The sequence below is a fragment of the Mesorhizobium sp. LCM 4576 genome, from assembly GCF_001854815.1.
GTDB lineage: Bacteria > Pseudomonadota > Alphaproteobacteria > Rhizobiales > Rhizobiaceae > Mesorhizobium > Mesorhizobium plurifarium.
Genome location: NZ_MDDT01000017.1, coordinates 57,672 through 115,342, shown reverse-complemented (window position 1 = coordinate 115,342; position 57,671 = coordinate 57,672). Strand labels below are relative to the sequence as shown.

The following is a 57,671-nucleotide window of genomic DNA, read 5'->3' as shown; positions in this document are numbered from 1 at the left end:
CCRCTCCGCCGAGACATACATCGCCGTGCTGGCCGTCATGAAGGCCGGGGCGGCCTTCGTGCCTTTGGCCACCGCGTTTCCCGAAGACCGCATGGTGATGATCATCGACGACGCCAATGTCACGTTGGTGATCAGCGTCTCGGGCTATGCGGCGCGCGTGGCGCGCCTGCCGGTGCCGCATATCTCGATTGACTCTGCGGAGTCCGAGATCGCGCTCCAGCCGGAAACGGCGCCCCTGCCGGAGGGCGTCCAGGATCAAACCTGCTACATCCTCTATACATCCGGCACCACCGGCAAGCCGAAAGGCGTTGTCATCACCCACCAGAGCTTCTGCAACTTCATCCGCGTCGCCGCGGCGTCCTACGGCTATCAACCCGGTGATCGGGTTTACCAGGGCATGACCATCGCCTTCGACTTTTCCTCGGAGGAAATCTGGGTGCCGTTCGCCGCCGGCGCCACGGTCGTGCCGGCCCCGGGTCAGCAGCCCCTCGTCGGCGAGGAGCTCGCCGCTTTCCTGCGTGAACACCAGATCACATGCATGGCCTGCAGCCCGACCCTTTTGTCGTCGATCGAGAGCGACGCGCCGAGYCTGCGCGCGATCCTGGTCGGCGGCGAAGCCTGCTCGAATAAACTCGTGGTGCGTTGGGCGAAGCCTGGCCGCCAGATCCTGAACACCTACGGCCCGACCGAGGCCACGGTCACCGCCACGATGGCATTRCTGACGCCGGACGAGCCGGTGACGATCGGCAGGCCGCTGCCAACCTATTCGATAGCCATCCTCGACCCGGAGAAGCCGACGGTGCTGACCGGCGACCAGCTGGGGGAAATCTGCATCGGCGGCATGGGCGTGGCGGTCGGCTATCTCAATCGGCYGGAACTGACGGACCAGAAATTCATCCAGGATTTCATCGGGCTGCCGAACAATCCCAGCGGCCGCATCTACCGGACGGGCGACCTTGGCCGGATCAACGACAAGGGCGAGATCGAATATCACGGCCGCATCGACACGCAGGTGAAGATTCGCGGCTAYCGTATCGAACTGGGCGAGATCGAGGCCGTGCTGCTCGACCAGCCAGGCATCGCGCAGGCGGCGGTCACGACCTGGGAGATCGAGCCCGAGCGCACGGAACTTGTCGGCTACTATGCGCCCAAGGTCGGAGGCGAAGGGGTGGATCGCACGGTGCTCGTGCAGGAGCTGAAGCGCCGGCTGCCGGATTACATGGTCCCGGCCTATCTGGAGCAGTTGCCCGCGATCCCGATGACGGTCTCCAACAAGGTCGATCTGAGGAAATTGCCGAAACCGACCAGCGCGCGTGTCGCATCCGGCCATGCGATGGTCGACCCGCGCAACGAGGACGAGACGTTCCTGGTGGACGCGCTGCAGGACGTGCTGAAGTTCGAGGATATCTCCATCGAGGATCACTTCTTCGACGATCTCGGCGCGAACTCTCTTTTGATGGCCAGATTCTGCGCCCRCATCCGCGCCCGCAAGGCGTGGTCGACGACGTCGATGCGCGACATCTACCTGCATCCGACGGTCGCCAGGCTCTCCGATTACCTGCGCGAGCCGCAAGCGGCCGCTATTGCCGCGAGCGAGCCGATGCTGACGCATCGGGCGTCCAATCTTGCCATCTGGGCAACGGGATTCGGCCAGTTGCTGTTCTACGCGGTCTACAGCTATGTCGCGCTTTGGGCGATCAATGACGGCCTCAACTGGGTCTATGACGCCCTGGACGATCCGGGCGCCCTTTACATGCGCTGCGTTATTTTGTCCGCCTGCGTGTTCTTCGGATTGAGCGGCTTCGCCATCGCCGCCAAATGGCTGCTGGTCGGCCGCTGGAAAGCCGAAACCTTCCCTATCTGGGGCTGGCGGTATTACCGCTTCTGGATCGTGAAGACACTGGTCCGCAGCGCTCCGGTCGTGCTGTTCCGCGGCAGCCCGCTCTACAGCCTGTATTTGYGCCTGCTCGGCGCCAGGCTTGGCGAACGCACCGTCATCGAATGCCGCGCCGTTCCGGTCTGCACCGACCTGATCACGATCGGCGACAACTCGATCCTGCGCAAGGAATCGATGATCCTCGGGTTCCGCGCCCAGGCGGRCTATATCCACACCGGTCCGGTCAACATCGGCAACAACGCCTTCGTCGGCGTCGGCTCGACGCTGGACATCGATACTCGCATCGGCGACGGCRCCCAGCTCGGCCATGCTTCATCGCTGCATCGCGGACAGACCATTCCGGCGGGAGAGCGCAGGCACGGCTCGCCGGCGATCCCGACCGAGGCCGACTACTGCACCGTCCCCAACGTACCGCTGTCGAGAGTGCGCCGGGTCATCTATGAGGCGATCCAGCTCTTCATCCTCTTCGCCATCGTCACGCCTTTTCCGCTGCTCTTCCATACCTATTGGGAAAATGTCGGCGACGACTATCAGGAGACGATCGGCCTGGTGGCGATCGGTACCACGGTCACGGTGGCAGGCTTCATCGTCGGTGGGGTGCTGCTGGCGACCRTCGTGCCAAGGCTGTTCAACCTCATGCTCAAACCCGGCCGGAACTATTCGCTCTACGGCTTCCACTACTGGCTGCAATCGATGCTTGAGCTGGTGAGCAATGTACGCCTGCTGAACGTCCTGTTCGGCGACAGCTCGGCCATCGTCTACTATCTGCGCGCCCTCGGCTGGCGGCTGAACAAGGTTGATCAGACCGGCTCGAATTTCGRCACCAACCAGCGGCACGAGAATCCGCAGCTCAGCGAAATCGGCTCGGAAACCATGGTGTCCGACGGTCTGTTCATGGTCAACATGCAGAAGTCGGCCAACTCCTTCCGCCTTGAGTACACACGGGTCGGCGAGCGCAACTTCTTCGGCAACAACATCATCTACTCACCGGATTCCCGCGTCGGCGACAATTGCCTGCTCGGAACCAAGGTCCACGTGCCGGTGGACGGTCCCATGCGCGAGAATGTCGGGCTGCTGGGCTCGCCGCCCTTCGAGATTCCGCGCATGGTCAATCGCGACAAGGAGCTTCTCGGATTGATCTCCGACAAGGAGCGCAGCCGCCGCCTGCCGCGGAAGAACCTGCACAATCTCGTCACCGCGCTGATGTTCGTGRCCGCGCAATGGATGATCCTGTTCCTGACGCTCGCCATCTGGGACCGGGCGCTCAACTACTATACCGAATGGGGCGAGACGGCGCTGTTCGTGGCGGTGGTGCTGACCACGGCGATCGGTATTCCGTTCTACATCTTCCTCGAGCGCGCCAGCCTCGCCTTCCGCCGGCTGAAGCCCAGGATGGCGACGATCTACGACCCGGTTTTCTGGCGGCACGAACGCCATTGGAAGCTGTCCGATTCACCGATCATGGGGCTGTTCACCGRCACCCCGTTCCGGCCGCTGATCCTGCGCCTGCTGGGCGTGAAGGTCGGGCTGCGACTCTATGACGGCGGCTGCATCATAACCGAGCGGTCGCTGGTGGAGATCGGCGACGACGTGACGCTCAACGAGGGCTGCGTGATCCAGCCGCACTCGCTGGAGGAAGGCGCGTTCAAGTCCGACTACATCCGCATCGGCAATGGCTGCACGCTGGCGCCTTCCGCCTTCGTTCACTACGCGGTGGTGATGGGCGAGGGGTCCGTGGCCGACGTCGACTGCTTCGTCATGAAGGGCGAGGTGCTGGAGCCGAACACGGTCTGGCGCGGCAACCCGGCAAAACTTTACGGCGTCGTGACGCCGATCGATGCCCGCGCGATGGAAATCGGGCACGCTCCGTGACGCGCGCCGCCGGAAAGAGCGACCCGCCGGTCGCCCTCGAGCCGGCCGGCAAGGGCAACCGGGCGGCGATACTGGCGCTTGAGCTGTCGCCCGCACAACAAGGCTTCGTCGCTTCCAACGGGGACTCGCTGGCCGAAGCCCGCCTGGATGACGAAGCCATCGCTCGCGCCGTGGTCACCGAAGGGCGCGTCGTCGGATTCGTGATGTACAGCGCGCCGGACGACGATGACGAAGCGATCATCTATCGTTTCATGATCGACCGGCGCGAGCAGGGCAAGGGCCTCGGCCGCGCCGCCGTCGCCAAGGCGCTGGAAGAGATTGCGCGCCTTGGCCATGTCCACCGCGTCTCGATCTGCTACGAGCCGGAAAACGAGGCCGCGCGCCAGCTTTACGCCGGCTTCGGTTTCGTGGAGCAGGGACTGGACGAAGACGGCGAGATGATCGCCGTGCTCGAATTGGGCAGATAGGGCGTTGAACACCCCACCGAACGAGGCGCGACCTGACATCGAGGCGGCGGTCGATCGCGCATTGACGGGCCTCATGCCRCCAGGCCTGACCGCCGGTTGCCGTCTTATTCGCACCGGAGACGAACGATTTCTTCTAGCGGCGGAAAGCGCGTCCATCGCCGCACGCGAGCCCCGGGCCCGTACCGCCAGCGGGGCGGGCCGCCAGGTGGCGCATGAACTGCTTCGGCGGCTTGGGTGCGCGGATCCTGCCGTGCCGCGTGGCCAATTGGGAAACCCGATCTGGCCCGCGGGCATCATCGGCTCGATAGCGCATGACGACGACCTCGCCGTGGCTGTCGCCGCGCGATCCGGTGCCATGAGAAGCGTGGGCGTCGACATCGAACCCGCCCTGCCCTTGCCTCGCGAGCTGGAGGCGATCGTGGCCACGCCTCAAGACCGCCTTGGCGGTCTCGAGACCGGCACAGGCGGCCGGGTCCTGTTTGCCGTCAAGGAGGCGGTCTACAAGGCATCGTTTCCGCTCGACGACCGCGTGCTGGGTTTTGAAGACATCGCCGTCGATTTCGAAGCCGGTAAGGCAGTCACGTCATCCGGCCGCAGGTTGATGGTGTGCTTCACGACCACCCCAAGAATTCTGGCGCTGGCTTATACCGCATAGGCCGGGTTGCTCGACCCGGCTTCCACCAGCCTCACAAGACGCCTCTCATCCAGGCCAGGAAAGTCTCCATCACCGCGGATCGCGGATTGTGCCGCATCCACACCACATAGAAGCTGTAGCCCGGCAAGGACAACGGATGGGCCTTGACGAGCGAGCCGTTTTCCAGCTCGCGGCCGACCACGACGTCGCTCAGGATCGCTATGCCTTGCCCGGCGACGACCGCGTCGATCGCATGCAATTCCTCGCGAAAACTCAAATCCCAGGCCTTGTCCGGGACCAGGTCCGGATCGATCGATCGAGCCGTCGCCAGCCATCGGCGCCAGGTCGGCGCGTCCGGATCCCGGTTCATCCAGTCGAAATGGACCAACGGATAGCGCAGCAGATCGGCGGCCCTCTCGATCGCCCGCCCATCGCTTGCCAGCAATCGCGGACTGCATATGGGAAAGAAGGAATCGCGGCAGAGCTCTTGTGCTTGAAAGCCGGCAGGCGGGCGCCGTGTGTACCGGACCGCCACATCCGCGGTGCCGGCGCGCAGATCGAGGACCGCGTCCGTCCCGATGATCTCCAGCGGCACGGCCGGGTTGGCCTCCCGCCATTTCGGCAAGCGCGGCACAAGCCACCGGCTGGCGAAAGCGTTCGGGCTTGTCACCCGCAGCGGCGCCTGGACATCGGGMTCGGCGACCGCGGCAAGGGAGYCGGCGAGAAGATCGAAGCCATCACGCAGGATCGGGAACAGCCGCGCTCCGGCGCTCGTCAGCACCAGCGGGCGCGGCCGTCGCTGGAACAGTTTGCGGTCGCATATCTCTTCCAGCAGGCGGATCTGGTGGCTGATCGCCGTCGGCGTCACGCCGAGCTCTTCAGCCGCTGCCTTGAAACTGCCGTGCCGGGCGGCTGCCTCGAAGGCGTGTAGCGCACGGAGCGGCGGCAAGTTTCTCATGCCGGCAGTGTAGATGAATTCTGCTCATCCAGTAGCGAAGAATTTCGCTTTTGCAGAAGGTCGGACCCTGTGAGACCGTAGCCCGGTTGGAACCGAGGGCGGCACCGATGGACATTCCGCGACAGACCGATGAGCTGTTAGACCGATCCCCTTCCTCGAACACGGCGATCGCACGGCTGCGGCAGAGCTTGCAAGGCGAACTGATATTGCCGATGGACGCCGGCTACGACCAGTCGCGCAGAGTGTGGAACGGGGCGATCGACAAACGGCCCGCGGCAATCGTCTTTTGCGCCAATCCCGACGACGTCATCCTTGCCGTGACCTGCGCCCGGTCACAAGGCTGCCTCGTGGCCGTCCGCAGCGGTGGTCACAACGTCGCCGGCCTGTCGGTCTGCGACGATGGCATGGTGATCGACCTGTCGCGCATGAAGATGATCGTCGTCGATCCCGAGCGCCGGGTCGCCAGGGCCGAAGCCGGACTGACGCTTGCCGAGTTCGACGCAGCCACCCAGGCGCATGGGCTGGCGACGACCATGGGCGTCAACGGCGACACCGGCATCGCCGGCCTGACGCTCGGCGGCGGCTTCGGCAAGCTCGGCCGCAAGCATGGGCTGAGCTGCGACAATCTGATCGCCGCTGAAATCGTCACCGCCGACGGTCGGCTGTTGCGGACAAGCGCCGGCGAGCACCCCGACCTGTTCTGGGCCCTGCGCGGCGGCGGCGGCAATTTCGGCATCGTGACGGCGTTCGAATACCGGCTGCACCCGCTCGGCCCGGACCTTCTCGTGGGCTCGGTGCTGCACCCCTACAAGGATGCGCGCGAAGCCATGCGGTTCTACGACGAATACTCCCGCAATGCCCCAGACGAGGTGAGCGTCGATGCCGCGCTCGTCACGCTGCCCTCGGGCGAGCGCGCCTTCAGCATCTCGGCCTGCTACGCCGGGCCGCTCGAAGCGGGCGAAGCTGCCGTCGCGCCGCTGATGAAATTCGGATCCCCGATCGACAGCCGGCTCCAGGCCATCCCCTACCTCCAGATCCAATCGGCGGGCGACAGCCTCTTTCCACGCGGGCGACGCTACTACTGGAAGGCGCAGTTCCTGCGCGCCATCAGCGATGGCGCGATCGAGGCGCTGCTCGAGGCTTACGCCAAGGCTCCCAATCGCTCGTCCCTGCTGGTCTTCCAGCAGGTCGGCGGCGCGATCGCCCGCGTGCCGGCGTCGGATTCGCCCTATGCCAACCGCGATGCGGCGCTCGACTGCTTCCCGATCGCCATCTGGGACGATCCGGCCGATGACGCGGCCAATATCGGCTGGGCGCGCGAACTTTGGAATGCGGTCCGGCCATTCTCAACCGGCGGCGTTTATGCCAACAATCTTGGCGATGAGGGCGACGAGCGCGTGCGCGATGCCTATGGCGCCAATTATGCCCGCCTCGCCGCCATCAAGAAGCAGTACGACCCGACCAATTTCTTCCGGTTGAACCAGAATATCAGGCCTGGATAATTCGTGGGACCCCGTGCGCAGCCGCTGGACGATCCTTGCCGTGCTCTTCATCGCCCGCGCCGCGATGGCGGTGCAATTCCAGAGCATCGCGGCCGTCGCGCCGGAGCTTGGCAAGGCGCTGAGCGCCAATCTCGCCGATATAGGCGTGCTGATCGGCCTCTATTTCGCGCCGGGTATCGCGCTGGCGCTTCCGGGCGGCGCGATCGGACGGCGCTTTGGCGACAAGGCGACCGTGCTTGCCGGATTGGTCCTGATGCTGGCGGGCGAGGCGCTGCTTTGCAGCTCGACGTCATGGAGCGTGCAGATCGCAGGTAGGCTGATCGCGGGCATAGGCGGCGTGCTGCTGAACGTGCTTATGACCAAGATGATGGTCGACTGGTTCGCGGGCCGGCAAATCGCCACGGCGATGGCGATCTTCATCAACTCATGGCCGCTGGGCATTGCCCTGACGCTCGTCGCGCTGCCGCTGATCCAGGGTGAGTTCGGAATTGCCGGCGCTCACATCGCGGTCCTGGCGCTTATCGGCACGGCCCTGGCGCTGGTCGAGCTTTCCTACCGACCGCCAGGCCAATCCGTCGCTCCGGTCTCGGCGCAAGCCGCGCGGCTTGGGTTGAGCGCCGTCTCGGCCGTGCTGTTGGCAGGGTTGATATGGGCCTTCTACAATGTCGGCTTCGCCATGGTCTTCAGTTTYGCGCCCTCGATGCTGGTCGAGCGCGGCTGGTCGACCGCCGCCGCCGGCTCGGCCGTCAGCATCGTGCTGTGGCTCGCGGCTCTTTCGGTTCCGCTCGGAGGCTACCTCGCGGACCGCGCAGGAAGCCGCAATGCGCTGCTTGCCGCAAGCTGCCTCGCTTTCGCCGCGCTGATCGCGTTGTTGTGGCGGGGCTCGCCGGTGATGCCCACATTGGTTGCGCTCGGCCTCGTCTGCGGGCTCCCGGCCGGATCGATCATGAGCTTGCCGGCGCGGGTGCTGGCGCCGGCGACACGGGCGCTGGGAATGGGACTTTTCTACACGGTCTACTACGCCACGATGCTGATCGCGCCCTGGCTCGGCGGCAGGCTTGCGCTTTGGACAGGCGGCGCAGGCGCGGCCCTCGGCCTCGGCTCGGCGGCTCTTTTGGCCTGCCCGATCCTGTTGTGGGGGTTCGAGCGCCGGCTGCCCGTGCAGGCCCTAACGGCCCCGCAGGCGAGCTGAGGCGCCTTCGAATTTTTCGACGGATCGTGGCTCGCCCTAGTCCGAGATCAGACCGGAGCGTAAGTCAACCTGATCACATCCTCGTCGATCCGCTCATGAGCCATGAGACGGAGCGCCGGCCGGGGCCCTGCGAAATAGGGCGTGCCGCGGCCAAGCACCACGGGATGCAGGTAGATACGATACTCATCGATCAGGCCGAGTTCGGTGAGGCTTCGCGCCAGATCCGGGCCGGCGACCGCGATCTCGCCGTCACGCTCGGCCTTCAGYTTGCGCATCGCGCTCTCGAGATCATCTTCCACGAGCGTGGCGTTGGGACCTACAGACTGCAACGAGCGCGAGACGACCCATTTCGGCTGGTTCCGCCACGCCGCAGCGAAGGCCTGTCGCTCGGCATCCCATTCGGGATGCTCGTCGTCCCAGTAGCGCATGATTTCATACATGCGGCGGCCGTAGACGCTCCCCGCCTTCCGCCGCACATCCTCGATGAAGTGGCGGAAGAGCGTAGGGCTTGGCCCGAACTCCGTGTGATCGACGTAGCCGTCGAGGGACTGATTCATTCCGAAGACGAGCTTGGCCATTGCCTGCTTCCCTCGCATGCATTCGCGCGATCTGATTGCGTCATGCAATCGGTTCAGGTTAGGTCAACTGATTTTATTTTGCAATTGGTTTTGGCGCGCATGAATGCCGATTTGAACCGGTGCCGGGCAGGCTTTGCTCAAGCCACCACCGCCAAGGCCGGGGAGGCACGCAAGCGGGCTATGTCGCGCAGCGGCGGTTCTCCAAAGTGGCGGCGATATTCGCGACTGAACTGCGACGGGCTTTCGTAACCCACGCTGAAGGCCGCGGTCGTGACATCGAWGTCATCGACCAGCATCAGGCTGCGTGCGTCCTGCAGCCTCAGCTGCTTCTGGAATTGCAGCGGTGTCATCGCCGTCACGGCGCGAAAGTGCTCGTGCAGGCTCGACGGACTCATGCCCACTTCAGCGGCAAGCCGTTCGATGCTGAACCGTTCCCGGAAGTTCAGCCCGATCCAGGCGATGGCGCGGCCAACCTGGGCCACCCGACCCTGGCCGGAGGTGATGTGACGCATCCTGGCGCCGTCCGGGCCGGCAAGCAGGCGATAGAGAATTTCCTGCTCGGCCAGCGGCCCGAGCACGGGCAGCGCTGCCGGATCGTCGAGCAGGCGCAGCAGACGCAGCGTTGCGTCGAGCAAATCGGCACCGGCGTCGGACACCGTCTTGCCGATGGGCAAGGAGGGCGTTCCCGACGGCGGTACGCGCAACGCCAGGTCCCCCAGCATGACGGGATCGAAATCGAGGTACAGGCAGAGATAGGGCTTGTCGGGCGTTGCCTCGACCACATGGCCTGTAGCCGGCAGGTCGTAGGTTACGACCCCGTAGCGCCCCGGTGCGTATCTGAACACGCGGTCGCCCAGCGTGACCTCCTTTTTCCCCTRCACGACGAGAACCAGTTGCGGCCGGTAGACATTCGGCATCGGCATCGTCACCGTGGAGGATCGAACAAGCGTCACACGTTCGATGGGTGTGGCGTGGAAGCCATCCTTCGAGACGTGCCGGGCAATCACGGCCGCGATTTCGCTCAGTGTTTCCATAAATCGGACCATCGCACGCGCGCGCAAGGGCGGCAAAGCGAATCCGTGCGGCTTCTGGAGGATTKGGCAGAAATCCCGGCGCATCAGGCGAGCGGTTCGGCGTCGCTGCGCGTCAYAGTGTCAGCGGCGCCCGGGTTACAGCACGCCTGGCTGCGGAACACGAATGGAGCAAACATGACAACCGATAATCTGAAGACCCCCGCAGTCGCACTCGGCACCTGGGCCTGGGGCGACAGCGGCAAGACCGGCGACGGCTACTTCGGCAGCCACCTCACTCGGGCGGGCCTGGAAGAGGTCGCGGACAAGGCGCATGCGGCCGGTTTCACCCTGTGGGATACCGCCGCGGTATACGGCATGGGCCGTTCCGAGACCGTTCTCGGGGAGGCGCTGAAGCGCTTCGCCCRCAGCGACTACCAGCTCTCCACGAAGTTCACCCCGCAGGCCGCGGGAATCGGCAACGATGTGGTGGCGGACATGCTGGAGCAGAGCCTGGCCCGCCTCGGCACCGACTACATCGACCTCTACTGGATTCACAATCCGGCGGATGTTGCGCGGTGGACTCCGCGGCTGATCCCGTTGCTGAAAGACGGGAAGGTCAAACATGTGGGCGTCTCGAATCACAATTTGGGCGAAATCGAGCTCGCCAACCGGATCCTCGGAGAAGCCGGATTCCGGGTCGAAGCCGTCCAGAACCACTATAGCCTGCTCTACCGCAGCYCCGAGGACGCCGGCATCCTGGACTACTGCCGCGGCCACGGCATCCCGTTCTTCGCCTATATGGTGCTTGAACAAGGTGCCCTGAGCGGCAAGTACAGTCCGGAGAATCCGCTGCCGGAAGGCAGCAACCGGGCGAAGACCTACAACGGCATGCTGCCTCAGCTGAAGGCGCTGACGGACAAGCTCGCCTCGATCGGCCAAGGCCAAGGTGCGGCAGCTGCCGATGTCGCGATAGCGTGGGCCATCGCCAAGGGCACGACGCCGATCATCGGCGTTACCAGGCCCAACTACATCGATGGCCTGGTCCGAGCCACGAGCATGGTGCTCTCCGGCGACGACATTGCGCAGCTGGAAGCTCTCGCCGACGCCGCCAATGTGAACACCCGCGGCTGGTGGGAGCAAGAGATGGAAGGCTGAGCCTCGGACCAATGCGCGAAGCTATATGGCAGACGATGATCCCGTTACGCGGGATGATTGCCTGCGACAGGGCAGGTTGCCTCTTCCGCCGCAGTTCTCTCAGCCGCGCGAATCCATCCGACGATGCAAAGCCGTTTCAAATCGGCCATTGAAAGGGTGAGGTTCGGCTGAACATCTGAAATATTGGCGCGCCCGAAGAGATTCGAACTCCTGACCCCCAGATTCGTAGTCTGGTGCTCTATCCAGCTGAGCTACGGGCGCGCAACAGGGCCGTGTTTGACACAAGCCCCGCGATCCGGTCGAGACGGCCGGCCGCGATGTGGAGTGTTCCCTAACGACTGAATCTGCKAAAAGCAAGCCGATCCGGCAAAAGTTTTGTCGCAGGTGTTTTCCCTATGTCGCGGTGTGCCGAGATTCAGGTCAGGCCGAGACCAAAATGGTGGATTTCGAGAACCGGAGCGGAGCGTGCTGAAGTACGTGAGCGCCGGAAGTGCAGGAAGCCGCCATTTGCAGGCCGGCCTCACCTGAATATCGGTACACCTCAAGCGGGGCGGCGCAGACCGTTGCGCGCCTGGTCGAGCCGGACCGGCTGGTCGGGAATGGTGACGGCGAAGACGGTGCGGCCGCCGATCGATTCGACGAGCTCGACCGTGCCGCCATGGGCGCGGATCAATTCATGCRCGATCGCCAGGCCGAGGCCGGTGCCGCCGCTGCGCGCCGAGCCGCGGAAGGCGGCGAACAGGTTCTCGCGCGCCTTGGGCGGCAGGCCTGGGCCGGTGTCGGTGACGGTGATGCGGCTGACGCTGCCGTGACGCTCGGCCGCGACCGCCAGCCGGCGCACCACCGCGCTTGCGGTGTCGGCGGCCATCGCCTGCACCGCGTTGCGGCAGAGGTTGCTGAGCACCCGGAAGAGCTGGTCGGAATCGGCGTCTACCTCGAAGGCATGCTCGACGCCATTGATGAACTCGATGCCTTCCTCGATGTCGAGCAGGCCGTGCACGTCGTCGACAAGCTGGCGAAGCCGCAGCCTGCGGCGCGACGGCGCCGGCTCCTGGGTGCGGCCATAGTGAAGCACGCCTTCGGAATAGGAAACGGCCCGGTCGAGCGCGCGCACGAGCTTCGGCGCGAAGGACTRCACGGTCGGGTCTTTCACCTGGCGCAGGCGGTCGGACATCAACTGCGCGGAAGCCAGGATGTTGCGCATGTCGTGGTTGATCTTCGACACGGCCAGGCCGAGGTCGGCGAGGTGCTTCTGTTCCGACAGCATTCTCTGCAGCCGGTCCTGCATCTGCGCCAGCTCGCGCTCGGCCACGCCAATCTCGTCGGAGCGGTCCGTCGGAGAGATGACGCGTCCGGGATCGTCGGGCGCCTCGGAAAAGGCCAGGATCGAGCGCGTCATGGTGCGGATCGGCCCGATCAKGATCAGGTCGATCGCCGCATAGACCAGCATGGCGGTGAACAGCGAGATGAGCAGCGAGACGAYGGCGACATTGCGCGAATATCTCAGCATGGCATCGCGCAAGCGATAATCCGGCATGATCAGCTCGAATTCCTTGTCGYTGTCGCCGACCGGGCCGAAGACGCGCAGCATGCGCTTGCCGCCGAAGAACAGCGTGTCGAGCGCGYCGGTCATGCCGTTGACGAGGCCGACATCGGCGATATCGATATGCTCGTCGACCTGGGGCGGCATGTCGGAAACGACGAGCAGCCGCGAGACCCCGCCGTCGCGCACGGCGATCGCCTTGGCGCCGATCGCCATCAGCACGTCGTTCTGAGCGTTGTGGGACAGCGCGTTGGGCTCGCCCTGCAGGAGCACGATCGACACGGCGGCGGYGGTGCTCAAGCGCTCCTTCAGCCAGTTGACCCGATAGCTGGCGATCCAGGGCAGGAAGATCAGGACTTCGGCCAAGAGCACGAAGGCGATGGTGAGGAAGAGAAGCTTGGTCGACAGGCCGCGCGACAGCGGCACCCGCCGCGACGAATTCGCCGCGGCCGGCCGTGCCTTTTCATCGGTGGACAGAGCTTCACTCGTCATGACGCGGTCTTCACGAAGCCTTGATCGGCCAAGATTATGCGATTTGAGGCTTTTTTGYCAATTTCAACCTTGGTGCAGCGAAAAAATGTCTGGCGGCCACGCCGGATTGACTTCCAAAAACCTTCTTTCTATAAGCCCGCTCACGCTCGGGCCATTCGTCCCGGCGCGGTTTCGATCGCGCCTAAGCCGGCCCGGCAAAGCTCCTGTTACAGAGTGACAGAATCAAGAAGGGCCGCACCCCGCGGTATTAAAACAAATGAAGCGTACATACCAACCGTCCAAGCTCGTCCGTAAGCGCCGGCATGGTTTCCGTGYCCGCATGGCCACCAAGGGTGGTCGTGGCGTCGTTGCTGCCCGCCGCAATCGCGGCCGCAAGCGGCTCAGCGCCTGAACGAAAGACGAGATCGTTGCCCGCACCCGGCAAGCCAAAGGGACAGGTTCCCGGGCGGCTTCTGAAACGCGCGGATTTCCTGGCTGTGCGCGGCGGCGAGAAACGCCGCGGGCGGCTTTTTCTCGTTGAAGTTCTCGACCGCGGCGACGATTCCGCGCCGCGCGTCGGCTACACCGTCACCAAGAAGGTCGGCAACGCCGTGGTGCGCAACCGCGTCCGGCGGCGGCTGAGGGAAGCCGTGCGCGTGCATGCCRCCGATGACATGGCGCCCGGCAATGACTATGTCATCGTCGGGCGCGAAGACGTGCTCGCCATTCCGTTCGGCCAGTTGAAGGCCGAGCTTTCCCGCCGGCTGCGCGGCACACGATAGGCCAAGGGCTTTCGATGGAAAACAACCGCAATTTCTTCATCACCATCGCGCTGTCGGTGCTGATCCTGACGCTCTGGCAGGTGTTCTACATGAACCCGAAGATGGAGCAGCAGCGCGAGCAGGCCCGCATCGAGCAGCAGCGCGTCGAGGCGCAGAAGAAGGAAGCGGGCGGCGGCGCCCACTCCGGCGCGGCCGGAACGCCGGCTCCCACCGCCGGCGCGATTCCCAGCGCGCCCGGCGGCGACACGATGACGGCGGCCGGCCGTGATCAGRCCATCGCCGCGACCAAGCGCGTCAAGATCGACACGCCGAGTCTCGAGGGCTCGATCAACCTGACCGGGGCGCGCCTCGACGACCTGAAGCTCAAGCACTACACCGAGACGGTCGACAAGAATTCACCCGAGATCGAGCTGCTCAACCCGCAGGCGCTACCTACCGGCTATTTCGCCGAGATCGGTTTTGTCGGCACCGACAAGACGGGCGCAGTGCCAAGCTCGGACACGGTATGGAGCGTCGAGGGCAATCCGACGCTGACCCCGTCGACGCCGGTGACGCTGACCTATACCAATGACAAGGGCCTGACCTTCAAGCGCACCATCTCGGTCGACAACGACTACATGTTCACCGTCTCCGACACGGTGCAGAACTCAGGCAGCGCCCCCGTCAGCCTGTTCAACTATGGCCGGGTCACGCGCTATGACAAGCCGGCGGTCGCCAGCACCTATGTGCTGCATGAAGGCCTGATCGGCGTCACCGGCAGCGAGGGGCTGTCGGAGTACAAATATTCGGCGATCGAGAAGGACAAGGAAGTCAAGCCCGGCAAGTCGACCGACGGCTGGCTCGGCATCACCGACAAATACTGGGCCGTGACACTGGTGCCGACCGAGAAGCAGCCCTTCCAGYCGCGCTATGCCTATTTCGAGGACGGACGTCACCGCTATCAGTCCGACTTCCTGACTGACGCAATCAATGTCGATGCCGGTCAGTCCGCGACTGTCGAGACAGAGATTTTCGCCGGCGCCAAGGAAGTCGCCAAGATCAACGCTTATGAGGCCGACCGTCACATTCGCCAGTTCAACTTGTTGATCGACTGKGGCTGGTTCTATTTCATCACGAAGCCGATGTTCTGGCTCATCGACACGCTCTACAAATTCTTCGGCAATTTCGGCCTGGCGATCCTCGCCACCACCGTCATCGTCAAGGCGATCTTCTTCCCGCTCGCTAACAAGTCCTATGCCTCGATGGCGAACATGAAGAAGGTGCAGCCGAAGATGGTCGAGATCCGCGAGAAATACGCGGACGACAAGATGAAGCAGCAGCAGGCGATGATGGAGCTCTACAAGACCGAGAAGATCAATCCGCTCGCCGGCTGCTGGCCGGTGGCGCTGCAGATCCCGGTCTTCTTCTCGCTCTACAAGGTGCTCTACATCACCATCGAGATGCGGCACGCGCCGTTCTTCGGCTGGATCCACGACCTTGCGGCGCCGGATCCGACGTCGATCTTCAACCTGTTCGGCCTGCTGCCCTTCGCGGCGCCCGCCTTCCTGCCGCATATGGGCGCCTGGGCGGTGGTGATGGGCATCACCATGTTCCTGCAGATGCGCATGAACCCGGCGCCGCCGGATCCGACGCAGGCGGCGATCTTCACTTGGATGCCGGTGATCTTCACCTTCATGATGGGCTCGTTCCCGGCCGGCCTCGTCATCTACTGGGCCTGGAACAACACGCTGTCGATCCTGCAGCAAGGCGTGATCATGAAGCGCCAGGGCGCCAAGATCGAGTTGTGGGACAATCTGGCGGCGATGTTCCGCAAGAAACCATCGCCGGCGGAATAGAAGGCGCACCTCACCAACGTCAAGCCCCGGCCTTCGGCCGGGGTTTTTTGCTGTCTGATATCGACATTTCCGTCGGCGTCCGACCGATCGCCTTGCCGTCCGAGGCGGGCCGCACGACGCATTCGGGGTTGGTCGGCACATTCGGTGAAACGGCGTTGTGGTTCAAGGTGGCGGCGAGTGAGCCGGCGCTGTTGGCGCTAACCTACGCGGTTAGCCGAATCCCTCCGTGACGTCGTCATACTCGGGCCTGACCCGAGTATCCATGCCGTGACCTCTGCCGTGGAGTGCAACGGTGCAGAATTCTGCAACCGCTRCAACGCCTTGGCGTAACGGCATGGATTCCAGGGTCTGCGCCGCGTCGCTGCGCTCCTTGCTCCGCCCTGGAATGACGATCATGCGGAGGTTTTCGCCAATCGCCGGCGTCTCCAACAAAAAGCCCCGGCATGTGAACTGGGCTCTCTACAATTTTCGGAAAATGGATCGAGGCCGTGAAACTCCGCGCGCGGCCGCTTCGTATGATTCTCGTCCTCCCCAAAAAGGCCGCGACGGCTTCCGGCGCAGYGACGCCGGTGTTTGGGAGGTCGTCCGGCAGGCCGGGGTCCCGCAGGCGGCGGGATCCCGGTCCTTTTATTCCATGACCGCGCTGTGATCGATCTTGGCAGGCGTGCCGGGCTTRCGCAGCAGAAGCACCAGCGGGATGGCGGCGAGGGACAGGATCATCATCAGCTTGAAGTCGTCGATATAGGAGATGATCGTCGCCTGCAGCGTGACCAGGCCGTCGAGCGCGGCGCGGCCGGCGGCGGTGTAAGGGCTCAGCGCCTGCGAGATCGCCGGGTCGCTGAAGGCCGGATTGTACGGCGTCACATAGGTGGCGATGTTTTCGTGGTTGATCTGCTGGTTCTGCGTCAAAAGCGCCGTGACCACCGAAATGCCGACGCTGGAGCCGATGTTGCGCGACAGATTGTAGAGGCCGGTGCCTTCGGCGCGCCGCTCCGGCGCCAGCGTGGCGAAGGTGATGGTGGTGAGCGGCACGAACAGGAAGCCCAGGCCGGCGCCCTGGATGAAGCCGGTGCTGATGATCGTCCATTGCGAGACGTCCGGCGTCCAACCGGTCATGTCGTACATCGCCCAGGCGGTAATGGCGAGGCCGATGAACAGCAGCCAGCGCGTGTCGACTTTGCCGACCAGCCGGCCGACGATGAACATGCAGGCCATGGTGCCGAGGCCGCGCGGCCCCATGACGATGCCGGCCGTCACCACCGGATAGCCCATCAGCGTCTGCAGGTAAGGCGTCATTAGCGCCAGCGAGGCGAGATAGGTGATGCCGATGATGAAGATGAAGATCATGCCGACGGAGAAGTTGCGGTCGAGAAACAGCCGCGGGTTCACGAATGTGTCACGCGCGGTGAAGGTGTGGACGATGAAGATGTAGAAGGCCGATGCGCAGACCAGCGCCTCGACGATGATCTCGGCCGAGGAGAACCAGTTGAGCTGCTCGCCGCGGTCGAGGAACATCTGCAGCGAGGCAATGGCGATCGACAGCATGCCGAAGCCCAGCCAGTCCTGGCCTTGAGGTCGAGCTTGGTTTCCTGGACGAACATCGAAACGCCGATGAAGGCTAGCGCGCCGATCGGCACGTTGATGTAGAAGACCCAGCGCCAGGAGACGTTCTCGGTCAGCCAGCCGCCGATGACCGGGCCGAGCACCGGGCCGACCATGACCGAGACGCCGAACAACGCCATGGCCGAGYCGCGCTCCTCGACGCTGTAGATGTCGAGCAGGATCGACTGCGACAGCGGCACCAGCGCCGCGCCGAACAGGCCCTGCAGCAGGCGGAAGYCGACGATCTGCGGYAGCGACTGGGCGAAGCCGCACAGCACGGAGRCCACGACGAATCCGGTGATGGCGACCAGCAGGATGCGCTTGCGGCCGAAGCGGTTGGCGAGATAGCCGGACGGCGGCGTCATCACCGCGGCGGCGACGATGTAGGAGGTGAGCACCCAGTTGATCTGGTCGGCGCTGGCCGAGACGCTGCCCTGGATATAAGGCAGCGCCACATTGGCGATGGTGGTGTCCAGCGCCTGCATGATGACCGCCAGGATCACGCAAGCGGTGATGGCGCCGCGATTGGCGACCACGGGCGCGCCTGTCGCGGAAGCCGCTGTCATGACTTTTGTCCGWAACGCTTGAGGAGGTCGGTGACGAAATCGGGCAGGCCGCGGGCATGGCCGGTGTCGATGCTGACGACCGCGCTCATGCCGCCGCGCAGCGGCGGCTTGCCGTCCGGATCGTCGATCGTCACGCGCATCGGGATGCGCTGCACGACCTTGACCCAGTTGCCGCTGGTGTTCTGCGCCGGCAGCAGCGAGAAGCTGGATGACGAAGCCGGGCTGATCGAGCCGACGGTGCCGTGCCAGACCTCGCCCGGATAGCCGTCGATGCTGATCGTCGCCTTCTGGCCGGGACGCACATAGGTGAGCTCGGTTTCCTTGGGCTCGGCCGCGATCCAGATGTCGGTCGACGACACCAGGCTGAAGGCCGGCTGCGAGGCCGGCAGGTACTTGCCGACCTGCAGCGCGTCGACATTGGTGACGATGCCGTCGAACGGCGCCTTGACGACGGAGTCGGCGAGGTTGCGCTGCGCGTCGTCCACCGCCGACTGGGCCTGCAGGTAGAAGGGATTCTGCTCGACCGGCTGGCTGGCGTCGCCGCCGAGCTGGGCAAGCATCGCCTGCGCCTGCGCCTTGGCGACCGTTACCTTCTGGCGGGCCGCTATGAGGTCGTGCTGGGCGCTGTCGAAGGTCGCCTTGGAAGCGGTCGAGGTCTTGAGCAGGTCCTGCTGACGCTGGAAGGCTGACTCGTAATAGGGGATGTCCGCCTGCGCCTGGTCGATCGCAGCGAGCGACTGCTGGTAGCTCGCCTGCAGCGTCAGCACCTGGTTGCGCACCGTGCCGAGTTGCGCCTTGGCGCCGGCGAGCGYGGTCTCGAAGGAGGCCGGCCGCAGGCGGAAGAGCACATCGCCCTTCTTCACCGCCTGGTTGTCGTGCACGTCGATCTCCTGCACGGTGCCGGAGACATCGGTGGAAACGCCGAGCGACTGTGCCTGGATGTAGGCGTTGTCGGTGGTCATGATCTGACCGCCGACGACGTAGTAGTAGCCGCCGGCCACCAGCGCGATAGGCAGCAGCGCAAACAGGACCGGCCGCGTCAGGCTGCGGCGCGGCTTGACGGGAGCGGGCGGAGCCACCGTGACGGAAGCCGGTTTCGRCTGGGCCGATGGCGCCTCGAGCGTCGCCGGCTCCGGCGCCACAAGCGCTTCCAGCTCATCGTCTTCGACGACAGGCGGGTTGCCGCGCCTTTGCTCGCGCTGGCTGTCCAGGCGAATGACCTGGTCGCTTGCTCTTTCGCTTTCCTCGCCGGCGGGCTTTCTGGGTGAGGTTCCTTCAGACATGGACTTTCTCCCGGTCGACGGCCGGCTGGGCGCAGGCCTCGAGCAGATTGGATTTAATCAGGCAAAGGGTTTGCAGCAGCTGCTGCTGCGCGTCCGCGGACAGGCCGGCAAAGGCCTCGCCACGCGTCTTTTGGCMATTGCTGCGCATCACTTCGATGAGCGGATGCGCCTTCGGGGTCGGATAGATAAGCCACGCCCGGCGATCGGCCGGATCGGGCCGGCGCTCGATGAAGCCGCCCGCCTCCATCTTGTCGAGCAACCTTGCGAGCGTGATCGGCATGATCTCGATGAGGTCGGCCAGCTTGTTCTGATGGATGCCTTCCTGCCGCGAGAGATAGGACAGCACCTGCCATTGCGCGCGGGTCAGTCCAAAGGCGCGCGAGCGCTGCTCGAAACGTTTCCTGAGCAGGCGCGCGACATCGTGCAGCACAAAGCTGATATTGGGCGAGGTGGACATGTGAGGACTTCGGAACGGGCGRACAAACTTTCGTGAGCATGCTTATTATCATCATGCACATAATCCTGCTGGACGTGGAGCGCAAGACCGACTAAGGCGCTTGGTAAAAATATCGCATAGGCCAGAACCCGGCMCGACCGGCTTGGGGTCAGGGCAAGGACCAGACGATGAATCGGCTCAAGATCGCCATGCTGGCGCTGCTCGTGGGATACGCTCTTCCGGCCGCCGCGAAGGATGCGGTGAGCTGCGGCGGAGCGGCAATGCTTGGAGGCRCGCAGCTCAATTGCAGCCACGTRCAACCCAAGGCGCCGCCGCAATTCTGCACCTTCAGCTGGGCCCTGCACACGACGGCGGGCGAGCAGAAAATCGTCGAAGGCAGCTTCTCGCTGCCGCCAGGGGCGGCGAATGTCCAGGTCTATCAGGGCAGCGGCTTCGACAGCGCCCTTTCCAACCCGATCGTGATCTGCCGCGGCAACCACTGAGCGGTTGGTGCCGCGGCCAGATCACGTTAGTTTGATCGCGCGCGGGCGCCGCCGGCTGCGCCCGAACATGCCTGTGAACCATGGAGGGGGGCGATGACCGGGCCCAATCCCAACATCAAGCATCCGATCGCGATGCATCCGCGCGTCGGCTTCCTGAAAGGGCTGGTGACGTCGCCCAACATCGAGATCGGCGACTTCACCTATTATGACGACCCCGAGGGTCCCGATAAATTCGCCGAAAAATGCGTGCTGCATCACTACGACTTCATCGGTGACCGGCTGGTGATCGGCAAATTCTGCGCCATCGCCGAAGGCGYGCGCTTCATCATGAATGGCGCCAACCACGCGATGTCCGGCTTCTCGACCTATCCGTTCAACATCTTCGGCCATGGCTGGGAGGACGGTTTTGATCCTGAAACCTGGTCGAAGGAGATCCGCGGCGACACCGTCGTCGAAAATGACGTGTGGATCGGCATGGATGCGGTGATCATGCCGGGCGTCAGGATCGGCAATGGGGCCATCGTGGCGGCGAAATCGGTTGTCACGCACGACGTGCCGCCTTATGCGATCGTGGCCGGCAATGCGGCAAGGATAGTGAAGATGCGCTTCGACGAATTCACGGTGCGGCGGCTTTTGAAGGCCGCGTGGTGGGACTGGCCGGTCGACAAGATCAGCCGCAATCTCAACGCCATTCGCGGCGCCGACATTGCAAAACTGGAGGCAGCGGTTTGAACGCGCCCAACAACAGCACGAACGAGACGGYGATCAGCCCGGAGCTGTTCACCCGCGGCTGGGTCTTCATCCGCGGCGTGCCGTCGATGAAGTTCCTGCCGCCCGAAGGCCCGCCGGAGATCGCCTTCGCCGGCCGTTCCAATGTCGGCAAGTCGTCGCTGATCAACGCGCTGGTCGGGCACAAGGGCCTGGCGCGGACCTCGAACACACCGGRCCGCACGCAGGAGCTCAACTATTTCGTGCCCGAYGGATTTTCCGGCGAAGGCGCCGACCTGCCGCCGATGGCGCTGGTCGACATGCCGGGCTACGGCTACGCCAGCGCGCCGAAGGACAAGGTCGATGAGTGGACGAAACTCATCTACGAATATCTGCAGGGCCGCGTGACGCTGAAGCGCGTCTATGTGCTGATCGACGCGCGCCACGGCATCAAGGCCAAGGACGAGGAGGTGCTGACCCTGCTCGACAAGGCGGCGGTGTCCTACCAGGTGGTGCTGACCAAGACCGACAAGATCAAGGCCGCCGGCGTGYCGAGGCTGATCGAGGAGACGCTGGCCAGGATCAAGAAGCGGCCGGCGRCGTTTCCGGTGGTGCTGGCCACATCTTCGGRGAAAGCGGCGGGCCTGGACGAGCTGCGCGCGGCCATCGCCCTGGTGGCGAACGGCGGTTGAGGCAGTTGTCGCCCTGGCGCGGCCCGCTCAGTCCATCTCGTCCCGCTCCGGCTCGCGGTCGCGCCGGCCGGTGAGGATCTCGCGCTTGCCGACATGGTTGGGCGCGCCGACCAGACCTTCCTTCTCCATGCGCTCGACCAATGAAGCGGCGCGGTTGTAGCCGACGCCGAGGCGGCGCTGGATGTAGGAGGTCGAGCATTTCTTGTCGCGCTTGACCACCTTGACGGCTTCCTCGTAAAGGGCGTCGCCGTCCTCCTCGGCGATCGCGCTTTTGTCGAAGACCGGACCGGTGTCGGCTGCTTCCTCTGCCTCTTCCTCGTCGGCGGTGACGGTATCGAGATATTCGGGACGTCCCTGCGCTTTCAGATGCGCCACGACGTGCTCGACCTCCAGGTCGGAAACGAAGGGGCCGTGCACGCGCGAAATGCGCCCGCCGCCGGCCATGTGCAGCATGTCGCCCTGGCCGAGCAGCYGTTCCGCGCCCTGCTCGCCGAGGATGGTGCGGCTGTCGATCTTGGACGTTACCTGGAAGGAGATGCGCGTCGGGAAATTTGCCTTGATGGTGCCGGTGATGACATCGACCGACGGGCGCTGGGTGGCCATGATCAGATGGATGCCGGCGGCGCGCGCCATCTGCGCCAGGCGCTGGATGGCGCCTTCGATCTCCTTGCCGGCCACCATCATCAGGTCGGCCATCTCGTCGACGATGATGACGATGTAGGGCATGGGCGCGAGGTCGATCGAGCGTTCCTCGAACAGCGGCTCGCCGGTGCCCTTCTCGAAGCCCACCTGCACCTGCATGGTCACGACCTCACCCTTGTCGCGGGCGCAGCCAGCGCGCTGGTTGTAGCCGTCGATGTTGCGCACGCCGAGGCGCGCCATCTTGCGGTAGCGGTCCTCCATCTCGCGCACCGCCCATTTGAGCGCTGTGACCGCCTTCTTGGGATCGGTGACGACCGGCGTCAAAAGATGTGGGATGCCGTCATAGACGGAGAGCTCCAGCATCTTGGGATCGACCATGATGAGGCGGCATTCCTCCGGCTTCATCCGGTAGAGCAGCGACAGGATCATGGTGTTGATGGCGACCGACTTGCCGGAACCGGTGGTGCCCGCCACCAGCAGATGCGGCATCTTGGCGAGCTCGGCGATGACCGGTTCGCCGCCGATCGTCTTGCCGAGGCCGAGCGCCAGCTTGCAGGACGTGTTGCGGAAGCCGGCCGATCCGATCAGCTCGCGGAAATAGACCGTCTCGCGCGTCTCGTTGGGCAGCTCGATGCCGATGACATTGCGGCCCGGCACCACGGCGACGCGCGCCGAGATAGCCGACATCGAGCGGGCGATGTCGTCGGCCAGGCCGATGACGCGGCTGGATTTGACGCCCGGCGCCGGCTCGAACTCGTAGAGCGTGACGACCGGCCCAGGCCGGACATGGATGATCTCGCCCTTGACGCCGAAATCCTCCAGCACGCTTTCGAGCAGATCGGCATTCTGCTCCATGCGCTCCTGCGACATGTAGAAGCCCTGGCCCTCCGGCGGCAGCTGCAGAAGGTCTTCGGAGGGAAGCTCGTAGCCGGCCATCGCGGACAGYGGCGCGACTTCGCCGGCCATGGGCAGCGAAGGCGCCTGCCTCGGCGATCTTGCGCTTGAGGGCGCGGAAACCGGCACGGACTCGACAAGCGTCAGTTGGACGGACGCGGGGGCCGGCGTCGGGGCAGGGCCGGCGTTCGTTGCGCTAGAGCGCCATTCGATGACCCGGTAAAACGACGTCGCCTCGCTCATGAAGGGGACATGGGACTGACTTGGCTGGGCCGCCGGACGCTGCGCCGGCATYGGTTTGACCGATGGTTGCGCCGGAACGGCGGCCGCCTGACCGGTTTCGCTCAAACGCGCCCGCGCCAGGCGCTCGGCGAGGAAAGGCATGCCGAATTCGAAGAAGGCATGATCGGAAAGATAGGACCAGCGCAGTCCGCTCGGGCGCGGTTTTGGCGTCGAAGCGGCGGCAGCCTGAGTCGGCGCGGCCGGAGGAACCGGGACGGTGGCTGGGGCCGCCGTGGAAGGTGCGTGGACCGGTTTGATCCGTGCCGGCGCCGCAGCGCGAGCCTCAGTCGCAGCGGGAATAGCCCGAACTGGATTGGCAGGCGCCGGAGCCGGAGGCGCGGGCCGGACGGGCTGAACCGCAGGCGCCTTGCCTGGCGCGGCGTCTTCCTGCRGGGCGGTTCGCCGGGCGAGGTCGGTGTCCGGCGTGCGGGTGAACCGCACATTGGGCGCGAGGAAGAAATAATCCTGCCATGCCGGGCGGCTGAACTCGCCGCCATCGGCCGATTCGGCCGATGCGCCGCGAGCGGCGTTCGATTCGCCCTGAATCGAGGATCGCAACGTCACGACCTGCCCCGTTTGCGRCTGCGGAACCCCGCCCCGGCGTCCGACATCCTCCGCGCGGTGATCGTCGTCGCCCTGATAGGCGGAAGCGCCGGAAAGGTTGGCACGGGGAAAACGCATGGATGTCATTCTCGAGACTCGCCGATTGAACGTCTCCCGAGACATAGGAAGCGATGGTTAACAGGTCCTTCCGACAGCGCCTGCCGGACGAGGCCAATCGACATTTTGGGAGGGAGGTCTTGAGGAGGCCAGCGGCCGACCTCGGCGACGTCGCGTTCAGCCGTCATGCCCGCGCCTTCAAAGACGCGCCGCGGCCTTCAGCCGCGCTTCGCGCGCTTTGGGAGCCAGCGCGCGCGAACGGTCAGGCCGATTGCAACGCCTTTTCCTCGGCGAGGAATTTTTCCGTGGCGTAGGCCTTGAGGAACACGTCGACGCCGGACGTCACCACACGCTCGATCTCGGCCTGGGTCGGCGCCTTGGTGCGGTAGGAAAAGATGCACTGGCGAAACAGGCCGGCGAGGCAGAGTTCGGTGAACTGATAGGCGGCAAGGTCGACATCGTCGATCTCGAGCAGGCCGCGCTCGACGGCTTGGTTGAGGAAGGCCATGACCTTGTCGTGGCCGCGCTTCGGACCGCGCTCGTAGAAGCGCGCGCCAAGCTCGGGAATCCGGTCGGCGGCGCCGACCACGGTGCGCTGGGCCTGGATGACCTTGGCCGAGGTGATCTTGGCGGAGAGCCCCATGCCGAACTTGACCAGCGTCTTGCGCAGGTCATCGAAATGGTCGAGCACCTCATACAAGTTCTTGAAGATGGTGCCGCGCTCTTCCTCGATGAGAGCTTCGAACAGCTCTTCCTTGTTTTCGAAATAGACGTAGATCGTGCCCTTGGAGACGCCGGCCTCGCGCGTGATGTCATTCATCGAGGCGGCTTCAAAACCCTTGTCTATGAAGACGCGGCGCGCGCCTTCGATGATCTGGGCGCGCTTGACCGGGTCCTGTCCGGCGGCCGGACGGCCCTTGCGTAAGTCGAGCAGATCGCTATCGGCTGTCGTTTCGACCATGGAAGTCGTTCCTTAGAAAATATTTCGAACCACTCGGTTCGATTTCCTCTTGATATGGTCCTCTTTCCGCGCTATGTCAATCACCAATTCGAACCGAACGGTTCAGTCTGACTGACATCCAGAGAGATACCCATGTCCTCCAACGCGCCCGCCACCGCCGAAGTCCGCACCTTTCCCAACGCCAAGGCCCAACCGTCGACCGAAGCGCCGGAAATCCCTGTCCAGCCCGCCGCCCCGGTTGCTGCSCCCGCGGCCGAAGCACCCGCCAAGAAGAAGCGTTCGGTGCGCTCTTTCCTTTTGCCGATCATCGGCCTGGCCCTRCTCGGCGCCGGTTCCTACTATGGATATAACTACTGGACCGACGGCCGGTTCATGATCTCCACCGACGACGCCTATGTCCAGGCCGATATGTCGTTCGTGTCGCCGAAAATATCCGGCTATATCGACAAGGTGCTGGTGAGCGAGAACCAAAGGGTCAAGGCCGGCGATCCGCTGTTCGTCATCGACAATGGCGACTACAAGATCGCGGTCGCCCAGGCCGAGGCGCAGATCGCCACGTTGGCGAAGACGCTCGACCGCATCGACGCGCAGACCAAGGCGGCGCAGGCCTCGCTTTCGCAGGCCGAGGCCCAGAAGGTCGCGGACCAGGCCGCCGCCGACAATGCCGGCCGCGCCCAGCTGCGTGCCGCGCAGCTGCTCAAGACCCATGTCGGCACGCAGGCGCAGCTCGACGACGCGCAGACCGCGCTCGACCAGGCCAAGGCGGCGCTTGTCGGCGCCGATGCGCAGATCGCCGCGGCGCAGGCCAATATCGGCGTGCTGGAAGCCCAGCGCGCGGAATCGGCCTCGACGCTCGCCTCGCTGCAGCTCACCCGCGACAAGGCCCAGCGCGACCTGTCCTTCACCGTGCTGAAGGCGCCTTATGACGGCGTCGTCGGCAACCGCTCGGTCGAGCAGGGCGACCTCGTCAGYCCTGGACAGAAGCTCGCCGTCGTCGTGCCGATGGACAAGCTCTACATCGTCGGCAACTTCAAGGAGACGCAGCTCGGCCGCATGGTGCCCGGCGAGAAGGTCCGCATCACCGTCGATGCGATCGATGGCCAGAGCTTCGAAGGCACGGTCTCCTCGCTGGCGCCGGCTTCGGGCGCGGTGTTCTCGCTGCTGCCGCCGGAAAACGCCACCRGCAACTTCACCAAGGTGGTGCAGYGCGTGCCCGTGCGCATCGACGTGCCGGCCGACGTCTTGAAGACCGGCAAGCTGCGCGCGGGCCTCAGCGTCGTCGTCGCGGTCGACAGCCGCACCGCGCCGGCCTCGACGACCAACTGATCGGGGGGCGGTTCGGTGGCCAATCGAGCGCCGGGCCGCCCAGCCTGCTTCCGAGCGGCAGACCCGCTCCGACTATCTGTTTCGCCGCAATTCGGGACAGCCACGCACCTGTTCTCGATAATTGCTTAGGGAGGCCATGAGATGGCAACCGCAACCATTACAGCAGGGGCAATGCCCGGACGTCCGGCAGCCGCCGCGCCGGCCCTGCCCGCGGACCATATGCCTGTGCGCCGCGTCGTCGCCTTCCTGGCGATGGTGTTYGGCATGTTCATGGCGATCCTCGACATCCAGATCGTCTCGGCCTCGCTGTCGGAAATCCAGGCTGGCCTGAGCGCCAGCTCCGACGAGATCCCGTGGGTGCAGACCGCCTATCTGATCGCCGAGGTGGTGATGATCCCGCTGTCGGGCTTCCTCAGCCGCATGCTGTCGACGCGCGTGCTGTTCACCACAGCGGCCGCCGGCTTCACCGCCGCCAGCGCGCTCGCCGCCACCGCCACCAATATCGACCAGATGATCGTCTACCGCGCCATCCAGGGTTTCATCGGCGGCGGCATGATCCCCAGCGTGTTCGCGGCCGCCTTCACCATCTTCCCGCCCTCCAAGCGCGCCGTCGTCTCGCCGATGATCGGCCTGGTGGCGACGCTGGCGCCGACGATCGGCCCGACGGTGGGCGGCTATATCAGCCACGCCATGTCCTGGCACTGRCTGTTCCTGATCAATGTCGTGCCCGGCATTTTGGTGGCGACTRCCGCCTGGGCGCTGATCGATTTCGACAAGCCCAACCTGAAACTGTTCTCCAAGTTCGACTGGTGGGGCCTGATCGGCATGGCCGCGTTCCTCGGCTGTATGGAATATGTGCTGGAGGAAGGTCCGAACCATGACTGGCTGCAGGAGCCGGCGGTGTTTGCCTGCGCCATCATCATGACCATCGGCGCCGTCATCTTCTTCTGGCGCGTCTTCACCGCCGAGGAGCCGATCGTCGACCTCAGGKCCTTCAGCAACGTGAACTTCGCCTTCGGCTCGCTGTTCTCCTTCGTCGTCGGCATCGGCCTTTACGGGCTCACCTATCTCTATCCGGTGTTCCTCGGGCGCATCCGCGGCTACGATTCGATGATGATCGGCGAGGCGCTGTTCGTCAGCGGCCTGGCGATGTTCTTCACCGCGCCAGTCGCCGGCATCCTGTCGAACAAGATCGACCTCCGGCTGATGATGATGATCGGCTTCGTCGGCTTCGCCACCGGCACCTGGTGGATGACGCATCTCACCGCCGACTGGGATTTCTATGAGCTCTTGATCCCGCAGATCCTGCGCGGCTGCTCGATGATGCTGTGCATGGTGCCGATCAACAACATTGCGCTCGGCACCTTGCCGCCGGAACGGCTGAAGAACGCGTCGGGCCTGTTCAACCTGACCCGCAATCTCGGCGGCGCGGTCGGCCTCGCGCTGATCAACACGGTGCTGATCGACCGCAACGCCTTCCACTATGCGCGGCTTTCCGAGCATGTGCAGTGGGGCAGCCAGGCCGCACAGACCAAGCTGCAGAACATGACGCTGACCTTCGAGCAGACCGCCGGCCTCGACGCCACGAGCGCCGCGATCTCGAAACTGTCCGGCATGGCTCATCAACAGGCGGCGCTTTTGTCCTTCATGGACGTGTTCATGATGCTGACGGTGCTGTTCGCCTCGCTCGGATTCTTCGTGCTGTTCATCAACAAGCCGGCGCAGCAGGGCGGCGGTGGCGGCGGAGGCCATTGAGGAGCCGGAACCCCCGCCTGGCCTCCTCAACGCGTGACCCCGGAAATCGGCGACGATTTCCGGGGTCATTCTTTTTGGAGAGAAATCGGTTAAGCAGAGGCCGGCTTGAAGCTCAGCGCCACGCCGTTGATGYAATGGCGCAGGCCGGTGGGCGGCGGGCCGTCGTCGAAGACATGGCCGAGATGGCCGCCGCAGCGCCGGCAATRCACCTCGGTGCGAGTCATGCCGAGCGAATTGTCCACGGTCTTGCCGATGGAGTTGGCGATCTCCTGATAGAAGCTCGGCCAGCCGGTGCCGGAATCGAACTTGGTTTCCGACGAATAGACCGGCAGGTCGCAGCCGGCGCAGGCGAAGATGCCCTTGCGATGCTCGTTGAGCAGCGGGCTGGTGCCTGGATATTCCGTGCCCTGCTTGCGCAGCACGTCGAAGGCTTCGTCCGACAGGATGGCATGCCACTCGGCATCGGTCTTGGTGACCTCGAAGGTCTCGGCGGCCAAGGCTGGCTTAGGCCCGCCGGCGCGCAGCATCGCTGCGGATCCGACGATGAGAGCGGTGGCGGCTGCCCCGCTCCAGAGAAAATCGCGACGGTTCATGGCCGTTCCTCCTGACGCATTTTGCCAAGATAGAGCGCCGCCCGGAAATCAAAAGCCGGTGACGCTCTGTCCGTTCTTGCTCGGATGCTGCTCCGCGCCGCCCTTACGGGACAGCGCGGAGCACACCCTTGTCGGCGGCGCGGATCTTGGATGTCRCGGCCGGCGCTCAGCCATGTCTTCGCCGGCCAGGTCCGCTTTGTTACATCTTCGGCCCGCTTTGTTACATCTTCGGCAAGAGAACCTTGTCGATGACGTGGATGACGCCGTTGGACTGGCGGACATCGGCGATTGTGACGTGGGCGACATTGYCGTTCTCGTCGGTGACGGTGACCTTGCCCTTCTCGGCTTTCAACGTCAGCTCGCAGCCGCCGACGGTCTTGACCTGGTGCGCRCCGCCATCGGCCTTGGCCATCTTGGCGACATCGGCGGCCAGCGCCTTGGCGGCGATGACGTGGCAGGTCAGCACCTTGGTCAGCTTGTCCTTGTTCTCGGGCTTGAGCAGAGTGTCGACCGTGCCGGCAGGCAGCGCCGCGAAGGCCTCATTGGTCGGCGCGAAGACAGTGAAGGGGCCGGCGCCCTGGAGCGTGTCGACAAGGCCGGCGGCCTTGACCGCGGCGACCAGCGTGGTGTGGTCCTTCGAATTGACGGCGTTCTCGATGATGTTCTTCTTGGCATACATCGGTGCCCCGCCGACCATCGGATTGGCGGCGTAGGCGACGGCGCCGAGCGCGGAAAAGCCGAGCGCGGAGGCAAGCAAAAGGGTGGCGAGTTTACGCATGGTGTCAGTCTCCTCGGGTTTTTCTTCCCATCCTTGGGAACGCGAGGAGATACGGGCTCGAAAAAAGTAAGTTTCACGACCGTTGCGAGATTTTTTTCTTGCTCGATTTATTTCACCTGCGCTATCCGTGACGGCATAGGACTTTTCTCATCCGCCATAGGTGAGAGATAAAACCCTTTTTTTCTTCTTTGGAACCGCGTCGCCTGGGATCAGATGCCCTTCAGGTCACCCGCGGCGACGACCGGACCGGTCGGCTGGCCGGTCGGCGAACCGCCCGAAGGCTCGAGGCTGACGGCGAGCACGGCGCCTTGCGCGAGTTTCTGCTGGACGGCGGGCGCGACCGGCATGCGCGCGGTCTGGCCGGCCGGGATGACGCCCATCGAGACCGGCGCGTTTTTGCCTTCGATCATCCACAGCTCGAAATCCTTGCCGGCGCCGCGCTCGCCGGAGACCAGCGACAGGCCGACTTCATGGCGGGCGGCGTCATAGACGGCAAGGTATTTGACGTTGCTGTTGTCGGCGGCCAAAGACGCCACCAGCCTGGTCTCGGGCGGGCGGACCGGCGGATTGACGTAAGGCAGGGCGACATAGACGGCCAAAGCCGCAATCGCGGCGGCGGCGAGGCCGCGCCAGAAGGCAAGGCTCGTCCACAGGCTACCACTCGGCGCGCCGGATGTGGAAGCGGACGATGCGAACAGGCGGCGGTCGATCGCCGCCTTGACCGAAGCCGGCGGCTCGACCGCGGCGTAGGCAGCGGCCATCGGCGCAAAGTGCACCTCCCAGGCATCGACCAGGCGGGCAAGGGCCGTCTCGGTGTCGATGCGACGGGACGCGATCTGCCGCTCGTCGGCTGGCAGGACGCCGAGAACGTATTCGGCGGCGAGCAGGTCGTCGCCTCCGCGTTCCGGTCCGTTGTCTTCCGCCAGCGTCATCTTTCCAGGCATTCCCTCAGTTTGAGCAGGCTTCGCCGCAGCCAGGTGCGCATCGTGTTCAGCGGAACCTTGAAGCGCTCCGCCAGCTCGGCATAGCTTTCGCCGCTCAGATAGGCGCCCCGGACGGCCGCCGCCCGGTCTTTCTCCAACTCGTCAAGGCAATGGTGGATGCGTTCGGTCTCGCCGCCCGCGACAGCCATGGCCTCAGGTCCCGGCGTCGGATCGGCGACGTCGAGAGCTGCGTCGATATTGGCGGAAGGACTGCGCCGCGCCCTGATGCGATCGATCGCATGGTTGCGCGCGATGGCCACCAGCCAGGAAATCGGGCTCAGATCGGAAACCGCGAAACGGTCCGCTTTCGTCCAGATCTTGACGAAGACTTCCTGCAGCGCTTCTTCCGCATCACCCCGGTCCCTCAAGACACGAAGGCAAACGCCGAAAAGTTTCCCGCTGGTCTGCTTGTAGAGCAGATCGAACGCAGCCCGGTCCTTCATCGAAGTCCGGACGATCAGCTTGCTGATGTCCTGAGGCCCCATGGCGGCAAATTAGAAGATTGCGATTTAATTGCAACGGGCCGACCAGTCCGCCGAAGATTGCCGTACCGTGAGTTCTATCGAATCCCGATTTCGATTTGCAGCTTCATGCGATAGATTTTGGCAAAAGAGGGGGGCGGCGATGTCGATCGAGCGCGTGCTTTGGGAACAGGATGCGACCGGACTTGCCGAGCTCGTCCACAAAGGGGAAATCTCGCCGCTGGAGCTGGTCGACGCGGCGATCGCGCGCGCCGAGGCGACAAGGCCCGACATCAACGCCATCGCTACGCCGCTTTACGACGCCGCGCGGGCGCGGGCCAAGACCGTCGACCGCACGCTGCCGCTGGCTGGCGTGCCCTTCGCGCTCAAGGATCTCGGCATCGGCCTCAAGGGCGTGCCGATCCATGGCGGCAGCCGCATCCCACCGTTCACAGCCGATTTCAACTCGGTGATGGTCGAGCGCTATCTCGCCGCCGKCCTGATCCCGATCGCCACCAGCACCTCGCCCGAGCATGGGCTGAGGCTGATGACGGAGTCGGCCCGCTTCGGCATCACCCGCAATCCCTGGAACACCGGCCATACCACGGGCGGCTCGTCCGGGGGCGCCGCCGCGCTGGTGGCGGCGGGCGTGGTGCCGGCGGCGCATGCGTCCGACGGCGGCGGCTCGATCCGCGTGCCCTCCGCCTGCAGTGGGCTGGTCGGCCTGAAGACCTCGCGCGGCCGCGTGCCGCTGACGCCGCTCGTCAGCGAAAGCTGGTACGGCATGGTCGTCGATCACGCCGTCAGCCGCTCGGTGCGCGATACCGCGCTGCTGCTCGACCTCACCCATGGCGCCGATCCGCTGTCGCCTTACGCAGCACGGGAGCCGAAGGGGTTCTTCGCGGTCGCCGCGGCGCGCGACCCRGGCAAGCTCAGGCTCGCCGTCTACCGCAAGTCGCCGCTCGGCCTGCCGATCTCGGCCGAGACGCTCGCGGCGCTCGACACCGCGGTGGCGTTGGCGCGCGAAGGCGGCCACACGGTGGAGGAGATCGAGCTGCCTTTCATCGGCCGCGACTTCATCGCCGATTTCTGCCGGAGTGTCGCCTCGGCCGTCGCCGGCACGCTGCGGGGCGAGGCGCAGCGCGTCGGCCGGCCGGTGACCGGCGAGGTCGAGCGCGCGACGCGTGTGCTTACCCGCCTCGGTGAAATGCTGTCCGCCGGCGAAGTCTATGAAAGCGTGCAGCGGCTCAACGCCACGGCGCGGCGGCTGATCGAAGAGACGGCGCGTTTCGACGCCGTGCTGATGCCGATCATCGCGCATCCGCCTTTGGCCTGCGGGTCGATGGACCCCAAGGGCGCCGACGAGTTCCTCGAGAACGTGCTCGACAAATTGCATCTGACGAGCCTGCTCAAGGTCAAGTCGTTCTTCGGCCAGCTGATGGACAAGAGCCTGTGGTTCACCCACTGGCCGGCGATCCAGAATGTCAGCGGCCAGCCGTCGATCGCGCTGCCGGTGCATGTCACCGAAGCCGGTCTGCCGCTCGGCATCCAGGCCGCCGGCCGGCCCGGCGACGAGGAGACGCTGCTGTCCTTCGCCGCGCAGATGGAAAAGCTTTCAGGATGGCTGGAACGGCGGGCACCGCTCAAGGTGCCGGCTTAAATCGCATAGGGCGTTCCCCTCTCCGTCTCGGCTTCGCCGAGCCACCTCTCCCCCACGCACACATCTTCTGTGACTGGCGCGCCCGGGCCTCGGCTTGATTGCCACGTGGTTCCCCCAATCCGTCGCTGCTTCGCAGCGCCACCTTTCCCCCCTCCGGAGGGAAAGGAAGGGAGCCTTGYTGGAGGAGCGTTGGCGGCAAAAAGCTTGGCGCCCTTCCTCTACCCCGTCGATCGGGGGAGAGGTGGCTCGGCGAAGCCGAGACGGAGTGGGGGTCGACCAGCGCTACATGGGACAATGCATGCGCCAAGCAGCCATGCACGCTATCGCCAAAGACCAGCCGCTTGGAAATGTGTGCATGCCGTGGCCCACAAAGTGAGCCGCGAAGCGGCCGGAGAGGGGGCTAGCGCCGCCATATGTGGTTACATGGCTTGGTCAGCGCATGATTTCATCTTTGTGACCGCAAAGCCGTTTGCGGCCTGCGGCAATTCCCGCTAAGACCCGGCCGTCCTTTCTAGAAGCCGGGATCACATCGATGACGGACGTCGCCGCCAACGCCGAAATGCAGGCCGCGCTGCTCTCGCGCGCGCTGCCTTACATGCAGCGCTACGAGAACAAGACGGTGGTGGTGAAATATGGCGGCCATGCCATGGGCGACACCGAGCTCGGCAAGGCCTTCGCCCGCGACATCGCGCTGCTGAAACAGTCCGGCGTCAACCCGATCGTGGTGCATGGCGGCGGGCCGCAGATCGGCGCGATGCTCACCAAGATGGGCATCGAATCCAAGTTCGAGGGCGGCTTGCGCGTCACCGACCAGAAGACGGTCGAGATTGTCGAGATGGTGCTGGCCGGCTCGATCAACAAGGAGATCGTGGCGCTGATCAACGCCGAGGGCGAATGGGCGATCGGGCTCTGCGGCAAGGACGGCAACATGGTGTTCGCCGAGAAGGCGCGCAAGACCATGATCGACCCGGATTCCAACATCGAGCGGGTGCTCGATCTCGGCTTCGTCGGCGAGCCGGTCGAGGTCGACCGCACGCTGCTCGACCTTCTCGCCCGCTYGGAGATGATCCCGGTGCTGGCGCCGGTCGCGCCGGGCCGCGACGGCCACACCTACAACATCAACGCCGACACGTTTGCCGGGGCGATTGCCGGCGCCTGCCGCGCCTCGCGCCTGCTCTTCCTCACCGACGTGCCCGGCGTGCTCGACAAGGACAAGAAGCTGATCGACGAGCTGACTGTCGCCGAGGCCAAGGCGCTGATCAAGGACGGCACGGTGTCGGGCGGCATGATCCCGAAGGTCGAGACCTGCATCGAAGCGATCGAGCGCGGCGTCGAGGGCGTCGTCATCCTCAACGGCAAGACGCCGCATTCGGTGCTGCTCGAGCTCTTCACCGAGCACGGCGCCGGCACGCTGATCGTGCCGTAACCAGGCAAGCTCACAGCGCTATCATCAGCCGGCTAATCTTCTATCTTCCGACAGGCGCTGCCCTTCGATGACGGGCGCGACCGGCTTTCGTGCCGGCCGCCGGACAATCATGGATTCCTCCTCGGCGTCCTGCGGCGCGCCCCAGAACTCGGCGAGCGTCGGGCCATCCGTGACGCGCCGGTCGCGGGCCAGAAACCCCCAGACTTCGCGGAACCAGACGCGGCGGCCCATCTTCGTATACCAGCGCATCGAATGGCGCTGCTCGGGATCGGGGTGGAACAGGATGCGCGCCAGCGCCTTCGGCCGCGACTGCACGGCGACCTCGATCAGCTTGACGGCGAAGAACAGCATCCACGGCTTCAGCCGGGTCATCGCCAGAACCTGGTGCTTGTAGTCCCAGAGGCGCATGTCCTTCTGGATCACCTTGCGGTCGGCGGCGATACGGAAGAACGGCGTCCAGCGATGCGGCGTGACATAGAGCGCCTGGATCTGGTCGGGATCATAGGCGATGAGCTGGCGGAAGCCGCGCCAGAGATCGCGCAGGGTCTCGTCCTCGAARCCGGCCACCCAGGTCGCCATCGACAGGATGCCGTGCCGCCTGAGCAGCCGGATCGCTTCGCGGTCGGATTTGGTGCTGCCGCCCTTGCGGATCAGCGACAGCGTCTCCTCGTCGGTGTTCTCCATGCCAAGCAGCCAGCGGATGACACCGGCCTTGCGATAGAGATGCAGGCTATCGGCATCGCGCACGATGTCGTCGGCACGGGTCGAGCCGACGATCAGCACCGGCACATTCTCGGCGATCATGGCGTCGAGAAAGGCGCGCCAGGCTTTCTTAGAGGAGGTCGGGTTCTCGTCCGCCAGAYTGATCAGCTCGACRCCGTGCTCGCGATAGAGCCAGGCGATCTCCTTGGCGAACTTTACCGGGTCGCGGTGGCGCCAGCGGGTCCAGAAGCCGCGCTGGCCGCAATAATTGCACAGATGCGGGCAGCCGCGCGAGAACTGCATGACCACGGCCCGCTTGCCGCCCCAATAGGAGTAGCGGCGATGATCGATCAGCTCCCAGCCGACGCGATAAGCGTCGAGATCGGCAATGGTCATGGCCGGCTGCGTGGCGACCGGATGGCCGAGGTCATCGCGATAGGCGATGCCTGCGACGCTTCCCACCGGCTGGCGCATCTCGATCGCCTCGACCAGCGCCGTCGCGGTCGCCTCGCCCTCGCCGCGCACGATGAAATCGAAGACGTCGGTCGCCGCCAGGATGTCGCGCCAATGATAGGTCGGGAAGACGCCGCCATAGATGACGATGACGTGCGGCGCGCGGGCCTTGATCATTTCGGCGATCCGCAGGGACGTCGGATGCGCCGAGGTCGACCCGGAATGGCCGATCAGGACGAAGTCAGGATCATTGCCCAGGGCCTCATCGACCAGCGCGGGAAGCGGCATCGGCCCGAACTCGGCGTCGACGAGGCGCACCCGATGGYCTGAATCGATCAACGGACCGCCGATCGCCAAAAGCCCGAGCGGCGGCAGATGGTCGTCGGGCACGCGGCTGCCGATTGCGGTGTGCGGCGGGTTGATCAGCACGATGTTCATGGCGGACCTCCATATTGGGTCCGCTTGTGCTAGAGGCCGATGCCGAAGCCGCCTTGGCGCGGTTCAGCAGTTTCCCCGCAGCTTTTCGGGAGAATCGCCCGATAGGCTCAGTAGCTAACGCCGCAGATGGCTCAGCGGCACGTGGCCGGGACCCTTGATGTTCTGCAGCACCAGTTGCGTGTGGACGTCGCGCACGCCGGGCAGCCGCATCAGCCGGTGCATGACGAAGGCGTTCAAATCGTCCACCGACGGCACCATGACATGCAGGAGGAAATCGTGATCGCCGGTCATCGTCCAGCAGGACGAGACCTCGTCCATGCGCTGCACGGCGGCGATGAAGCTTTCCGGCGAGCCATCGCTGTGGCTGACCAGCCGCACCTGGATGAAGACCTCGACGGTGAGGCCGACGGCGCGGCGGCTGAGCACAGCGGCAAAGCCCTTGATGATGCCGGTTTCCTGCAAGGCCTCGAAGCGGCGCGCGCAAGGYGTGGTCGACAGGCCGATCTCCTGGGCCAGCTCCGAGACGGGCTTGCGACCGTCGCGCTRCAGGATGTCGAGCATCTTGATCYCGAAATCGTCGAACTGAGGCATATTTTCTCGGTCTCGCATGGGTCTGAGTGATTTTACCTCAAAATCAGCAGACGAGCTACAAAACAGGCTGATTTGCCTCAGCGATCGCTCCTACACTCGCTTCCACAATCCGCGGATCATGATCTTGAGGAGGATATGATGACGATCAGCGTTGCCGATTACGCCGCCGAATGCGCGGCGCAGGGCCTTCGCGGCGACTATTCGGTGTGCCGCAGCGATTTCACCGTGGCGCAGGGCTACGACTATTCCGCCGAGGAACAGGCGGTGTGGCGCACGCTGTGCGACCGTCAGACGAAGCTGACCAAGAAGCTCGCGCACCATTCCTATCTGGATGGCGTCGCCGCGCTGGGCCTGCTCGACCGGATCCCGGATTTCGACGAGGTCAGCGAGAAGCTCACCAGGCTGACCGGCTGGGAGATCGTCGCGGTGCCCGGCCTGATCCCGGCCGGCCCGTTCTTCGACCATCTCGCCAACCGGCGCTTCCCGGTCACCAACTGGCTGCGGAAGGAAAAGGAGCTCGACTACATCGTCGAGCCGGACRTGTTCCACGATTTCTTCGGCCATGTGCCGATCCTGACCCAGCCGGTGTTCGCCGATTTCATGCAGATGTATGGCCAGAAGGCCGAGGACATGATCGCGCTCGGCGGCGACGAGATGATCACGAGGCTCTACTGGTACAGCGCCGAATACGRCCTCATCCAGGAGCCCGGCCAGCCTGTGAAAGCCTTCGGCGCCGGGCTGATGTCGTCCTTCACCGAGCTGCAATTCGCGGTCGAGAGCAAGGACGCCCACCATGTGCCGTTCGACCTCGAGACGGTGATGCGCACCGGCTATGAGATCGACAAGTTCCAGCGCGCCTATTTCGTGCTGCCGTCCTTCGATGCGCTGCGCGATGCTTTCGCCAAGGGCGACCTCGCCGGCATCGTCTCACGGTTCAAGGGTCAGCCGGCGCTCGACCCGGYAACGGTGTGAAGTCGGTTTTCGCCCAACCGACAATCGGGGCGGTTCAGTTGCCGGAAGGTAACTGGACCGCTTTGACCTTTTGCAATTAGCTCCCCAGCACTGGGATTTTGACGGTTGGCTATGTTTTGCGTCGGCGGGCGGCATGCCTTGACGGTTGGCCGAAACACCCATCGCGATCGTCATCCACGGGCGGAGCAAGGAGCGAAGCGACGCGCGCAGACCCGAGGATCCATTCCGTGACGCGTGAGCGCTGCTGCGGTGCAGAATTCTGCTCCGCAACGTTCTTCGATCAAAGTCACGGAATGGATTCCAGGGTCTCCGCGACGCCGCTTCGCGGCTGCTCCGCCCTGGAATGACGACGTTGGAAGGCTTTAGCCATCCCCCAGTGTTTGCAGCGATTTCACGGAACGGTGAAAATCGTGCCCGTCGACAAACGGCAACCTTTCAAAATCCTGCGCTAAAACCTCTCGTTATGCCTTATCGGGCTCGGCCTTGATCCTGGCCAGCTGCTCGCTCTGCAGGTCGAGCGCGGCGTTGATGAAGCGCAGCACGGTCGCGAGTTCCGCATCGCTGAAGCTCGCCACCACCTTCTCGCCCTCCCGCGCGATCGCGCCGTAGTAGCGCTCCGACAATTCCCTGGTCAGGTCGGTCGCCTCGATCACCACCTTGCGCCTATCCTCCAGGCTGCGGGTGCGGGTGACATAGCCGCGCGCCTCCAGCCGGTCGATCAGGGCCGTCACCGCCGCCGGCGTCAGTCCCGTCGCCGCCRCCACCGCGCCCGCCGATTGCGGTCCGGCATAAAGYAGGCTGAGGCAATGTCGCTCGGCCGCGATCAGCCCGAGYCGCGCGCCCACMGCTTCGTCATAAGCCTGGGTGGYGTCCTGCCAGCGCATGACAGCGAGCCCGACGTCCCGGATCATTTCATCGCGCTTGGTGCTTGACGAATTTATTTCGATCATCTAACTATCGACTTGTCGAACATTCAGATTATCGTATCAATATGCGATGACGCCCTTGCAAGACAAGGGCAAAGTCGCCGACAAGGAGTGAACAATGAGCCTGATTCAACAGCGCACCCCTCTCTCGAACGAGGAGGAATACAAATACGCCAAGCTGGCGATGGAATGGTATGGCTGGGGCTCGCCCATCGGCCTCGGCATCCTGTTGGTGGCGCTTGCCGCCGCGGCCGTGCTGGTGCGCATCRCCGTCTACGGACTGTAAGCGAGCTCGCAATTTCCCCCAAAGGCGCGCCAGGGCGGCGCCGGTTGCCGCTCCAGGCGCCGGCGCCGCCGGCGTTTTTGACATCAGACGGCGATCACCTTGCTCAGATGCTCGCCCAGGCGGCAGGCGAGCGCGGTGATGGTGGTGGTTGGGTTGCACTGACCCGACGTGCAGAACACCGAGGAGCCGCCGATATAGAGATTGTCCATGCCATGCACCTTGCAATTGGCGTCGACGACGCTCTTCAAGACATCGGTGCCCATACGGGTGCCGCCCATATGATGGTGGCCCGCCGTCTCCTCGTTGGTCGGATAATCGCCGCCATTGCTGATCCACTCGTCGATGCGGACACGGCCGAGATTCTTCTGCGCCAAGGTGGTGCCGAACAGCCTGAGGCCCTCCAGCAGGGTGCGGCGCTCGAGCGGCGACTTCTTCCAATGCAGTTCGATGYGCGGCACGCCGGCGTGATCGACGTCGGTCTTCGACAGCTCGATCTGGTTCGAGGCGAGCGGCGCCTGCTCCCAGGCAACGTAGAGCTGGGCGGCGCAACGCAGCCTCTGGTCCAGCTGGGTCGACATCCACTCCGCCATGTTCGGCGCGGTGCAGGCAAGATCGGCGATCAGCTTCTTGACATTGGGATAGGGGCTCTCGATCAGGCGGATGCCGAAATTCATGATCTGCAGCCGCTCCATCGCGGCAAGCGTCGGCGAGAAGAAGGCTTCGTTCGAGGCGTCGACCTCGAACTCCGAATAGTTGGCAAGAATGGCGTTGCCGCCCTGGAAGGTCGGATGTTCCATCCAGTAGCGACCGAGCGCTGCCGCATTCGGAACCACRCCGCCATTCGAGCGCTCGTTGGACCACAACAGCAGCCGTGAGTTCTCCAGCCCGCCGGTACAGGTGACGAAATAGTCCGCGCTGAAAGTGCCGGCGTCCTGCCCGTTCGACCATAGCTTCGCACCGGTGACGCGCCTGCCGTCGCCGGTAAGCTCGGTCGCATAGGTGTTGAGCACGACGGCGATGTTCTTGCTCCGGTCGAGCTCGTCGGCGAATTTCTCGCCGAAACGAACCGCGGGGCTCTTGATCAACTGCACCCAGCGTATGTCGTCCGAAACCGGCACATCGGGGCGGAAATCGGGAAGCTCGAGGATGTCATGGACTTCGCCAAGATAGGGCTCGATGTCGGCGCGGCTGATCGGCCAGCCAGTGTCCGGCGCCCAGGCCTTGGGCTCGAAATCTTGGYTGTCGAGCACGCGGCACCAGCCGGCCCAGTGGTTGGACGAGCCGCCCATGAAGCGCAGCCTGGTGATATCGAGGTCGAAGTAGAAATCGCCGACCGTCTTGCCGCGGTAGAAATCCTGCGACTCGTCGCTGAATTCGCGCGAGCCCGCCTCCAGGACGACGACCGGGATGCCGGCGGCGCCGAGTTTCCTGGCGATCGTCGTGCCGGCGGGACCGGAGCCGAGGATGCAGGCCTTGGGTTTGAAGCCGGCCTGCTTATAGGCTTCGTAGCTGTCGAAGATCATGCGAGGTCGCTCCGCCGCAGGATCCAGCCATTGATCTCGACGATTTCATCGGGGTCGATCTCGCCATGGTTGGCAGAGGCCGTCTGGTTGCGGAACAGCGACAGCGCGGGYAGCGCGATCAGCGCCTGAACGATCGCGCGGCGCGACATTTTGCTTATGAACCTGCTCATGACACGCCTCTCGATAGGGCCTCGATCCACGCATGCCGTTCCTGAACGGCACACATGCTGCCGAGGAAGCCAGTTTCGTGCCAAAGCCAGGTGAAAACCGCGTTACACGAGGAAGTTTAGTGCGGTTGAATCTGGACATGGTTAGGGCTTTCCTAAAGCGCGTCGCGCTGGACCCGACTCAGGCGCCACGCTTTTGAGTCCTTGTTTTGACGCATGTCATTGTCCCAAAACCGCTGCGCACTTTTGGCGACATGCACGACGCCTGCGGCGAAGCTTCAAGCCGCTTCCGGAAGCTCGCGGTCGAGGATCGAAAGATTGCGGCCGCGGTTCTTGGCCTCGTAAAGCCTGCGATCGGCGGCGCGCATCAGATCGGAAACGGTCGCGCTCTCGCCGCAGCTTATGCCGCCGATCGAGACGGTGAGCGGCACGGTGCGTTCATCGACGGGGCGGAAACGGATCAGCTCGACCTCGCGGCGGATRCGCTCGGCGACATGCTTGGCTTCCGCTTCGCTGGCGCCGACCAGGAAAGCCGCGAACTCCTCGCCGCCGATGCGGCCGAGCACGTCGCCGCTGCGGATGCCGCGCTCGATGGCGCCGGCGATCAGAAGCAGCGCTTCGTCCCCCGTCAGATGACCGTAGCTGTCATTGATCCTCTTGAAGTGATCGGCGTCGATGATCAGCAGCGCGCCGCGATCGCTCTTGCGCCGCGACCCGTCGAGCGCGGCAAAGAAGGTTTCGCGGTTGAGCATGCCGGTCATGTCGTCGCGGCTTGCCTTTTCCGACAGGCGCCGGTGCGCCGCCGCGAGCTGCGCATGGGCCCGGGCAAGCTCGCGATGGGCGTTCTGCAACCGGTCGCTGTGCCAGAAGCTGCCGGCGCTGGCGGCCCAGGCGAGCACGAGCGGGCAGACCGTCGACGCCAGCCAGACGGTGCGGCTCATCGGAAAGCCCATTGCCGGAACCACAATCATCGTCAACAACAGCGAGACAGCGACCGAGGCGAACGCCACGGCAGCGGCCTTCAGAAATATGCGACTCATCATTTGCTCCCAACGGAGAGCTTCTGTGCCAGCAAGCGTTAAAGGCGACCTTTCCGAGACTTTTAAAATTTGAAATGAGACGCCATTTTCACACTTCGTGACGCGCATAAGTTGTGGATAAAATCAGCGCCGGCATGCCATAAGAAAACCATGACAACGACACCCGATCCCGCCCGCTTCGCCCATGTCACGGACTGGGTGTTCGACCTCGACAACACGCTCTATCCGCATCACTCGAACCTGTTCGCGCAGATCGACGTGAAGATGACCGCCTATGTCGGCGAGCTGCTGACGCTTTCGCGCGACGAGGCGCGGAAGCTGCAGAAGGAGCTCTACCTGGAATACGGCACGACGCTGAACGGGCTGATGAAGCGGCACGGYATCGACCCCGACGATTTCCTCGAGAGGGTTCACGACATCGACTATTCGCGGCTGGTRCCGGATCCGGTGCTGGGCGCGGCGATCCGCCAGCTTCCCGGGCGCAAATTCATCTTCACCAATGGCGACCGCAGGCATGCCGAGCGCACCGCGCGCCAGCTCGGCATACTGGAACATTTCGACGACATCTTCGACATCGTCGCGGCCGGGCTGAACCCCAAGCCGGAGCGCCAGACCTATGAGCGTTTTGCCGAATTGCACTCGGTGACCGGACACAATGCGGTGATGTTCGAGGATCTGGYGCGCAATCTGGCCGTGCCGAAAACGCTTGGTATGACGACCGTGCTGGTGGTGCCGCGCAATTTCGAGCCGACCTTCTCGGAGATCTGGGAACGCGACCCGGCAAACGAGGACGACGTCGATTTCGTCACCGACGACCTCGCTGCCTTCCTGACCGCGATCGTCGACGTGGTGGCCTGAGTTCTGTTTGYGTTGGCTGGCGGCATGCCTTGGCGGAAGCCTGGGCGACACGCGCTAGACTAGTCGAAATCCGGAATCGTGCCGGGCGGCAGTCCCAGCCGGCCGTTCAGCTCCTTCAAAAACCGGCACAGGCCCGGATTGCCTGCGGCTRCCTGGCCGTTGCCATTGCCGTCGGACGAATAGCCGTTGCCATGGCCATTGCCGCAATTGGCGTTGCCGTTGAAGCTGCCGCCGTTGAAATTACCGCTGAAGCTCCCGGCATTGCCATTGCCGTTGAAATTGCCGCTGTTGCCGTTGCCATTGAAGTTGCCGGTATTCCCGTTGCCGTTGAAATTCCCGGTATTGCCAAGGCCGTTGGTGACGCCGGCGCCGATCGGAAGGTCRGAAAACCTGACCAGGGTCGAGGCATCGGCGGCCAGGAACGCGGCAAGCAGCGTGCCGAGCGCAAGGCCGTTGCCRTCAAGCAGCCTCGCCGCAACCCGGCGCTTGCGAKGCCGAACGGACGCAGGTGATCTCAAGCCGGTCATCAGTGGTTTCCCCGRCCGTTGTGATTGCCGTTAAAGGCGCCGACATTGCCGTTGCCGTTGAACGAGCCGCCGTTGAAGTTGCCGTTGCCGGCGCCGATGTTGCTGTTGCCGTTGTATTGGCCGGTGTTGGAGTTGCCGTTGAAGGCGCCGATGTTGCCGTTGCCGCTTGTCGGCGAGGTGTTGTTGTTGCCGTTGAAGGCGCCGACATTGCCGGTGCCGCTGTTGAAGGCGCCGACGTTGCCGGTGCCGCTGTTCTTGTAGCCGACATTGCCGCCGAAATTGCCGAGCGGGTCCATGCTCCTGACGTTGGCGCCGATGGCTTGGCCGTATTTGCCGACCGCTCCCTGGACGGCCGACATGCCGAAGGCCTGGCTGCCCGTCGCGGTGTCAGCCTTTGCCGCGGTTGCGCTCAACAATCCCAGGCATAGCGCCGGCCCCAGGCTTAGCACCGGTATGACGTAGCGTTTCATCTGCGGACTCCTTCCATGGCTTGGTTTTTGAATTGGGCTTTTGAAATCGGGACCTGCTTCAAAAAATGATTGGGCTTCGAAAAGGACTGGGACCGCCGGCGACATTCGCGATAGCCTTGCGCGGGGGACGGGCGCTTGGCTCGGCGGTCCCAGAGCCATCAGCGTCTTGCCAAACCAAAGCTTGGCGACACTGGCGGTTGGACGGCGCTAGTGGTTGCCGTTGCCGTTTCCGTTGCCGTTGCCGGCGCCCCAGTTGCCATTGCCGTTGGCATTGCCGTTGCTGATGCCGAAGTTGCCGTTGCCGTTGATGTTGCCGTTGCCSAGGCCGAAATTGCCGTTGCCGTTGCCGTTGCCGTTGGCGGCGCCGGCATTGAGGTTGCCGTTATAGTTGCCGTTGAAGGCGCCCATATTGGCGTTGCCGTTGCCGTTGCCRTTACCGAGGCCGAAATTGCCGTTGCCGTTGAAGTTGCCGTTGAAGGCGCCGGTGTTGGCATTGCCGTTGCCATTGCCGTTGCCGACGCCGACATTGCCGTTGCCGTTACCGTTGCCGCTACCGACCGAAAATGCGGATGCCGAACCGGTCAGAGCCGACAGGACGGCCGCGGCCAGGATGATCTTTCTCATGACGTTCTCCTTGGTTTGCGTTGAGCTTCCCGGCCAATTCAAGATGACCGGGAGGACGCTTCAAGGATGCACGCTGAAACAGYGCCGATGAATTCGGGCTGATCGGCAGGTGCCGTCGGTTTTTCTTCTGATCCCGGTGTCRGGAAAAGTTGAAGGGATGGGGAAAAAACTGACAGGCATAAAGGCATATGCCGGGTGTATATTGCGCGCACATTCATGCCTTTTCTCGCCGACCGGCGGGTGGCTTGCGACCCCCGCGACGGCAATGGGAAGAGAAGGGTTGATGTGGGCGGGTATGACCATAGGCAAGGACGACAAGGCCCTGYGCCGTAAACTGGCGCGGCGTTTGATCGCCGTGCAAGAAGAACAGCGCCTGCGTCTGTCGCGCGAGCTGCATGACGATCYGGGCCAGATGCTGGCCAGCATCGCGCTGGAGTTGCACAACGTCCGTGCAGGCTCCCGGGAACTGGACGATCGCCTCGCGCGCGCCACCGTGCTCGTCGACCAGTTGAGCGCCAAGGTGCATGACGCAGCCTGGAGTCTGCGGCCCGCGGATCTTGACCGGCTTGGACTTCGCGCCTCGGTCGAGGATCTGGCCACCATGCTTTGCGCGCAGCTTGGCATTTCCTGCGACGTGGATCTCGAAGCCCTTTCGAGTCCGCTTCCTCGTGAAATCGCCCTGACTCTTTACCRCATTGCGCAAGAGGCCCTCACCAATGTCGGCAAGCATGCCCAGCCGAGCCGCGTCAGCGTGACGGCGCACATCCACGACGACCGGATGCGCCTGACGATCGAGGATGATGGCCGCGGCTTTGACGGCGGCGCCGAACCTGGCCCGGGCCATCTGGGGCTTGCCGGGATGCGGGAGCGCCTCGCGCTGGTGGGAGGCGAATTGACCATCGAAACCGCCATGACGAAGGGGACCACCGTTTACGCGGACGTGCCTTTGGCAGGTTGAAGGGGGATGAACGGCAGCGCTTTTCAGCGACAATGCGATCAGGCGGGGAAATGGCGGCGGCGGCCATTGGCCTGTTCGAGCTTCCGGCAAGTGTTTGTTTTTGCGTGGTTCCGGATGGAAAACTGCCGTGCAGTTTTCGCAGAAATTCATCTAAGTGAAGCGCTGCACATCCCGGACATTACGCCACGGCTTACAATCCGGCATCATTGGGTTAGGCGGGGGATGGCTTACCCGTTGCGGCCGTTAAGGCTTGTTGAGACATACGGGCGTCCCGCGCCAGGCGGGGCAGTTGCCTAGACCATCAAGGACAAGAGGGACCCTTTCCGCGTGACAGGGCCTTYGACAGACTGATGGAGGTTAAGGTGCACTGCAGGCGGATATTCGTGGTCGACGACCACCCGATCATCCTGTCCGGGGTAGGGGCAATGATCAACAGCCAGGACGACCTGACGATCGTCGGGCTTGCCAGGAATGCCGAAGATGCCCTTGAGGGGATCGGCAAGACGCTGCCCGATGTCGCCGTGGTCGACATTTCGCTTCCGGGCGTCAACGGGGTCACGCTGATCGAGCAGCTCGGCGAGCGCTTTCCCGAGATCAGCTGCATAGCGCTGACGGMGCATGAGGACCCCGGCTGCCTGCGCCAGGTGCTGGCGRCCGGCGGACGCGGCTTCGTGGTCAAGCGGTCGACCGCGACGGACCTGCTGCAGGCCATTCGCTGCGTATTGGCCRGCGACAATTATGTCGATCCGGCGCTTGCGGCGCGCATATTGAGCCCGCGCAGCGCCCCGCAGGGCGATCCCGGCAATCTCAGCGAACGGGAACGGTCGGTCATCCAGCTGGTGGYGCTCGGCTATAGCAACAAGGAAATCTCGTCCCGGCTCAACCTCAGCATAAAGACGATCGAGACCTATCGCACCAGGGCAACCGAGAAGCTCGAGCTGCACTCGCGGGCGGCCATCGTGCGCTTCGCGCATCTGAACGGCTGGCTGGCTGAGCTGCCGATATAGGCGGGCCGTGYCGTCCCGGGAACTGAAGAACTGAGGAACTGAGGAATTGAAGAATTGAGGAATTGGAGAATTGAAGAAAAAGGGCGTCCGAATCGTTCTTCATTTCTTCATTTCTTCAGTTCCTCAGTTCTTCAGTTCCTCAGTTCCTACTCCCCCAACTTGTAGAAGCGGCGGATGATGTCCCAGGCCTCGTCCGCCGTGTCGACGAAATCGATGATGTCCTGATCTCCAGGCGAGATCGTGCCCTGCTCGGCGAGGAAATCGAGATCGATCGCMCTTTGCCAGAACGCCTTGCCGAACAGGATGACCGGCACGCGCTCCATGCGCCCGGTCTGGATGAGCGTCAGCGTCTCGAAGAACTCGTCCATCGTGCCGAAGCCGCCCGGGAACACCGCGACCGCCTTGGCGCGCATGACGAAATGCATCTTGCGGATGGCGAAGTAGTGGAAGTTGAAGCAGAGCTCCGGCGTGACATAGGCGTTGGGCGCCTGCTCGTGCGGCAGCACGATGTTCAAGCCGATGGACGGGGCGCCGACGTCGTCGGCGCCGCGGTTGCCGGCCTCCATGACGCCAGGCCCACCGCCGGTGACGACGACATACTCGCGATAATAGGAGGTGGCCGACTGGCGCGAGCACAGACGGGCGAATTTGCGCGCTTCCTCGTAATATTTGCTGTTGGCCTCGAGGTTCTTCTTCTGCGTCTCGTTCTTCGCCGCCCAGGCCTCGCCGCCCGGCTCCGGCAGGCGGGCGCCGCCGAACAGGATGACGGTCGAGCGGATGCCGCGTTCGGCCAGGATCATCTCCGGCTTCAGCAGCTCGAGCTGGAGCCGCACGGCGCGCAATTCGCGCCGCGTCATGAAGTCGGGATCGTTCCAGGCCAGCCGGTAGGTTTCGGCACGTGTCTGCGGGGTATCCGGCACGCTTTTCGAGCGCTCCAGGTCCTCGTCCGAATGCGGCAGCGGCGTCCACCCTGCCTTTTCCATGGGAGTCATCGAATCCACCCGTCCAATTCCCTTACTTGCGCCGTCCCGTGACGCTGGCGCGATTGACCCCCATTAAGCCTTAACATAGGGTCCGCGCGACTTTTAAACAGGTTAAGGCTGAGCGCCTTAACAGCTTGGTAATGGAGCGAAATCATGTCGAAGCCCGATCTGGCGAGCCTCGAGGAGACCATCGAAAAGGCCTTCGAGGGGCGCGACGCGATTTCGACCGCGACGCGCGGCGAGACGCGCGTCGCCATCCAGGAGGCGCTCGACCTTCTCGATCGCGGCGTCGCCCGCGTCGCCGAACGGCGGGACGACGGCAAGTGGCATGTCAACCAGTGGCTGAAGAAGGCGGTGCTGCTCTCGTTCCGGCTGAACCCGATGGAGATCATCAAGGGCGGCCCGGGCGAGGCCGTGTGGTGGGRCAAGGTGCCGTCCAAGTTCGACGGCTGGAGCGCGGTCGATTTCGAGAAGGCCGGCTTCMGCGCCGTGCCGTCCTCGGTGGTGCGCCGCTCGGCCTATGTCGCGCCGGGCGCCGTGCTGATGCCGTCCTTCGTCAATGTCGGCGCCTATGTCGATTCGGGCACCATGGTCGACACCTGGGCCTCGGTCGGCTCCTGCGCCCAGATCGGCAAGAACGTGCATCTTTCCGGCGGCGTCGGCATCGGYGGCGTGCTGGAGCCGATGCAGGCCGGCCCGACCATCATCGAGGACAATTGCTTCATCGGCGCGCGCTCCGAAGTGGTCGAAGGCTGCATCGTGCGCGAAGGCTCGGTGYTCGGCATGGGCGTGTTCATCGGCCAGTCGACCAAGATCGTCGACCGCGCCACCGGCGAGGTTTTCTACGGCGAAGTGCCGGCAAACTCGGTGGTGGTCGCCGGATCGCTGCCGGGCAAGCCGCTGCCGAATGGCGAACCGGGTCCGAGCCTCTACTGCGCCGTGATCGTCAAGCGCGTCGACGCCAAGACCCGTTCCAAGACCTCGATCAACGAATTGCTGCGCGATTGATCCTGCCTAAAGCGCGTCGCGATCTTTCAGATTCGCCCCCTGCGCTTTAGGTTTTGATCTTGCGCATGTCTTTGTCCCGAAACCGGTTCCCACTTTCGGGAGTCATGCTTTGACGGAGCGGGCGCGATTGTCTGAAAGATCGCAATTCCTCTGGGTGTTCTTCAGTCTTTCGGGGCGGCTGAGCCCGGTCGCCTATGCGCTGGCCGGGGTCTTGCTGGTGCTTGTCCAGTTTTTCCCGTTCTACCAGTTCGCGCGGGTTGAGCTGAACACCGCCGCCAGCCAGAACTGGGCCATGGTCTGCTGGGGGGTGCTGCTGATCTCGGCCTGGGCCACCTTCGCCGTAACGGCAAAGCGCTTCCATGATTTCGGCAAGCCGACCTATTTTGCGCTGATCTCGCTCATCATCGGRCCCATCCTGCTCGTCATCCTCGCCTGTTTCCGCAGCGATCCCGGGCCGAATCGCTACGGCAGGCGCACCAACGCGCCGGGCGATAGCTGACACGGCCATGCGCTACCRCACGCTCGATCCGCAACTGATCATCGAGACGGCCGAAAGGCTGGAGGGGCGGATCGGCGAACGCTTTCCGGAAGCCGGCCTGCGCGGCGTCTCGGCCGAGCTGGTGTCGCTGTCGCGGGACCTGGCCAGGGCCGCCAAGGAACTGGAGGCGCCGATCTGGTGGCTGCGCGGCGTCATCATCGCCGCCTTCGTCGCCGGCGTGGCGGTGTTCCTGTTCGTCGGCACGATCCTGCCGCTCGACCGCATCTCCGGCGCCGACGACGCCGTGCAGTCGATGCAAGGCATCGAGGCGACGATCACCACCGTCATCCTTGCCGTGCTCGGGTTGCTGGCGCTGGTCCGCACCGAGGAGCGCATCAAGCGCAAGAAGGTGTTCCGCCAGTTGCACGGACTGCGCTCGCTGATCCATGTCATCGACATGCACCAGCTGACCAAGGACCCGGCGGCGCTGGCGGCCGACTTCAAGCCGACCGCGCACTCGCCGCAGCGCATCACCAATGCCGCCGACCTTGCGCGCTATCTCGACTATTGCTCGGAGATGCTGTCGATCGCCGGCAAGATCGCGGCGCTGTTCGCGCAATCGGTCAATGACGACGTCGTCATCGACGGTGTCAACGATATCGAGAATCTGAGCTCCAACCTGTCGCGCAAGATCTGGCAGAAGATCACGCTGATCAAGGACCGCCGTTGACGTTCCGCGCCATCAGCTTCGGCGGACCGCGCTTTTCCGCTTCCGCCTGACGTATAAGCGCGGCGACGCGTTCGTTGACCGGCGTCGGAGTGYCGGTTTGCCTGGCCAGTCGAATGATGGCGCCCTGCAATTCCTCGATCTCGGTCGGGCGGCCGCGCTTGAGATCGTCCCACATCGACGAGCGCGCCTGAGGGTCGATCGCCAGCATGCGGCGCGCCAGGAGGCCGAACAGCCAGTCGGGAAGCCRCAGCACTTTCGGCAGCAGCGCCGGCGGCAGGCCGGTGATGCGCGCCGGCGCGATGCCTGCGGCCTTCATCGCGGCGAGCGCCTCGTCGATCTCAGCGGCGAGGATGCCGCGCCAGCTTCGGTCGGCCAATTGCCTTGCCAGCGGCAGGTCGGAGAGCGCCACCAGCGCATTGTTGAGGTTCATCAGCAATTTGCCCCACTGCACCGCCTTCATGTCGGCGCGCGCTTCGACGGCGAGCCCATCGACGTCGAGCAGATCGACGAGCCCGTCGACGCCGGCATCGATCATCACCTCGCCCTGGCTGGCGCGATGCACGTGGAACGGCGGCTCGCCGTCCGCAGATTGGACGACGTTGAACATCACCATGCCGGTCAGCACCCGCCGTCCCGGGAGCGCGGCGCGCAACCTGTCGGCATTGTCGACACCATTCTGCAGGCTGACCACCACCGCATCCGGGCGCCCATGGGCGCCGATCAGCCTGCCCATCTCCGCGGTCGCGCCGCTCTTGACCGTCACCAGGATGACATCCGCGTCGGGCAGCGCCGCCGCCGGATCGTCGGTGACGGCAGTCGCCTGCGCCGCGAGGYGACGGTCGCGGCCATCGAGATCGCTGATGCGCAACCCGCTTTCGCGCAGCGCCTCGACGATGCGGCCGCGACCGAGGAAAACCACTTCGCGTCCGGCGAGAGCCAGGCAGCCGCCGACATAGCATCCAATACTGCCGGCGCCGGCTATCGCAATGACGCTTGTTTCACTGGCCATGCATTCGTCCTCGCTTGGCCCACGACTTGCTATGATGATGCATGTCGTTCTCCCAGAACCGCCGCACACTTCTGGGCGACATGCATTTATACGCCATGAAAACCATATTGTCGGCGGCATGACCGGCGATCATCTGCCACCGTGACACGACAGACGCTTTCGACTATCRCTTTGCCCATGACATTGCCGACCGATCCCGCCGCGAATCTTGCCGCCCTGATCCACTGTCCTTCCGTGACGCCCGCCGAAGGCGGCGCGCTTGCCGCGCTGGAAGGCATGCTGACGCCCCTCGGCTTCTCGGTCGAACGCCCGGTCTTCTCGGAAGACGGCACGCCGGACATCGAAAACCTCTATGCGCGGCGCTCGGGCAACGGCCCGCATCTGATGTTTGCCGGCCATACCGACGTCGTGCCGGTGGGCGACGAGGCGGCCTGGACGCACCCGCCCTTCGCCGCCGAAATCGCCAATGGCGAGATGTATGGCCGGGGCGCCGTCGACATGAAGGGCGGCATCGCCTGCTTCGTCGCCGCGGTGGCGCGCCATGTCGAGAAAAATGGCGGCCCGAAAGGCTCCGTCTCGCTGCTCATCACCGGCGACGAGGAAGGACCGGCCATCAACGGCACCACCAAGCTGCTCGACTGGGCGGCGGCCAAGGGCGAGAAGTGGGACGCCTCGATCGTCGGCGAGCCGACCAATCCGGACGCGCTCGGCGACATGATCAAGATCGGCCGGCGCGGTTCGCTGTCGGGGAGCGTGACCGTGAACGGGCGCCAGGGCCATGCCGCCTATCCGCAGCTTGCCGACAACCCGGTGCGCGGGCTGATGAGCCTCGTCGACGCGCTGCTCCATCCGGTGTTCGACAAGGGAACCAGGGATTTCCAGCCGACCAATCTGGAAGTGACGTCGATCGATGTCGGCAATCCGGCGACCAACGTCATCCCGGCCAAGGCGACCGCCACCTTCAACATCCGCTTCAACGACACCTGGGACGCCGAATCGGTGCAGGCCGAGATCCACAACCGGCTCGACCAGGCCRCCGGACGCAAGAAGTACCGGCCGGGCAAGAAGACGCCGGTCGACTACGAGCTCGTCTGRCGCGACCGGCCGAGCCATGTCTTCCTGACCCGCGACGACAGGCTGATCGACACGCTGAGCAGCTCGGTCAAGGCGGTGGTCGGCAAGACGCCGGCGCTCTCCACCTCCGGCGGCACGTCTGACGCGCGCTTCATCAAGGATTATTGCCCGGTGGTCGAGTTCGGCCTGGTCGGCAAGACCATGCATATGGTCGACGAGCGCGTCGCCCTTGCCGATCTAGAGACGCTGACGCAAATCTACGAACGCTTCATCGAAGACTGGTTCGGACAGGGCCTTTCGTGACCATGCTTTCGGCGGACGAAACCTACGCTTCGCTGGCCGGCGCCTGGMGGCTGATGTTCGGTAAGGCCGACGGGTTGCGCCTGCTCGACCTTTCGGCGGACGGTTTCTGGAATTCCYTTTTCGCCATCATCGTGGCGGCCCCGGCGCTGATCGTCGGCTGGGTCGGGATCGCCAACGAGATCGGCGACCCGGACGCCTTCGCTGGACGCCTCGGCATGCTGATCCGGCTGGCGACGGTCGATCTCGGCTCCTGGGTGCTRCCGCTGGTGGCGCTGGCGCTGGTCGCGCCGCGTGCCGGCATCGGCGGCCGCTTCGTCCATTATGTCGTCGCCTCCAACTGGACGTCGGCGATCATCGCCTGGCTGATGCTGCCCTCCGCGCTGCTCAGGCTCTTCCTCCCCTCCAGCAGCGAGATCACCAGCCTGGTGTCGCTGGTTCTGTTCGCCCTGTCGATGGTGTTGACCTGGCGCATGACCAACGCAACCATCGGCAAGGGCGCCGCGGTGGRCACGGCCGTGTTCGTCGGCATGTTCATCGCCTCGCTRCTCGTCCTGTTCGGCCTGCAGGCGCTGCTCGGCATAGACATACCGGACAGCCCGACGGGTTAGGTGTCGGTAGCGGATTTGCCGGACGCCTCGGGATAGTCCACTCCGACGAGAAAAAGCCCGTCCGGCGGCGCCACCTGGCCGCAGGCGGCGCGGTCGCGCGCTTCGAGCGCCGCCCTGAGATCGGCGGCGCCCCAGGAGCCGTCGCCGACGCGCCTCAGCGAGCCGACCATCGAGCGAACCTGGTTGTGCAGGAAGGAGCGCGCCGAGGTCCGCACCTCGATGAAATCGCCATCGCGGCCGACGTCGAGGCGGTCGAGCGTGCGGACCGGGCTTTCGGCCTGGCACTGGGTGGAGCGGAAGGTGGTGAAGTCATGCTTTCCAAGCAGCACCTTGGCCGCCTCATRCATGGCCTCGGCATCGAGCCGCTTCGGCACCCACCAGACCTTGCCCTTTTCCAGCGCCGGAGGCGCGCGACGGTTCAAGATGCGATAGAGATAGTGGCGGCCGGTGGCGGAAAAGCGCGCGTCGAAATCGTCGGCGACGACAGCCGCTTTCAGGATGGCGACGCGCGCGCCGRTCGCCTGCAGATGGGCATTCACCGCATCGCGCACCTTGTCGCCCGGCCACGCCTTGGCGAGATCGACATGCGCCACCTGGGCGGTGGCGTGCACGCCGGCATCGGTGCGGCCGGCGGCACGTATCCTTAGGCCTTCACCGCAGAACTTCTCGATCGCCTGCTCGATCGCCTGCTGCACCGAGGGCTGGTCGGCCTGATGCTGCCAGCCCGCGAACTGGCTGCCGTCATATTCGATATCGAGCCGAAAACGCGGCATGTTCTGCGGTCGATCCGCGCTCGCCTAAGCAGCGAGCGCGGTGAAGGCCGAAGCGTAGACAAGCCTGCCGGTCTCGGGCGCGTCGGCCCAGGCCAGGGCCTGCAGCGCTTCGCCCTGATACTCGCTCTCGAATCCGGCAGCGCGGGCATGGGTATAACCGAAGCGGCCGTAATAGACCGGATCGCCCAGGACCACGGCCAGCGTCTCGCCGGCCTCCTTGAGGCGGATATGCGCCTCGCGGATCAGCGCGCCGCCGATGCCGGTGCCGTGGAAGGAGGGCTCGACCGCCAGCGGCGCCAGCGCGACGGCCGCGAAACGCTTGCCGCCATTCTGCACGTAAAGCCTGGAGAACAGGATGTGGCCGACGACCTGGCCGTCTTCTTCCGCCACCAGCTCGACAACGGCGTCGCCGCCGGTAACCAATGCGTCGACCAGGCCGGCTTCCGCCTGCTGGCCAAAGGCATGCTCTTCGACGAGGCGGATCGCCTCGCGATCCCGCGGCGTCGCCGCGCGTATCGACATCATGCTCATGTGAGTTTCGTTCCTTTTTCGATCTTGGCTCCGCGCAGAAACTCCTGCGCGGCGGCAGGCTTTCCGCCCGCCCGTTGAACTTCGACCAGCCTGACCGCGCCCGACCCGCAGGCGACCGTCAGCCGGTCATCGAGAATTCCTCCCGACTCGCCGACGCCATCCGAGAGCGTCGAGCGAAGCAGTTTCAGCCGCTCCATGCGGCCGCCAATTTCGACCTCGCACCACGCGCCCGGGAAGGGCGAGAGGCCGCGAATGTGATTGTGGACTTCGCCAGAAGGCCGCGTCCAGTCTACGCGTGTCTCCGATTTATCGATCTTTCGGGCGTAGGTCACCCCTTCCGCCGCCTGCGGGGTAAATGTCAGACAATTTATCCCCAGCTGCGCGAGCGCCTCGACCATCAACGATGCGCCCTGAGCCATCAGGCGGTCATGCAATTCGCCGGCCGTCATATCGGGTGCGATGGCGCATTTTTCAACCAATGCCACCGGTCCGGTGTCCAAACCCTCTTCCATCTTCATGACCATCATACCGGTTTCGCTATCGCCGGCCATGATCGCGCGCTGGATGGGAGCAGCACCACGCCAGCGTGGCAAAAGCGAGGCGTGGCCATTGAGACAGCCGAGCCTTGTCGCCTCCAGGACCGCTTTCGGCAGCAGCAATCCATAGGCGACGACGACCGCGACATCGGCCTGCAAGCCGGCAAAAGCCTGCTGCTCGGCCTCGCTTTTCAGCGATGTCGGCGTGCGCACCTCGAGCCCCAGCCGCTCGGCTTCGCGCTGCACCGGGGACGGCGTCAATTCCAGCCCGCGCCGACCGGCTGCGCGCGGGGGCTGCGTGTAGACGGCCGCGATCTCGTGGCCGGCCTCGGCGATGGCGCGCAAGGTCGGCACGGAGAAATCCGGCGTGCCCATGAAGATGACGCGAAGCGGCATGAGGTGCTGCGATCYTGTTTTGCGGCTAGGGTCAGGTGCTCGCGTGGCCGAAACGGCCCCTAACCCACCATCTTGCCCGGCGCCTTGTCCTTGGCGAGCTTCTTGAATTTCCGCACCACCATGTCGCGCTTCAGCTTCGAGATGTGGTCGATGAACAGCACGCCGTTGAGATGGTCGATCTCGTGCTGCAGGCAGGTGGCCATCAGGCCTTCCGCCCGCATTTCCTGCAGCTTGCCGTCGCGGTCGAGATATTTCACCCGCACCGAGGCCGGGCGCTCGACCTCGGCGTAATAGTCGGGGATCGAAAGGCAGCCTTCCTCGTAGACGGAACGCTGGTCGGAACTCTCCAGCACCTCCGGATTGATGAAGACATGCGGCTGAGGCTCCTCGCCTTCCTTGGCGAGGTCGATGACCAGCAGCCGCCGGGGTTCGCCGACCTGGATCGCCGCCAGCCCGATGCCCGGGGCGTCATACATGGTCTCCAGCATGTCGTCGGCTAGCTTGCGCAGATCGGCATCGACGCGTTCCACCGGCTTGGAAACCTGGCGCAGGACGGGATCGGGAAGGATGATGAGCGGCTTGATCGACATGGCGTCTCACCTAAGACCTCGCTTGACTAGCGTCAACCGGGACAGCTTCGACCTGTTCACGTTTTGATCTGTGCCAGGAGGCCGAATCGGTTATGCTGCGCATATGAACGACATGACCTCCATCCTTTCGCAACCGGTCGCGCGGCTCGGCGCCTCCACGATCACGCTCGGCCACGCGCTCGCTTTCACCCTCGTCCTGTTCGTCGTTCTCTTCGCGGCGCTGGTCATCGCCTTGTGGCGCGCGGCCACAGCGCGCGCGGCTGCCGCGGCGGAAGCGGCCGACCACGCCCGCGACACCGAGGCGCGCATCGCCGACGTCCTGCAGGCGCAGGCCGAGATGCAGGGGCGCATGGGCGCCATCGCCGAGGTGTTCGGGGCGCGGCAGGCCGAGCTCACCCAGTCGCTCGGACAACGGCTCGACGCCATGACCGGGCGCCTCGGCCAGACCATGGCCGAACAGACCAAGTCGACGCATGAGAGCCTGGCCAAGCTGCAGGAGCGGCTGGCGGTGATCGACACCGCGCAGGGCAATATCCAGTCCCTGGCCGGCCAGGTCGTGCAGTTGCAGGCGATCCTCTCCAACAAGCAGACGCGCGGCGCCTTCGGCCAATCGCGCATGGAGGCGATCGTCGCCGATGGCCTGCCGCACGGCACCTATGAATTCCAGGCAAGCCTTTCCAACGGCAGCCGGCCCGACTGCCTGGTGCGGATGCCGAACGGCGCGCCGATGCTGGCCATCGACGCCAAGTTCCCGCTGGAAGCCTGGAACGCCATCCGCGCCGCCGAAGGCGCCGACATGCAGAAGGTTGCGGCGCAGGCGTTCCGGCGCGACATCGAGGTGCACATCCGCGATATCGCCGAAAAATACCTGATCCAGGGCGAGACGCAGGACACCGCCTTCATGTTCGTGCCGTCGGAATCGGTGTTCGCCGAGATCCACGAGAATTTCGAGACAGTGGTGCAGAAGGCGCATCGCGCCCGCGTCGTCATCGTCTCGCCGTCGCTGCTGATGCTGTCGATCCAGGTGATCCAGGCGATCCTCAAGGATGCCCGCATGCGCGAGCAGGCGCATCTGATCCAGGGCGAGGTCATCCGGCTGATGGAGGATGTGGCGCGGGTCGACGAACGGGTGCGGCGGCTGCAGACGCATTTCGGCCAGGCGGCGCGGGACATAGACGACATCCTGGTGTCGACATCGAAGGTGACCAAACGCGGCCAGAAGATCGAGGCGCTGGAATTCGCCGAGGGCGAAACCGAGGCCGCGCGAAGTGCGGCGCCAAAGGCCGATGCCGGCGCGCGGGTGGCCGATTCGAAGACCGGCCAACTCAGGCTGCGGGTCGTCGAAGGCGACGAGTAGCCGACGGCGTCACCGTCGCCAACCTTGTCTCCATGACATTTTTTCGTTGGCGCGCCACGGTCTTTTGCGTGCACCATGGGCGATCCCGTTCCCGCAAGGCCCTCGCCCATGACCACCCTGCCCGGCATCTCAGACATCCGCGCCGCCGCCGAGCGGCTTTCCGGCCTGATCGTCGAAACGCCGCTGATCGAATCGCCGGAGCTCAACAGGCGCCATGGCGGCCGCATCCTGTTCAAGCCCGAGACGCTGCAGCGCACCGGCTCCTTCAAGATCCGCGGCGCCTATAACAAGCTGTCGTCGCTCAGCGAGGAGGAGCGCGGCCGTGGCGTCGTGGCCTTCTCTTCCGGCAACCATGCGCAGGGCGTAGCGGCCTCAGCCGCCATGTTCGGCGTCAAGGCGGTGATCGCCATGCCGGCCGACGCGCCAGCGCTGAAAGTCGGCAATGTCCGCAAGATGGGGGCGGAAGTGGTGCCGTTCGACCGCTTCAAGGACGACCGCATGGCGGTCGTGCGCCCCTATGTCGAGAAGGGCATGGTGCTGGTGCCGCCCTTCGACGATCCGGCTATCATCGCCGGCCAGGGCACAATCGGCCTGGAGCTGATGAAGCAGGCGAAGGCGCTCGGCGCGGCGCTCGACGCCGTCGTCGTGCCTTGCGGCGGCGGCGGCCTGTCGAGCGGCATCTCCGTCGCGGTCAAGGACGCCTCGCCGCGCACCGCCGTCTGGGCGGTCGAGCCCGAGCATTTCGACGACACGCGCCGCTCGCTGGCCAAGGGCGAGCGGGTCGCGAACGAGCCCGGCCACTCCTCGATCTGCGATGCGCTGCTCACCACCGAGCCCGGCGCCATCACCTTCGAGATCAACCGCCGCAATCTCGCCGGCGCCATTGCCGTCTCCGACAAGGCCGCCGCCCAGGCGATGCGCGACGCCATGGCGTATCTGAAGCTGGTGGTCGAGCCGGGCGGCTGCGTCGCGCTGGCCGCGCTCTCATCCGGCGAGATCGACCTCGCCGGCAAGTGCGTCGCCGTGGTGCTGTCGGGCGGCAACGTCGATTTCGGGACCTATGCGGAGATCATGGCGGCGGCGTAGGCGCTGCGGCGCAAGCAAGAAAACGTCGCGATCCTTCACACCCCCCTCTGTCCTGCCGGACATCTCCCCCGCAAGGGGGGAGATCAGCTGTCGCCCCCGATTTCGCCAATCACCAACGTTGCAGAAAGAGCGGCGCGGCCGATGCTGCCAATCTCCCCCCTTGCGGGGGAGATGCCCGGCAGGGCAGAGGGGGGTGCTGTCCCGCCAGCGTCAAAAACTTTCCGCCATGCTTTGCTCAATCCAGCGTGCGCCTGAACCGCACCAGCGCCACACCTGCAAACAGCGCCACGAACACCACCAGCCAGCCGATTTCCGTCGCCACCGCGGGCAGCTCGGCGCCCTTCAGCATCACCGCCCGCGTGATGCGCAAAAAATGCGTCAGCGGGAAAATCTCGCCGAAAGTCTGCGCCCAGCCCGGCATGCCGCGATAGGGGAACATGAAGCCGGAGAGCAGCAGCGATGGCAGGAAAAAGAAGAAGGTGAGCTGCATCGCCTGCATCTGYGAGCGGGCCATGGTCGAGATCGTATAGCCGAGCAGCACCAGCGAAAGCACGAAG

Annotated in this window: 55 protein-coding genes, 1 tRNA gene and 2 pseudogenes (2 of these 58 cut by a window edge); 28 read left to right on the top strand and 30 right to left on the bottom strand. The window is 64.6% G+C overall.

Features of this window, described 5'->3' with window-relative positions:
- The 3 genes in view from LCM4576_RS09375 to LCM4576_RS09365 are tightly spaced (at most 4 nt apart) and all read left to right on the top strand, a layout consistent with a single transcriptional unit that may run on beyond the window.
- Positions 1–3,769, top strand: partial view of a Pls/PosA family non-ribosomal peptide synthetase gene (locus LCM4576_RS09375; protein WP_244510730.1) — the 3' portion only. Its footprint begins 245 nt before the window's first position; the window shows 3,769 of its 4,014 coding nt (coding positions 246–4,014); the start codon falls outside the window, past its left edge; the stop codon is at positions 3,767–3,769.
- Positions 3,766–4,236 (top strand): GNAT family N-acetyltransferase, encoded by a 471-nt coding sequence (locus LCM4576_RS09370; protein WP_071031842.1) that lies wholly within the window; start codon positions 3,766–3,768, stop codon positions 4,234–4,236. The genes LCM4576_RS09375 and LCM4576_RS09370 overlap by 4 nt, the downstream gene beginning before the upstream one ends.
- Positions 4,237–4,240: 4 nt before the next feature.
- The gene (locus LCM4576_RS09365) at positions 4,241–4,891 is read left to right on the top strand and encodes a 4'-phosphopantetheinyl transferase (RefSeq protein ID WP_083354600.1); all 651 of its coding nucleotides are present in this window, start codon (positions 4,241–4,243) and stop codon (positions 4,889–4,891) included.
- Positions 4,892–4,922: 31 nt separating this feature from the next.
- Here the strand turns inward: LCM4576_RS09365 and LCM4576_RS09360 are convergent, their stop codons facing one another.
- The gene (locus LCM4576_RS09360; protein WP_071031840.1) at positions 4,923–5,828 is read right to left on the bottom strand and encodes a LysR substrate-binding domain-containing protein; all 906 of its coding nucleotides are present in this window, start codon (positions 5,826–5,828) and stop codon (positions 4,923–4,925) included.
- Positions 5,829–6,040: 212 nt separating this feature from the next.
- On the opposite strand from LCM4576_RS09360, the gene LCM4576_RS09355 reads away from it, so the two are divergent.
- Together LCM4576_RS09355 and LCM4576_RS09350 are read left to right on the top strand one after the other, a co-directional pair.
- Positions 6,041–7,330, top strand: coding sequence for an FAD-binding oxidoreductase (locus LCM4576_RS09355; protein WP_244508209.1), 1,290 nt, complete (start codon positions 6,041–6,043; stop codon positions 7,328–7,330).
- A gap of 13 nt (positions 7,331–7,343) precedes the next feature.
- The gene (locus LCM4576_RS09350; RefSeq protein ID WP_071031839.1) at positions 7,344–8,522 is read left to right on the top strand and encodes a CynX/NimT family MFS transporter; all 1,179 of its coding nucleotides are present in this window, start codon (positions 7,344–7,346) and stop codon (positions 8,520–8,522) included.
- A 47-nt stretch (positions 8,523–8,569) separates the two neighbouring features.
- Here LCM4576_RS09350 and LCM4576_RS09345 read toward each other — a convergent pair whose 3' ends face one another.
- Together LCM4576_RS09345 and LCM4576_RS09340 are read right to left on the bottom strand one after the other, a co-directional pair.
- A complete protein-coding gene (locus tag LCM4576_RS09345) occupies positions 8,570–9,100 on the bottom strand; it encodes a dihydrofolate reductase family protein (RefSeq protein ID WP_071031838.1) in 531 nt (176 codons plus the stop codon).
- 137 nt (positions 9,101–9,237) lie between these two features.
- On the bottom strand, positions 9,238–10,134 hold the full coding sequence (locus LCM4576_RS09340; protein ID WP_071031837.1) for an AraC family transcriptional regulator: 897 nt from the start codon (positions 10,132–10,134) through the stop codon (positions 9,238–9,240).
- A gap of 174 nt (positions 10,135–10,308) precedes the next feature.
- Between LCM4576_RS09340 and LCM4576_RS09335 the strand changes: the two genes are divergently transcribed.
- Positions 10,309–11,268: an aldo/keto reductase gene (locus LCM4576_RS09335; RefSeq protein WP_071031836.1), complete on the top strand. Its 960-nt coding sequence runs from the start codon at positions 10,309–10,311 to the stop codon at positions 11,266–11,268.
- 184 nt (positions 11,269–11,452) lie between these two features.
- Here LCM4576_RS09335 and LCM4576_RS09330 read toward each other — a convergent pair.
- A tRNA-Arg gene (locus LCM4576_RS09330) sits at positions 11,453–11,529 on the bottom strand.
- A gap of 280 nt (positions 11,530–11,809) precedes the next feature.
- Complete coding sequence (locus tag LCM4576_RS09325) at positions 11,810–13,303, bottom strand: HAMP domain-containing sensor histidine kinase (RefSeq protein ID WP_071031835.1); 1,494 nt, start codon at positions 13,301–13,303, stop codon at positions 11,810–11,812.
- A 256-nt stretch (positions 13,304–13,559) separates the two neighbouring features.
- Here LCM4576_RS09325 and rpmH point away from each other — a divergent pair, with 256 nt between their 5' ends.
- From rpmH to yidC, 3 genes are read left to right on the top strand one after another with little or no spacing between them, the layout of a single operon-like run.
- Entirely contained in the window at positions 13,560–13,694 is a 135-nt protein-coding gene (gene rpmH, locus LCM4576_RS34590; RefSeq protein ID WP_083361353.1) for a 50S ribosomal protein L34, read from the top strand.
- A 16-nt stretch (positions 13,695–13,710) separates the two neighbouring features.
- Positions 13,711–14,064, top strand: coding sequence for a ribonuclease P protein component (rnpA, locus tag LCM4576_RS09320; RefSeq protein WP_071031834.1), 354 nt, complete (start codon positions 13,711–13,713; stop codon positions 14,062–14,064).
- Positions 14,065–14,078: 14 nt separating this feature from the next.
- Positions 14,079–15,899, top strand: coding sequence for a membrane protein insertase YidC (gene yidC / locus LCM4576_RS09315; protein ID WP_071031833.1), 1,821 nt, complete (start codon positions 14,079–14,081; stop codon positions 15,897–15,899).
- Between the two features lie 627 nt (positions 15,900–16,526).
- Here the strand turns inward: yidC and LCM4576_RS09305 are convergent.
- The 3 genes and pseudogenes from LCM4576_RS09305 to LCM4576_RS09295 all read right to left on the bottom strand — a co-directional run bounded on the left by LCM4576_RS09305 (position 16,527) and on the right by LCM4576_RS09295 (position 19,807).
- Positions 16,527–18,067, bottom strand: a pseudogene (locus LCM4576_RS09305) (DHA2 family efflux MFS transporter permease subunit).
- Positions 18,064–19,350 (bottom strand): HlyD family secretion protein, encoded by a 1,287-nt coding sequence (locus tag LCM4576_RS09300; protein WP_071031831.1) that lies wholly within the window; start codon positions 19,348–19,350, stop codon positions 18,064–18,066. The pseudogene LCM4576_RS09305 and the gene LCM4576_RS09300 overlap by 4 nt, the downstream one beginning before the upstream one ends.
- The gene (locus tag LCM4576_RS09295) at positions 19,343–19,807 is read right to left on the bottom strand and encodes a MarR family winged helix-turn-helix transcriptional regulator (RefSeq protein WP_071031830.1); all 465 of its coding nucleotides are present in this window, start codon (positions 19,805–19,807) and stop codon (positions 19,343–19,345) included. Before LCM4576_RS09295 ends, LCM4576_RS09300 begins: the two co-directional genes overlap by 8 nt.
- Before the next feature lie 167 nt (positions 19,808–19,974).
- Between LCM4576_RS09295 and LCM4576_RS09290 the strand changes: the two genes are divergently transcribed.
- From LCM4576_RS09290 to yihA, 3 genes are all read left to right on the top strand, one after another.
- A complete protein-coding gene (locus LCM4576_RS09290) occupies positions 19,975–20,289 on the top strand; it encodes a hypothetical protein (protein ID WP_071031829.1) in 315 nt (104 codons plus the stop codon).
- Between the two features lie 93 nt (positions 20,290–20,382).
- Positions 20,383–21,021 (top strand): CatB-related O-acetyltransferase, encoded by a 639-nt coding sequence (locus tag LCM4576_RS09285; protein ID WP_071031828.1) that lies wholly within the window; start codon positions 20,383–20,385, stop codon positions 21,019–21,021.
- Positions 21,018–21,689 carry a ribosome biogenesis GTP-binding protein YihA/YsxC gene (gene yihA, locus LCM4576_RS09280; protein ID WP_071031827.1) on the top strand — a complete coding sequence of 224 codons (672 nt, stop codon included), beginning with the start codon at positions 21,018–21,020 and terminating at the stop codon, positions 21,687–21,689. Before LCM4576_RS09285 ends, yihA begins: the two co-directional genes overlap by 4 nt.
- Positions 21,690–21,716: 27 nt before the next feature.
- Here yihA and LCM4576_RS09275 read toward each other — a convergent pair.
- A pseudogene (locus tag LCM4576_RS09275) lies at positions 21,717–23,651 on the bottom strand (DNA translocase FtsK); the annotation flags it as partial.
- Positions 23,652–24,429: 778 nt separating this feature from the next.
- Positions 24,430–25,128 (bottom strand): TetR/AcrR family transcriptional regulator, encoded by a 699-nt coding sequence (locus tag LCM4576_RS09270; RefSeq protein WP_071031825.1) that lies wholly within the window; start codon positions 25,126–25,128, stop codon positions 24,430–24,432.
- Positions 25,129–25,260: 132 nt separating this feature from the next.
- Here LCM4576_RS09270 and LCM4576_RS09265 point away from each other — a divergent pair, with 132 nt between their 5' ends.
- Positions 25,261–26,454 carry an HlyD family secretion protein gene (locus tag LCM4576_RS09265; protein WP_071031824.1) on the top strand — a complete coding sequence of 398 codons (1,194 nt, stop codon included), beginning with the start codon at positions 25,261–25,263 and terminating at the stop codon, positions 26,452–26,454.
- 141 nt (positions 26,455–26,595) lie between these two features.
- Positions 26,596–28,209 carry a DHA2 family efflux MFS transporter permease subunit gene (locus LCM4576_RS09260; protein WP_071031823.1) on the top strand — a complete coding sequence of 538 codons (1,614 nt, stop codon included), beginning with the start codon at positions 26,596–26,598 and terminating at the stop codon, positions 28,207–28,209.
- Between the two features lie 89 nt (positions 28,210–28,298).
- Here LCM4576_RS09260 and msrB read toward each other — a convergent pair whose 3' ends face one another.
- From msrB to LCM4576_RS09240, 4 genes are all read right to left on the bottom strand, one after another.
- Positions 28,299–28,802, bottom strand: coding sequence for a peptide-methionine (R)-S-oxide reductase MsrB (msrB, locus tag LCM4576_RS09255; RefSeq protein WP_071031822.1), 504 nt, complete (start codon positions 28,800–28,802; stop codon positions 28,299–28,301).
- A gap of 220 nt (positions 28,803–29,022) precedes the next feature.
- Positions 29,023–29,580 (bottom strand): fasciclin domain-containing protein, encoded by a 558-nt coding sequence (locus LCM4576_RS09250; RefSeq protein WP_071031821.1) that lies wholly within the window; start codon positions 29,578–29,580, stop codon positions 29,023–29,025.
- Positions 29,581–29,789: 209 nt separating this feature from the next.
- A complete protein-coding gene (locus tag LCM4576_RS09245; protein ID WP_116389949.1) occupies positions 29,790–30,512 on the bottom strand; it encodes an anti-sigma factor domain-containing protein in 723 nt (240 codons plus the stop codon).
- Positions 30,509–31,048, bottom strand: coding sequence for a sigma-70 family RNA polymerase sigma factor (locus LCM4576_RS09240; RefSeq protein WP_071031819.1), 540 nt, complete (start codon positions 31,046–31,048; stop codon positions 30,509–30,511). Before LCM4576_RS09240 ends, LCM4576_RS09245 begins: the two co-directional genes overlap by 4 nt.
- A gap of 139 nt (positions 31,049–31,187) precedes the next feature.
- Here LCM4576_RS09240 and LCM4576_RS09235 point away from each other — a divergent pair, with 139 nt between their 5' ends.
- The gene (locus LCM4576_RS09235) at positions 31,188–32,684 is read left to right on the top strand and encodes an amidase (protein WP_071031818.1); all 1,497 of its coding nucleotides are present in this window, start codon (positions 31,188–31,190) and stop codon (positions 32,682–32,684) included.
- 532 nt (positions 32,685–33,216) lie between these two features.
- A complete protein-coding gene (argB, locus tag LCM4576_RS09230) occupies positions 33,217–34,110 on the top strand; it encodes an acetylglutamate kinase (protein ID WP_071031817.1) in 894 nt (297 codons plus the stop codon).
- A gap of 24 nt (positions 34,111–34,134) precedes the next feature.
- On the opposite strand, the gene bchE is transcribed toward argB, so the two are convergent.
- Both bchE and LCM4576_RS09220 read right to left on the bottom strand, forming a co-directional pair.
- A complete protein-coding gene (gene bchE, locus LCM4576_RS09225) occupies positions 34,135–35,703 on the bottom strand; it encodes a magnesium-protoporphyrin IX monomethyl ester anaerobic oxidative cyclase (protein ID WP_071031816.1) in 1,569 nt (522 codons plus the stop codon).
- A 114-nt stretch (positions 35,704–35,817) separates the two neighbouring features.
- Entirely contained in the window at positions 35,818–36,294 is a 477-nt protein-coding gene (locus LCM4576_RS09220) for an Lrp/AsnC family transcriptional regulator (protein WP_071031815.1), read from the bottom strand.
- Between the two features lie 135 nt (positions 36,295–36,429).
- On the opposite strand from LCM4576_RS09220, the gene phhA reads away from it, so the two are divergent.
- The gene (gene phhA, locus LCM4576_RS09215; RefSeq protein ID WP_071031814.1) at positions 36,430–37,266 is read left to right on the top strand and encodes a phenylalanine 4-monooxygenase; all 837 of its coding nucleotides are present in this window, start codon (positions 36,430–36,432) and stop codon (positions 37,264–37,266) included.
- A 461-nt stretch (positions 37,267–37,727) separates the two neighbouring features.
- Here phhA and LCM4576_RS09210 read toward each other — a convergent pair whose 3' ends face one another.
- Positions 37,728–38,216, bottom strand: coding sequence for a MarR family winged helix-turn-helix transcriptional regulator (locus LCM4576_RS09210; protein WP_071031813.1), 489 nt, complete (start codon positions 38,214–38,216; stop codon positions 37,728–37,730).
- Between the two features lie 94 nt (positions 38,217–38,310).
- Here LCM4576_RS09210 and LCM4576_RS36785 point away from each other — a divergent pair, with 94 nt between their 5' ends.
- The gene (locus tag LCM4576_RS36785; RefSeq protein WP_198540228.1) at positions 38,311–38,478 is read left to right on the top strand and encodes a hypothetical protein; all 168 of its coding nucleotides are present in this window, start codon (positions 38,311–38,313) and stop codon (positions 38,476–38,478) included.
- A gap of 83 nt (positions 38,479–38,561) precedes the next feature.
- Here LCM4576_RS36785 and LCM4576_RS09205 read toward each other — a convergent pair whose 3' ends face one another.
- The 3 genes from LCM4576_RS09205 to LCM4576_RS09200 form a co-directional block, all read right to left on the bottom strand.
- Positions 38,562–40,001 carry a GMC oxidoreductase gene (locus LCM4576_RS09205; protein ID WP_071031812.1) on the bottom strand — a complete coding sequence of 480 codons (1,440 nt, stop codon included), beginning with the start codon at positions 39,999–40,001 and terminating at the stop codon, positions 38,562–38,564.
- Positions 39,998–40,171, bottom strand: coding sequence for a hypothetical protein (locus LCM4576_RS36780; RefSeq protein WP_198540227.1), 174 nt, complete (start codon positions 40,169–40,171; stop codon positions 39,998–40,000). The genes LCM4576_RS09205 and LCM4576_RS36780 overlap by 4 nt, the downstream gene beginning before the upstream one ends.
- Before the next feature lie 275 nt (positions 40,172–40,446).
- Positions 40,447–41,208 (bottom strand): GGDEF domain-containing protein, encoded by a 762-nt coding sequence (locus LCM4576_RS09200; protein WP_040984907.1) that lies wholly within the window; start codon positions 41,206–41,208, stop codon positions 40,447–40,449.
- Between the two features lie 150 nt (positions 41,209–41,358).
- On the opposite strand from LCM4576_RS09200, the gene LCM4576_RS09195 reads away from it, so the two are divergent.
- Positions 41,359–42,066 carry a pyrimidine 5'-nucleotidase gene (locus LCM4576_RS09195; RefSeq protein ID WP_071031811.1) on the top strand — a complete coding sequence of 236 codons (708 nt, stop codon included), beginning with the start codon at positions 41,359–41,361 and terminating at the stop codon, positions 42,064–42,066.
- Between the two features lie 59 nt (positions 42,067–42,125).
- Here LCM4576_RS09195 and LCM4576_RS36775 read toward each other — a convergent pair whose 3' ends face one another.
- The 3 genes from LCM4576_RS36775 to LCM4576_RS35680 form a co-directional block, all read right to left on the bottom strand.
- A complete protein-coding gene (locus LCM4576_RS36775) occupies positions 42,126–42,593 on the bottom strand; it encodes a hypothetical protein (RefSeq protein ID WP_071031810.1) in 468 nt (155 codons plus the stop codon).
- Positions 42,593–43,063: a hypothetical protein gene (locus LCM4576_RS09185; protein WP_041009657.1), complete on the bottom strand. Its 471-nt coding sequence runs from the start codon at positions 43,061–43,063 to the stop codon at positions 42,593–42,595. Before LCM4576_RS09185 ends, LCM4576_RS36775 begins: the two co-directional genes overlap by 1 nt.
- 207 nt (positions 43,064–43,270) lie before the next feature.
- Positions 43,271–43,687 (bottom strand): hypothetical protein, encoded by a 417-nt coding sequence (locus tag LCM4576_RS35680; protein ID WP_052457864.1) that lies wholly within the window; start codon positions 43,685–43,687, stop codon positions 43,271–43,273.
- 295 nt (positions 43,688–43,982) lie between these two features.
- Here LCM4576_RS35680 and LCM4576_RS09175 point away from each other — a divergent pair, with 295 nt between their 5' ends.
- Both LCM4576_RS09175 and LCM4576_RS09170 read left to right on the top strand, forming a co-directional pair.
- Positions 43,983–44,645 (top strand): sensor histidine kinase, encoded by a 663-nt coding sequence (locus LCM4576_RS09175; protein ID WP_071031809.1) that lies wholly within the window; start codon positions 43,983–43,985, stop codon positions 44,643–44,645.
- A gap of 383 nt (positions 44,646–45,028) precedes the next feature.
- Positions 45,029–45,652: a response regulator transcription factor gene (locus LCM4576_RS09170; RefSeq protein WP_244510729.1), complete on the top strand. Its 624-nt coding sequence runs from the start codon at positions 45,029–45,031 to the stop codon at positions 45,650–45,652.
- A 146-nt stretch (positions 45,653–45,798) separates the two neighbouring features.
- On the opposite strand, the gene LCM4576_RS09165 is transcribed toward LCM4576_RS09170, so the two are convergent.
- Positions 45,799–46,644 (bottom strand): LOG family protein, encoded by an 846-nt coding sequence (locus tag LCM4576_RS09165; RefSeq protein ID WP_116397913.1) that lies wholly within the window; start codon positions 46,642–46,644, stop codon positions 45,799–45,801.
- A 144-nt stretch (positions 46,645–46,788) separates the two neighbouring features.
- On the opposite strand from LCM4576_RS09165, the gene dapD reads away from it, so the two are divergent.
- The 3 genes from dapD (at position 46,789) to LCM4576_RS09150 (ending at position 48,851) form a co-directional block, all read left to right on the top strand.
- Complete coding sequence (gene dapD, locus LCM4576_RS09160) at positions 46,789–47,643, top strand: 2,3,4,5-tetrahydropyridine-2,6-dicarboxylate N-succinyltransferase (protein ID WP_071031806.1); 855 nt, start codon at positions 46,789–46,791, stop codon at positions 47,641–47,643.
- A 127-nt stretch (positions 47,644–47,770) separates the two neighbouring features.
- On the top strand, positions 47,771–48,142 hold the full coding sequence (locus LCM4576_RS09155; RefSeq protein WP_071031805.1) for a DUF805 domain-containing protein: 372 nt from the start codon (positions 47,771–47,773) through the stop codon (positions 48,140–48,142).
- Positions 48,143–48,149: 7 nt separating this feature from the next.
- Entirely contained in the window at positions 48,150–48,851 is a 702-nt protein-coding gene (locus LCM4576_RS09150) for a hypothetical protein (protein ID WP_071031804.1), read from the top strand.
- On the opposite strand, the gene LCM4576_RS09145 is transcribed toward LCM4576_RS09150, so the two are convergent.
- Positions 48,835–49,860: a 2-dehydropantoate 2-reductase gene (locus tag LCM4576_RS09145; protein WP_071031803.1), complete on the bottom strand. Its 1,026-nt coding sequence runs from the start codon at positions 49,858–49,860 to the stop codon at positions 48,835–48,837. The two genes, LCM4576_RS09150 and LCM4576_RS09145, sit on opposite strands and share 17 nt — an antisense overlap.
- A gap of 177 nt (positions 49,861–50,037) precedes the next feature.
- Between LCM4576_RS09145 and dapE the strand changes: the two genes are divergently transcribed.
- Together dapE and LCM4576_RS09135 are read left to right on the top strand one after the other, a co-directional pair.
- Complete coding sequence (gene dapE / locus LCM4576_RS09140) at positions 50,038–51,237, top strand: succinyl-diaminopimelate desuccinylase (protein ID WP_071031802.1); 1,200 nt, start codon at positions 50,038–50,040, stop codon at positions 51,235–51,237.
- 2 nt (positions 51,238–51,239) lie between these two features.
- Positions 51,240–51,845, top strand: a complete 606-nt coding sequence (locus LCM4576_RS09135) for a transporter (protein ID WP_071031801.1) — start codon at positions 51,240–51,242, stop codon at positions 51,843–51,845.
- Here LCM4576_RS09135 and truA read toward each other — a convergent pair.
- The 4 genes from truA to def are packed head-to-tail and all read right to left on the bottom strand — an operon-like array spanning position 51,842 to position 54,671.
- A complete protein-coding gene (truA, locus tag LCM4576_RS09130; RefSeq protein ID WP_071031800.1) occupies positions 51,842–52,618 on the bottom strand; it encodes a tRNA pseudouridine(38-40) synthase TruA in 777 nt (258 codons plus the stop codon). The two genes, LCM4576_RS09135 and truA, sit on opposite strands and share 4 nt — an antisense overlap.
- A 24-nt stretch (positions 52,619–52,642) precedes the next feature.
- Positions 52,643–53,149, bottom strand: coding sequence for a GNAT family N-acetyltransferase (locus LCM4576_RS09125; protein WP_040984877.1), 507 nt, complete (start codon positions 53,147–53,149; stop codon positions 52,643–52,645).
- On the bottom strand, positions 53,146–54,081 hold the full coding sequence (gene fmt, locus LCM4576_RS09120) for a methionyl-tRNA formyltransferase (RefSeq protein WP_071031799.1): 936 nt from the start codon (positions 54,079–54,081) through the stop codon (positions 53,146–53,148). Before fmt ends, LCM4576_RS09125 begins: the two co-directional genes overlap by 4 nt.
- 59 nt (positions 54,082–54,140) lie before the next feature.
- On the bottom strand, positions 54,141–54,671 hold the full coding sequence (gene def / locus LCM4576_RS09115; protein WP_041003546.1) for a peptide deformylase: 531 nt from the start codon (positions 54,669–54,671) through the stop codon (positions 54,141–54,143).
- Between the two features lie 103 nt (positions 54,672–54,774).
- Here def and LCM4576_RS09110 point away from each other — a divergent pair, with 103 nt between their 5' ends.
- Together LCM4576_RS09110 and LCM4576_RS09105 are read left to right on the top strand one after the other, a co-directional pair.
- Complete coding sequence (locus tag LCM4576_RS09110; RefSeq protein ID WP_071031798.1) at positions 54,775–56,028, top strand: DNA recombination protein RmuC; 1,254 nt, start codon at positions 54,775–54,777, stop codon at positions 56,026–56,028.
- Between the two features lie 108 nt (positions 56,029–56,136).
- Positions 56,137–57,114 carry a threonine/serine dehydratase gene (locus LCM4576_RS09105; RefSeq protein ID WP_071031797.1) on the top strand — a complete coding sequence of 326 codons (978 nt, stop codon included), beginning with the start codon at positions 56,137–56,139 and terminating at the stop codon, positions 57,112–57,114.
- A gap of 235 nt (positions 57,115–57,349) precedes the next feature.
- Here the strand turns inward: LCM4576_RS09105 and LCM4576_RS09100 are convergent, their stop codons facing one another.
- Positions 57,350–57,671, bottom strand: the end of a protein-coding gene (locus LCM4576_RS09100) for an ABC transporter permease (RefSeq protein ID WP_071031796.1). It continues 815 nt past the right edge of the window; 322 of the gene's 1,137 nt are visible here — the last part of the coding sequence; its start codon lies beyond the right edge, outside the window; the stop codon is at positions 57,350–57,352.

Excerpts from the sequence above, each read along its gene's own strand:
- LCM4576_RS09355 (WP_244508209.1), top strand. The coding sequence starts at position 6,041 with ATGGACGCCGGCTACGACCAGTCGCGCAGAGTGTGGAACGGGGCGATC.
- LCM4576_RS09270 (WP_071031825.1), bottom strand. The coding sequence starts at position 25,128 with ATGGTCGAAACGACAGCCGATAGCGATCTGCTCGACTTACGCAAGGGC.
- LCM4576_RS09245 (WP_116389949.1), bottom strand. The coding sequence starts at position 30,512 with ATGACGCTGGCGGAAGACAACGGACCGGAACGCGGAGGCGACGACCTG.
- LCM4576_RS09240 (WP_071031819.1), bottom strand. The coding sequence starts at position 31,048 with ATGGGGCCTCAGGACATCAGCAAGCTGATCGTCCGGACTTCGATGAAG.
- LCM4576_RS09125 (WP_040984877.1), bottom strand. The coding sequence starts at position 53,149 with ATGAGCATGATGTCGATACGCGCGGCGACGCCGCGGGATCGCGAGGCG.
- fmt (WP_071031799.1), bottom strand. The coding sequence starts at position 54,081 with ATGCCGCTTCGCGTCATCTTCATGGGCACGCCGGATTTCTCCGTGCCG.
- def (WP_041003546.1), bottom strand. The coding sequence starts at position 54,671 with ATGTCGATCAAGCCGCTCATCATCCTTCCCGATCCCGTCCTGCGCCAG.
- LCM4576_RS09110 (WP_071031798.1), top strand. The coding sequence starts at position 54,775 with ATGAACGACATGACCTCCATCCTTTCGCAACCGGTCGCGCGGCTCGGC.
- LCM4576_RS09105 (WP_071031797.1), top strand. The coding sequence starts at position 56,137 with ATGACCACCCTGCCCGGCATCTCAGACATCCGCGCCGCCGCCGAGCGG.